Source organism: Aeromonas bestiarum (assembly GCF_000819745.1).
Taxonomy (GTDB): Bacteria; Pseudomonadota; Gammaproteobacteria; order Enterobacterales; family Aeromonadaceae; genus Aeromonas; species Aeromonas bestiarum.
On sequence record NZ_CDDA01000030.1, the window covers coordinates 39398 to 94670 of the forward strand.

Consider the following 55273-nt stretch of genomic DNA (forward strand, 5'->3'; position numbering starts at 1 on the left):
ATCAGGTAATCAGGTAATCATAATGACAGCCCATGGCATACAAGCAGTAAATGGCCGCTGTTCCATGCCTGGGATGAATAACCTGATGATTAAAGTCCGACATGGCGCAATAGATAAGGGTGTTTTCACTGTCGCGCTGTGTTATGACAATGATGTTGACACTCAACAACGCCATTCCCGCAGTAGGTCAACAATATATATCCCACGTAGACATTTATTATTCCTGCTATCTGTGACCCATATCTCATGCTTTTTTATGCTGATTGATTTCTCAAAGTAGGGTGTTATCATCTAAACATAGAGTAAAGGGCAAACCGGTCGAAAGGTCGGGACGCAAAGCCACCGGTCTAAGGGTTTAAATACCTAAGACAGCGGAGCTGCCATCTGAGAAGAGCGATGTCATCAGTTGTATCTGTGTCATTCTCTTTGATTGCGTTGCCCTTTTCGTACAACGACATGTGACGAAAAGGACATAAAAATGAACACTTCCACCGCTTCCGTTCGCAACAGCGCCATCCGTTTTGCCTCTTCTACCGCCGCAGCCATGCTGTTGGGCGTCGCTCTGTTGCCGGCAACAGCCTCTGCCTACGATGGCAGCGTGACCTTCACCGGAACCATCTACGAAGCCCCTTGCGACTTCGCTGACAACAGCGTGACCTGCTATTCGGGCACCCAGCGCCAGACCCTGGATCTGGCCAGCCTGCAGCAAGCCGGCAGCCTCAATACCATCAGCAGCACCATGCAGTACAAGCTGTCTGCCGGCAGCAGCAAGATGGCCATAGTGACCGTCAGCTACCTCTGATCGAGTTAGCCATCCCATCAGCCCGGGGCTGTTCATTGCCTCGGGCGGACTTGCTCGCCTCCCCTGAGCAAGTGGAGCCCACGCCGAACACAGCGCTTGTTTAGTATCCAACCATCGCCCTCTAGCGGCACCAGCCCCTTTCGCATTTCCTCTCTTGCAAAGTCCTCTCAGGATCCGGCTCACCACACAGCCATAGCATCGGCTCGGTTTTCCACTTCATCGCCTTCTTAGTACTGTCGCAACAACACACTGCCAACACATCTCAAACGAGACGTGGATCACACTTGTCAGCCGAAGGCTGAGATACCCCCCAGATGGCAGATGAGTCCTTGCTATCAACTGAGCCCCCAATGGCACTCACTTTGTTTTGATTCAATCTAAATAAATGATTTATATGGCCTGACTGGTGAGTTGATACCCCTTTGGAACTTAGTACATTGCCCGCGATAACCACGCAGACTCTCATCCAAAGGGATAAAAATGAACAATCTGGGAACAAGGTTGCTGCTGCTGGCAGCACCGGGCCTGCTCGCCACCTCGGCGCTGGCCAACTACTCCCCCGCCGACTGGCAACAGTACCGGCTGAACGGTGAATCCAGCCGCCAGCTGAGCGATCGCGTCACCGAAGTCACCTACGAGCTCAGCGCCCGCGATGACAATGCCCCCTATCAGCAACTGCGCGTCTACCGCCGCTTCGACTGGAGCGATGCCAATCTGACCGCGCAGGCAGAGCAGCAGTGCGGCGAGCCGCAGCTCAAGATCGAGCAGGGCTGGCAGATCCGCTACCTCAGCTGCGAGCAGGTGGTGCCGGCAGGCAAGGCCATCCCGGCCAGCAGTTATGACTTTGGCTACGGCCTGAAACAGGGCCGCTGGGAACCGCTGACGGGCACCCCGACCGCCCCGCGTCAGGATCGTCTGCCGCTGGCGGAGCGCATCATACTGGGTCACAGCGAGCAGGAGCTGGATCGCTGCGAGCTCAATGCCCAGGGGCGCTGCGCCGAGCAAGTTTGGCAATACCAGCCGCAAAACTGGCAACAGCTGAGTGTGCTGGAAGAGACTCCCAATGAGCGGGACGGCCGCCTCGAGCAGATCTTCTTCCGCCTGCAACCCGTGGCGGGCAGTCAGGCCGCCAGCCAGGTGAGCGAGATCCACGTCTGGCGCCAGTACAGCTGGCAGCTGGACGAGACCAAGACACAGCAGGAGTGCGATGAACCCCAGACCCGCCAGGAAGGGGACAAGACCATCAGCTACCGGGTTTGCCGCCAGACCCTGCCCGCCGGCAGCGAGGTACAGGTAGTACTGAAAGACACCGGCTATCAATACCCGGTCGGTGGCAGCGAATGGCAGACACTGCCGGAAACCGACGAGTGGCAGGAGAGTCGGGTACTCAATCGCCCCATAGTGCTGGCCAGCAAGGAGGAGCAGCTCGACTGCCGCCGTGCCGATGGCCGCGCCTGCTCCGAGCCGGAACAGCCAGGCACGGATCTGCTGGATGCCGACGCCGCCAGGATAGTGCAGGATGCCAGCGGCCAGCCCGCTCCCGTCTGGCAGGAGAACTATGGCCACGATGACACCAAGCTGCTGGCCGTGTCCCGTGGTATCCAGAGCCTGCTGGCGGCCAATCAGCCCGCCCATCCGGCCATGAAGCTGCTGCTGGAATACGTGCGCGCCCACAACTATCACAACTACGGCAAACACAAGGAAGACGGCCCGGCCGCCGCCGAGGCACTGGCCGAGGCGCTGACCGCGCTCGGCGCCCATCCGCTGCTCTACCCGGAGCAGGCCAGCGATGAAGTCGGAGCCGTCATGGGCGCCTGGAGCATAGCCCTGCATGGCCAGTTCAAGAGCCCGGCGGTGCAGAGCCGGTTCGGTACCCTGCTCGGCCAGTTCAACCAGATGCTGGCCTACAGCACCCTCCACGCCAGCGAGATCAATGGTCAGCATGCCTGGGCAACCGGTCTGTTCGATCTGCTCAACTTCCTCGACTTCGCCAGCGACCATAGCGACGCCTTCGCCGCCGACTTCCGCCAGCAGGATGGCGAGCTGCGCAAACAGCTGCACGCCCTCGGCATGAGCGAGCTGTCGCTGTGGCAAGGACGGGATGGCAAGGATCTGTTCCTGCTCAACAACGTGCTGGATGCCTATACCCGCCTCTACCGGGTCGCCCGTTATACCCGTCCCGACGAGAGCGAAGGCTATCGCAAGCTGCTGGATGGCTCAGTCATCGAGCTCATCCGTCATCACGGCCTGATCCCCGGCGGTCAACAGAGTCAGGATCTGCTGGAAGACATGTCACTGACCCTCTCCACCTACTACCTGACCTACACGGATCGCACCAGCGAGGCCTGCATCAGCGGTGACTTTGCCGGACTCTGCACCCCGATCCGAATGGAAGACGTGCTGCCGTTCGAGCACACCTGCTCGCCGACCCTGCGCCTGCGGGCCCAGGAGCTGAGCCAGGATCAGGCCGACGGCATCTGCCGCGAGCTGGGCGCCGAGGAGCAGCAGTTCCATCAGCAGATGGAAACAGGCTGGCAGCCGGTGAGTGATGACAACAACGAGGCGCTGGAGCTGGTGATCTTCAACTCCTCCGCAGACTGGAAGCGCTACGGCGGCGCCCTGTTTGGCGGCGTCTCCACCGACAACGGCGGCATCTACATCGAAGGGGATCCGGCGCGTCCCGGCAACCAGGCCCGCTTCTTCGCCTATGAGGCGGAGTGGAAACGCCCGGCCTTCCAGGTGTGGAACCTGCGCCACGAGTACGTGCACTACCTGGATGGTCGCTTCAACCAGTACGGCAGCTTCGGTCACTACCCGCTCAACCGCACCACCTGGTGGTCGGAAGGGCTGGCGGAGTTCATCGCCCACGGTCAGTGTTTCGCCCGTGGCATGGACAACGTCTCGGGTCGCCCGGCAACCGAGCGACCGAGCCTGGCCGACATACTGCACCTGGATTACGACAAGGGTGGCGAGATGGTCTACTCCTGGTCCTATACGGTGCATCGCTTCCTGAACGAGACCGGCCGCGGCGCCAGCTGGCTGGCCATGGCCCAGGCCCTGCGCAACCCGGATCAGCAGCAGGCGATGAGCGCCTTCGAGGCCGAGCTGGATCAGCTGATCGCCAATGACAGCGAAGCCTACCAGAGCTGGCTGAGCCGCGATCTGCTGCCCTGGTGGGAAGCCAACAAGGAGTCTGACGAGTGCAAGGCGAACGACTCCTCCCACTGAGGATGAGACGCTAGCGACAAGGGGCAGCCACGGCTGCCCCTTGTTTTTATACGAAAGGTTTTTATCGGTGCCGGATCAAACGGTTAGCCAGCCACAGTATGCGACAGCCTTTGCCCGAGTGACGCCATCGGCCGCTATCAAGCCTGACGCGCAGCGGCAACTTGTAATAGAATGACCCTCTGTCACCTCTTACTTCAGACCCGAACCGCACCGCGCATGAAGAAGTTTGCCAAGATCCTCCTCGCCTGCTTTTGCCTGTTGCTGGCATCTGCCGCCATGCTGCTGGGCTACAGCGAGTGGACCGTCTCGGACGCCCGTCATTACACCTATGACGACGTCGATGCAGTCCCCTACAACCGGGTCGCCTTGGTGCTGGGCACCTCCAAGTACCTGATCGGGGGCAGTCCGAACCACTACTTCAAGTACAGGATCAAGGCCGCCGCCGAGCTCTACAACAACGGCAAGGTGGACTACATACTGGTGTCCGGTGACAACGCGACCGTGCAATACAACGAGCCGCGCCAGATGCGGCGGGCCCTGATCCAGGCCGGCATCCCGGCCAAGGCCATCTACAGCGACTACGCCGGCTTTCGTACTCTGGACTCCATAGTCCGCGCCAAGGAGGTGTTTGGTCAGGCCCACTTCACCGTGGTGTCGCAGGCCTTTCACAACGAGCGCGCCATCTTCATCGCCCGCCACTTCGGCATCGAGGCCGTCGGCTTCAACGCCAAGGATCCCAGCGCCTATCAGGGCATCAAGACCCGGGTACGCGAGGTATTCGCCCGCCTGATGGGGCTGCTCGACCTCTACGTGCTGGACAAGGGGCCCAAGTTCCTCGGCGAGCCCATCGTCATCGGTGGCCCCACCCCTTGTCAGGCCCTGAGCACCATAGGCGCAAGCCAGCCCTGCCTGCCCATCCCGCCCGTGACCCACAAGCCGCCGGTTGCGCCTGCCGCCAGCCCGGCCACGGCGACCAGTGCAGCCACCGCCACTGACGCCGCGCTCACCGCCAGCTCCGCCATATCGACCAGCGCGGCCACCGCAAGCAAGGAGGCGGATACAGCCAAGGCGGCCAGCGCTGCCGCCGCAACCAGCGCGGCACTCTCGACCAATCCGGCCGTGGCAGCCAGTGGTGCGGCCCCCGCTTCGACCCCCTGACAAGAGAGAAACAAGAGACCCGCCATCAGGCGGGTCTCTTTCATTTGGCAGAGTGCACTATCCTGCCGGCGGTCATGCCAGCGCGGCACGATAGCGGCGTTCCACCTCGTCCCAGTCGATCACCTTGTAAAACGCGGCTATGTAGTCGGGTCGCTTGTTCTGGTACTTGAGGTAATAGGCGTGCTCCCATACATCCAGCCCCAGTATGGGCACCTGGCCCTGCATCAGGGGGCTGTCCTGGTTGGCGCTGCTCTCCACCCGCAATCTTCCCTCCTTGTCCACCACCAGCCAGGCCCAGCCGCTGCCAAACCGGCTCAGCGCCGCCTGGGTAAAGGCCTGCCTGAAGGCATCCAGTCCGCCCAGATCCCGATTGATCGCCTCGGCCAGCTCGCCGCCCGGTTCACCGCCCCCTTGCGGGCTCATCACCTGCCAGAACAGGCTGTGGTTGGCGTGGCCGCCGCCGTGATTGCGCACCGCCCCCTGCACGTGCGCCGGCAGGCTGTCGAAGCGGGCAAGCAGCGCATCCACCGGCAGGGCCGCCAGCTCGGGGAGCTCGGCCAGGGCGGCGTTGAGATTGGTGATATAGGTCTGATGGTGACGGCTGTGATGGATCTCCATGGTCAGCGCGTCCAGGTGGGGTTCCAGCGCATCGTAGCCGTAGGCAAGGGCTGGCAGGGTATGGCTCATGATCACCTCTTTTTATTGTGATTAATGCAGTTGATGGGCGGGCTCGGTCTGACACAGACACTGGCCGAGACAGCGCTGAATGGCATCCTGGGTGCCGTGCTTGCGCACGAAGGCGAGCAGCTCGGTACGGGTGCTGCGGGTGTGGCGCAGGGCGGCATCCCGCAAGGGGACAGGGCTGGCGGGGGACTGGCTGGTGGCGAGCAGGCAATCGTGGATATGGCACAGCAGATCGGCGGCGCGCTCCGGCAGCGCCATGGCCACCAGCAGATCCGCCAGATTGTGGTGGGCCACCACCAGCGCGGCCACCGCCTCGTCCGCATCGTGCCAGCAGGCGAATTGCTGGCGCGCCAGCCACAATGCCTGCTGGTAATAGGAGAGCGCCTTGGCGTGCTCGCCGGCATCGAAGTGGCGATTGCCACTCAGGGTCTGCACTTTCCAGTGCACCATGCTGCTGTCCGCGTCGCTCGTGCCGACCCATCCCTTCACCCAGGTTCCCGTCATGATCCTGACCACTCAAATGATAATAATTATTATTTAACTTATGTAAGGGCCGAACACAAGGGATACTTGTGCCGGCACCGCCAACAGCCCTGCCCATATGGGTAGGGCTTTTTTGAATCTGTCTGTTTGGTGATCATTTGCACAGATGCAAACGTCCCGCTCCGTCATGCTGGTCGGTACTGGCATGAGGCCGGTGGTTGCCGCTGCGGCAACCTTATTCACAAGGATGGACAAGATGAAAAGATGGCTATTGGTGCTGCTGTGCGCCCTGCCCATGCTGGGCCAGGCGGCAGGTTATACCCAGACCCGCTACCCCATAGTGCTGGTGCACGGGCTGTTCGGCTTCGACAGGTTGCTCGGGGTCGATTACTTCTACGGGATCCCCCAGGCGCTGACCCGGGATGGCGCCCGGGTCTACGTGGCGCAGGTCTCCGCCACCGAAAGCTCGGAGCTGCGCGGTGAACAGCTGCTCAAGCAGGTGCAGCAGGTGCTCGCCATCACTGGTGCCGACAAGGTCAACCTCATCGGCCACTCCCACGGCGGCCCCACCATACGCTACGTCGCCTCGGTCGCCCCCGAGCTGGTCGCCTCCGCCACCAGCGTGGGAGGGGTCAACTATGGCTCGGAGATCGCCGATCTGGTCCGCGCCAAGGTGGCACCTGGCTCGATGGCCGAGAAGCTGGCGGTGGCCGCCGCCTCGGCGCTGTCCGGGGTCATCTCGCTGCTCTCCGGCGGCAGCCAGCTGCCGCAGGATCCCCTCGCCGCCCTCGATGCCCTGACCAGCTCGGGAGCCCAGCGCTTCAACCAGCGCTACCCAGAGGGATTGCCCGGCCAATATTGCGGTGACGGGCCGCTGCAGGCCGCCAACGGGGTCTACTACTTCTCCTGGAGCGGGCGCGGCAACATGACCAACATACTGGATCCGGTGGATCCCGCGCTGGCCCTCACCGGCACCTTCTTCAGCGAGCCCAACGACGGTCTGGTCGGGGTGTGCAGCAGCCACCTCGGCAAGGTGATCGGCACCGGCTACCGGATGAACCATCTGGACGAGGTGAACCAGTCGTTCGGCATCCACCACCTGTTTGAAACCGATCCTGTCACCCTCTATCGCCAGCACGCCAATCGCTTGCAGGGGCTGGGGCTATGAAAAGATCCCTGCGGATCGCCGTCCCTTTGGGGTCGGCCCTGCTGCTGGGGGCCGTCCTGTTCTGGCCCGACTCGCCGCCAGATCTGACGGCAGCCCCCGAACAGGGGGCCCTGCGCCATCAGCTGGCCCAGCGTCTGGAACAGGGAGAAACGAACGCGGAGGACGAACTGCTGGCCCGCTACCAGAGCTTTCTGGCGGCGGAAGGCAGCCTGACGGTGCCGGCGGATCCGGGCCTCGCCAGTCTGCAGGTGTTGTTTGACGAGCGCGAGCAGCTGCGCCAGCAGAGCTTCACCCCGGCCGAGCAGGAGCAGCTGTTTGCCGAGGACAGGTTGATGGAGCAGTGGACCCTGCGCCGCAAGGCGCTGGCAGAGACGAGCGAGGCCGACAAAAAGATGCTGGCCGATGAGCTCGATCTCTGGCTGGCGGAACAGCCCCAGTGGTTCAGGGAGGCCGAGGCCAACAGCCGCCTGCTCAGCGATCTGCAGGCGCTGGAGCCACTGGCGCCCGCCGAGCGCGACGCCGTGCTGCTGGAGAGGCTGGGGCCTGAGGCGGTGGATCGGCTGCATCAGCTGGAGCAGGGCCAACAAGGGTTCGAACGACAGCTGGCGGGCTACCTGGCCGAACTCAAGCCCCTGCCCACCCTGGATCGAGCCGAGCAGCAGCAGGAGATACTGGCGCGCTGGTTTCCCGCCGAGCAATGGCGGCGGGTGGAGGCTCTCACCCGGCTCAAGCTGGGCGAGTCGTCGCCGCAATGAAAAGGGGGCCCACATCTGGGCCCCCTCGCTTTGCTGCAACCATGCTTATTGCGGCTTGTTGGCCCCCGGCAGCGGCTGCCAGGAGGGGAATAGACCACAACGACAAGGGGGCCCCGACGGCCCCCTTGTTTCATGCTGCAACCGCGATCATTGCGGCTTGTTGGCTCCCGGCAGCGGCTGCCAGGTGAGGCGGGTCACTTGCGTGCCCTGCACCTCGCACTTGAGGCAGAGATCCTGCCACCCCTTGTCCTGACGCAGGGACACTTCCCCCTCTACGCCCTGTTCGGCAATCTTCAGCTTTGCCTGCTCGAAGATCACCTTGTCCCCTCTGGCGAGATCCATCAGCTTGCCATTGCAGAGCCAGTGGGCGAGATCCGCCCCCTTCAGCTTGACGCCCCCCTTGGCCGCCTTCTGCTCGGCCGGGCTCTGGGCAAACAGTTTGGCCAGCTCGGCGGCCCGCTTGGTGAGCCAGGCCTCGCGCTGCTGCATGCTCATCTTGCTGACAAACTCGGCCGGCTGGCCCTTGTCATCCAGCCACCGGGTGAGCGTCCCCTTGTCATCGAAGGCAAACTGGGCCGCAGGCTCCTTCACCCCGAACAGCTTGCCACCCTTGAAGTAGTAGCGGCTCTCCCCTTCCAGCTTGCCCTGCTCGTTCATGATGGGCACGGCTATGATGACGGGGGAACCATCGATCCAGGCCTTGATGTCGACGCCATCGTGGCTGAACAGGCGAGTGTCGAGGGCGCTCTCGGCCCCCCGCTCCATCAGGGTGAACTGCTCTGCGAGGGAAGCAGCCACGGAAGGCAGGGAACAGAGCCCCAGCCCCAAGCCTAGGCTCAGGGCGATCACGGTATTGCGCATAAGTGTCCTGTGATTGGCCGAAAGGCCAAGGTTAACTCTCTATCAACCAGGCCCGCAGCCCCTCCCTGTGCTTGTCACTCAGGGGCAGGGACTGGCGGGTCTGGTAGTCAAAATGGATCAGGGTCGTCTCGGCGGTCACCGCCAGCTCGCCGCCCTGCCAGGCTTCCTGCCAGAGCGTGAAGGAGCTGGAGCCGATGCGACGCACCCCGGTTTTGATCGATACCTGCTGGCCATAAAACAGCTCCCGTTTGAACTGCACCGTATAGCCCGCGATGATCAGGTGCCAGTTGTGCACATCCAGCTCGGGGGAGAAGATGCGAAACAGGGGATCCCGGGCCGCTTCGAACCAGACCGCCGGCACCGTATTGTTGATGTGGCCGAGGGCATCAGTCTCTTGAAAACGGGGTTGGATCTGCATTTCCAGCATGAATATCGACTCCTTGTCGTTGGACCGCGCTCAGGCTAACGCGGCCCGCGTCAGGACTCAAGCTCCCCTGTCTCGGGGCGGGAGCTGCCGCCCGCTTTGCCCGCCTCGCTCTCGGCCAGCTCGGGCCTCAGCCAGGCACTGCGAAAATCGAACCAGCCGAGCGCCGTCATGCGCACCCCGTGCACGCCGACCCGGCTCTCCAGCTCCAGCCAGTGGTGGAACAGGGGCACGAACCAGCCCTGTTGCTGCACCCGGGCCAGCAGGGCGCGCGGGCCCGGCTCTTCACCACTGGCACGCCACTGCGTCAGACCCTGCCACAGGGGCCGCTGGCTTGCCCACACCTGACGCAGCAGCGGCGTGCCCAGCAGCCAGGCGTAGGGGGCGAAGGCGTGCTCGTGCTCCAGGTTGAGAGTGCCGAGCCAGAGATCCACATCCTCATCCGCCCCGCTCACCCAGCGGCCGTAATCCAGGGTGCGCACCTCCAGCCGTATGCCTTGTTCCGCCAGCAGGCTGCTCATGGCCCCGGCGCACTCGTTGAACTCCAGATGCTGGTTGAAACAGGCCAGCACCAGTGTCGTCGGCAACTGCGCCGGCTTTGGCAACGGCGCGGGCAAGGCCTCGCGCCAGTGGGGCAAGAGGCCCAGCGCGCTGGTCCAGCCCCGCTGCAACTCGGGGGCGACCCGCGCCATCAGGGCTATGGGGTTGAGCAGGTGGGCCAGCCACTGGCGCAGGGCGGGATCCTGCAAGGATCCGGATCTGTCGTCCTGCAGCAGGAAGTAGCAGCCCGATTCCAGCTCGGACTCGCCGCGCATGGTGCCGAGCTCGGGGCTGTCGCGTCCCAGCTGCAGGTGGCTCTCCAGCCGATCCGCCAGCTCAGGCAACATCCAGATGTCGATCTCGTCAAGCAGGGCGCGCAGGCCGAAGTAGTCGTCGAAGGCCGCCAGACAGAGGTGCAGGGGATCGTTGGTGGTCACCCGGTAGGGGCCAGTGCCGACCGGCTGCAGGGCAAAACCCGCCTCACCCTTGAGTTCACGCGGCAAGATGGCGGCCACCGGCTCGGCCAGCAGATGGGGCAGCAGGGGATCCGGACTGTCGAGATACATATCCAGGGTGCGCGGCCAATGGCTCTCCAGCCGGGCCAGATGGGCGAACAGCGGACGATCGCGCAAGGCCAGCAGGCTCTCCATCACGTCCTCCACTCCCAGCTCGCGGCCGTGGTGAAAACGCACGGCCGGCCTCAGATAGAAGCGCCAGTGACAGGGGGCTAGGCATTCCCAGTGGTGGGCGAGATCCCCCTCGATTTCCCCATTTTCCTCATTTCGTCGGGTCAGGCCGTTGAAGATCTGCCGGCTCAGGTGAATTTCGGAGCGACGCAGCGGATCCGTGGGCAACAGCTGGGGCAGCGGACGATAGTAGGGCACCCGCAGGATCTGGCGCCCCTCCCGGGTGGCCTGGCCGAGCTGCTCGATCAGCAGCGGTGTGAGCAGATCCAACCGCCCCTCCGCCAGCCGTACCGCCTGCGCCAGCTGGCCCTGACTCAGCAGCTCCCGCAGCCGGCGCCGGGTCAGGCTCTCCTGGCTGTCGAGCAGCACCAGCCGGGAGCGCCGCCCCCGCCCCGCTTCGGCCGACCAGCTGAGCCAGCCCTGATCCTGCATGCGGCGCAGCAGCAGGCGCGCGTTGCGCGGGGTGCAGCAGAGCAGATCCGCCACCTCGGCGAGGCTTGTCTCCCGCTCATCGCAGCCAAGCTGCTGGGCGAGTCGTTGAAACTGCTGGTAGAGGCGACCGGTCGGCATAAAAGAGGAAATCCTGTTGCTGTAAGTCATCAGTTTTTACTTCCGCATTTTAGCTCAATACTGCTGGCGAACGTGAGAACCACAGCAGAGGAGCACCATCATGAGCCACGCCAACCCCATCAAACCGAACCGGATCCAGCAGATCCTGCGCCGTTACTTCAAGCGGATCCTGCCCAGGCCGCTGACCCTGATCGAGGATCCCATGAGTCAGCTCAACCGCCTGATGCAGTGGGACATGCACCAGATAGACGATCGGGAGTATCGTCGCCGTCTCTGAGTGCCATCCCTTGCACGGAGCGCTCAAGGGAGACGCATATCGTCAGCGGGCGCAATTGCTTTGCCGGATTGGGTGGTTTACATCGGCGCTGGGCCTGATAGATTGGACGTCTATCCATCTATAACTGCTACCCAGCAACATCCAACAAGGAGTGTGTGATGAAAGATGCGACCCTGGCCCTGCACCACGGCTTTTCCCACGACCCCACCACCAAGGCCGTCGCAGTACCCATCTACCAGACGGTGGCCTACGAGTTCGACAGCGCCCAGCACGGGGCGGACCTGTTCAATCTGGCGGTGCCTGGCAACATCTATACCCGCATCATGAACCCCACCAATGACGTGCTGGAACAGCGGATGGCCGCGCTGGAGGGGGGCATTGCCGGTCTGGTGGTCTCGGCGGGTTCCGCCGCCATCACCTACGCCATCCAGGCGCTGACCGCCGCCGGTGACAACATAGTCTCCACCCCCCAGCTCTATGGTGGCACCTACACACTGTTCGCCCACATGCTGCCGAGCTTCGGGGTCGAGGTGCGCTTCGCCAGGGATGACAGCGCCGAGGCCATCGCCGCCCTCATCGACGACAAGACCAAGGCGGTCTACTGCGAGAGCATAGGCAACCCGGCAGGCAACATAGTCGACCTGGCCGCCTTCGCCAAGGTGGCCCACGCCCGTGGCGTACCCCTCATCGTCGACAACACGGTCGCCACGCCGGTGCTGTGCAAACCCATAGAACACGGCGCCGATATCGTGGTGCACAGCCTGACCAAATATGTCGGCGGCCACGGCAACTCGCTGGGCGGCGTCATCGTCGACTCGGGCAAGTTCCCCTGGGCGGATAACGCCGAACGCTTCCCCCAGCTCACCCAGCCAGAGCCCTCCTACCACGGTGTGGTCTACACACAAGCCTTCGGCCCCGCCGCCTTTATCGGCCGGGTGCGCACAGTGCCGCTGCGCAATACCGGCGCGGCGCTGGCCCCCATGAACGCCTTCCTGCTGCTGCAGGGGCTTGAAACCCTGAGCCTGCGCATGGAGCGCCACGTGGACAACGCCCTTCAGGTCGCCCACCACCTCAAGCATCACCCGAAAGTAGCCTGGGTCAGCTACGCCGGTCTGCCGGGACATCCCCACTATCTGCTGGCGGAGAAGTACATGGGGGGCCGGCCGTCGGCCATCCTTTCGTTCGGCTTGAAGGAGGGCTATGAGGCGGGGGTGCGCTTCTACGATGCGCTCAAGATCTTCAAGCGGCTGGTCAATATCGGCGACGCCAAGTCGCTGGCCTGCCACCCCGCCTCCACCACCCATCGCCAGCTGAGCGAGGAGGAACAGGTCAGGGCCGGGGTCAAGCCGGAGATGATCCGCTTGTCTGTGGGGATAGAAGCGATCGAGGACATATTGGCGGATCTGGATCAGGCGCTGGAGGCCTAAGTCAGCCAACGAGAGAGCGGGCACTGCCCGCTCTCTTGATTTCTCCATACCGGTGAACCAGTCACCTCCCCGACGCGTATACCGACTCCTGCCACCGAATCGAGGTTCCAATGATAATCCTGCACCACCTGAACAAATCCCGCTCCCAACGCATCATCTGGCTGCTCGAAGAGCTGGGCTTGCCCTACCAGATCAAGGCCTACCAGCGCGATGCCACCACCTTTCTGGCGCCGCCCGAGCTGAAAGCCATCCACCCCCTCGGCAAGTCGCCTGTCATCGAGCTGGAAGGACGCGTGCTGGCGGAATCCGGCGCCATCACAGAGTACCTGATTGCCCGCCACGCCCCCGAGCGGCTGACGCCAGCTCAGGATAGCCCCGACTACCCCGAATACCTGCAGTGGATCCACTTTGCCGAGAGCTCCGGCATACTGCCGCTGCTGCTCGACATGTTCGTGCGCAAGGACGGCAGCCCGATGCGCTTCCTGCCGGACTACGCTAAAGCGGAGTGCGCCAAGGTGCTGGGTTATCTGAACCAGGTGCTGGCAAGCCGCCACTATCTGGTGGGGGACCGTCTCTCCGGCGCCGACATCATGAACTCCTTCCTGGTGGATCTGCTGGCCCAGAGCGGCCAGCTGGCACACTTCCCGCACCTGAAAACCTACTGGGAACGCCTCAATACCCATCCGGCCCGCCAGAAGGCCGCGACACTGGAGCGTGAGCTGGATCTGGGCGCCTGATCCTCTGCCCTCAGCGCCTCACCCCGGAATGCAAAACGCCCCGACAATCGGGGCGTTTTCTTTTCAGCTCGTCAGCCAAATGCTCAGAGCCTGTGGGAAAGGACCCTCGCTACTATATTGCCCGGATCTATCCTTCACCCGGAGCTGGAACCCCAGACTTAAAGGGCATGTGACAGGATCCTGGCGACCTTGTCCGGATCTATGTCCTGCTGCTCCCCCAGCGCGGTCAGGCCGAAACGCTTGAGGTTGGAGCAGATGCCAGGGATGCAGCTCTCGCTCAGACCGTAGTCGGCGAGACGGGTGCCCACCCCCATCTGCCGGAAGAATTGTTCGGTGCGGATGATGGCCTCCTCGATGCGCAGCGCCTTGTCCTCCCGGCTCGAATGCCAGACCCGCTCGGCGAACTGGGCCAGCTTCTCCTGCTTCTGGGCCGATTGCTCACGCAGCAGGGAGGGCAGCACCACAGCCAGGCTCTGGGCATGATCCAGCCCGTGCAGCGCGGTGAGCTGGTGGCCGATGGCATGGGTGGACCAGTCCTGCGGCACACCGCGACCGATGAGGCCGTTGAGCGCTAGGCTGGCGGCCCACATCAGGTTGGCACGCACCTGGTAGTTGGTGGGATCCACCAGCGCCTTGGGGCCGTTATCCACCAGCACCTGCAGCAAGCCTTCCGCCAGCCTGTCCTGCACCTCGCCCCCCACCGGGAAGGTGAGGTACTGCTCTATGATGTGGACGAAGGCATCCACCACCCCGTTGCCGATCTGACGGGTGGGCAGGCTGTAGGTGGTGGCGGGATCCAGCACCGCAAACACGGGTTGCACCAGCGGATTCATGAAGGAGAGCTTGGCCTCCCCCCGGCTCACCACGGCGGCGGGGTTGCTCTCCGAGCCGGTGGCGGGCAGGGTCAGCACGCAGCCCAGGGGCAGCGCCGCCTTGACGGGTGCCTTGTGCAGCAATATCTCCCAGGGATCCGCCCCCTCGAAGCAGGCCGCGGCGGCCACGAACTTGGTGCCATCCACCACGGATCCGCCGCCGACCGCCAGCAGGAAGTCGATGCGCTCGCGCTTGACCAGCGCCACCGCCTCCATCAGCTGATCGTACTGGGGGTTGGCGCCGATACCGGGGAACTCCTGCCAATCCCTCCCCGCCAATGCCTGGGTCAGTTGCTCATAGACGCCGTTCTGCTTGATGCTGCCGCCGCCGTAGAGCACCAGCAGACGGCTGCCCGCCGGGATCAGATCGGGCAGGCTGGCGATCTGGCCTTCACCGAAACAGACGCGGGTAGGATTGGCATATTGGAAGTTGTACACGGCAGAGCCCTCGCTTGAATGCATGCAGGGAATTGTGCGCCTGTGGCGTCATGAGGTCAAAAAACGGGAGCTGGCTATCAAAAAACGCATTGCGTTCGAGTCCGGCGGGGTGGCCAGGCGCGGCTCTGCTATGGTCTGTCAGGAAGGCGGTGCCATGCCCCATCAGGACCCACATGCCCACCCCCTCTCATCCTCATTTTCCCGTCATAAGGTCTGAAACATGAAACTGAAGCATGCATGGATTGCCGGTCTGCTCTCCCTCTCGACCTGTCTGGTGCAAGCCGCCGAGGTGGTCACCGAAGTCGCGACCGCCCCGGGCAAGGCCAATCTGGTGGAAGCCGTGACCGCCCAGGCGACGGTGACCGCCATCGACATGGCGAGCCGCAAGGTCAGCCTGACGAATGCCGCAGGTGAGGCGTTCGACATAGTCGCAGGTGAGCAGGTCACCAACCTGCAAAACCTCAAGGTCGGCGACGTGGTGGCGCTGAAATACCTGCAGATGCTGGATCTGGAACTGCTCAAGGGCACGGCAGGCGTCAGACAGCGCGTCGTCGAGGTGGATGCGGACAAGGCCGCCGCGGGCCAGAAACCGGGGGCCGGGGTTGGCGTCAAGGTCACACTGTACGGGGACGTCATCGCCGTCGACAAGGCGCAGCAGACGGTCACGGTCAAGGGGGTGGATCACACCCTGGTGCTCAAGGTGCACAACCCGGCGCAGTTTGCCCTGATCGCCAAGGGGGATCAGATCAAGGCCGTCCAGACCCAGGCGGTGGGCATCGGCATAGTGCCCGAGAAAAAATAGTACCCGAAAAAAAATAGTGTCCGAGAAAAAATAAGCAGCGAATCCCCTGCCGGCGCAGCCTGGGCCGCACTGGCAGGCTCAGCCCGATCAAAAAGGGAACGGCATCCGCCCTCCCTTTTTTACTGCCTCTTTTGTGGCGCCAGCCTGCCCATACGTTGCCAGGCCATCAACCCGGCCATGACGCCCAGACAGGGGCAACGGCTTGCCCCCGACGACTACGGATTGCCGTTCGAGTCGCGCAGGCCATCACTCAGGCGCTCTTGGTCTCTTCCTTTGGCTCGCTCTTCTTGCCGGTGAGGCGATCCATGGCATCCTGCAGCATGGCGTCCCGCTGCTCGTTCAAGGCCTTGCTCTGCTGCTCGCGCTCCTCGGCAGAGAGCTGCTTGTTGTCGGCGATCTCCTTGAGCTTGTCTTCTATCTCGTTGAATTTTTTGCGATCAAACCCCAGCGCCTTGTCCACCAGTTGCTGCATCACGCCCCCCTTGTCTGAACTGATGTCCAGCGCTTGCGGCAACTTGCTGTTCTTGGCCAGGTGCTCATAGGTGAGCGTCTGCTGGGCCTTGCTGGTCAGCCGCTGGGAGGAGAGGTTGACCAGATCTTCCCAGCCGCCCCCCTGACCCCCTTCGGCACCGCTGAGGGTGGCGAGGGCGCGGGAATTGGACGCACTCTGGGCAAGCTGCTGGCTGTAGGGTTTGATATCCATGGGGGCTCCAGTCTGCATGCCGATCCGGCATGACGAGGTCGCTGATTCGATGGCATGAGGCGCCAGGCCCCATCATTGGCAATAAAACCAGCAAGTTGCAGGCCAACTTGCCAAATTGGTGCAGATCCCGGCCCGCACGGGCTCGCAGGCTTACTGATGGCCATCCCGACGTCAGAATCATGACGCTGCGCTGTCCAATCGGCAGGTTCTGGTGCATATCGCTGCCATTTTCATGCTTTACCAGACAAAGCAAAGGAACGACTCATAGATCACAAAACAAACAACCAGCGAGGCATACAATTCCGGCGAACAAAACGACCAGCAAGCAGTGTTATGGATGAAATGTTTGCGTCATCGACCATGAGCAGCACGATCCCCCGGCAGCGTATCGGCGGCTGATCGCTCTGCGGCAGACCTGCATCCCACCGCCTGGCTTTCACTCACAGTTACGCTTCGGGCAATGCCATGAAAAAACACACCTTGAGTCTTCTCTCCGCCACCCTGCTCACCCTGCTTGGCACCAGTGCCGACGCCTGTACCGGCCTCATCGTCGGCAAGGGCGCCAGTGCCGACGGCAGCGTGATGATCGCCAGAAACGAGGATTTTGGCGTCAACAACTGGAACAAGTATTTGGCCTTCCGACCCGCCCAGCAAAACGAGGGCAAGGTCTGGAAGCTGGGCAACGGGCTGGAAGTGCCCATGCCCAAGGCCTTCCTCGCCTACTCAGCCATTCGCGACTGGGACGCCGCCACCAGCGACCCGGCGGGCAAATATTATGAAGAGCGCGGCATCAACGAGCTCAACGTCGCCCTCTCGGCCACCACCAGCGCCGAGGTCAACGACAAGGCCCAGAAAGCCGATCCCCTGATCGAAAAAGGAGTCATAGAAGCCATCATCCCCACCCTGATCCTGCCGCAGGCCAAGAGCGCGAAAGAGGGGGTCGAACTGCTCGGCCGCTATGTGGAGCAATATGGCGCCGGTGAGGGCAACAGCCTCTATCTGGCGGATGTGAACGAGGCCTGGCTGATGGAGATAGGCTCGGGCCACCACTGGATCGCGGTGCGGGTGCCGGACGACAGCTACGCCATGGTGGCCAACGGCCTGCGCATCCACGGCGTCAATCTCGACAGCGCCGATGTGCTGCACTCCCCCAGGCTGCTGGAGTTTGTACAACAGCACAAGCTGCTCGACCAGGCCGACCCCAAGGATTTCAACTTCGCCAAGGCATTCGGGGTGATTGCCGACCCCTACAACGTGGATCGGGAGTGGCTCGGCCAACACATGCTGACCGCCTCCCACCAGCAGGCGACCCGGCAGGCGCAATACCCGCTGTTCATGAAGCCGGACGCCCCCATAGCCGTGCCGGACGTGGCCAGGCTGCTGAGCGCCACCTATGAGGGCACGCCGCTGGCGGGCAAGGCGGAGCGGCCGATCCGCATCGATCGCCAGCTGGAATCCCACGTCATCCAGCTGCGCAAGGAGATGCCCAAAGAGCTGCAGGGGCTCATCTGGCAGAGCTACGGCGTGCTGGCCGAATCCGTGATGGTGCCGCTCTACAGCCCGCTGGAGTCTTATCCCCTGCCCTATCGCACCGGCAGCGACAGCTACTCCGATGATTCCGCCTACTGGCAGTTCCGCAGCCTGACCGCGCTGGCCAACACCAACCCGGACAAGTACCTGCCGCTGCTGCGGGGCGTCTGGAGCAAGGAGAGCACCAAGCTCTACAAGGAGGTCGCCCTGCTCGACAATACCCTCAAGCAGACCTATGTCAGCGACAAGGCGACGGCGCTCGGGCTGGCCGCCGACTACTCCTACGGCCAGCTGGAGCAGACCTATCAGATGGCCAAGGACCTGCGTTACAAGCTGATGACGGATCTCACCAAGAGCAGCGAGAAGAAGTATTCAGAGGAGGAGTTCAAGAAGATCATGAGCCTCTGACCGGCTCTGCAAAGCAAAGAGGCACCCTTGGGTGCCTCTTCTCATTTCGTCAAACGGGAAGCTCAGCGACGGCTGATCTGGAGCGGGCCAAAGGTCTGGGCCACCGGCATTATCTCTATGCTGTTGATATTGACGTGGGCGGGCTGCTGGCTGACCCAGAGCACAGTATTGGCGATGTCTTCCGGCTGAATGGCCTGCACCCCTTGGTAGACGGTGGCCGCCTTGGCGTCGTCGCCGTGGAAGCGCACGTTGGAGAACTCGGTGCCACCGCACAGGCCCGGCTCCACGTTGGTGACGCGGATGGCGGTGCCCGCCAGATCGGCGCGCAAGTTGAGGCTGAACTGTTTCACGAACGCCTTGGTGGCACCGTAGACGTTGCCGCCCGGGTAGGGGTAGGTGCCGGCGATGGAACCGATGTTGACCACGTGGCCGCGATTGCGCGCCACCATGCCCGGCAGCAGCAGTCGGGTGAGCAGGGTCAGACCGCTGATGTTGGTGGCTATCATCTGCTCCCAGTCTTCGAGATCCGCCTTGTGGGCGGGCTCTAGCCCCAGCGCCAGACCGGCGTTGTTGACCAGCAGATCCACCTCGCTCCAGGCGGCTGGCAGACCGGCGATGGCGGCTTGAGTCGCGGCCTTGTCCTGCACGTCGAATACCAGCGGCAGGAAGCTGTCACCCAGCTCATCGCCCAAGGCAGCCAGACGTTCAGCACGTCGGCCTGTGCCTATCACCCTGTAACCCGCGTTCACCAGCTGACGGCTGATGGCCTCCCCAAAACCGGACGAGGCGCCCGTTACCATTGCTATCATCTGAACCTCCATATCTACATCGATATTGTTATTTATGTGTTTGAATCCAATCTGATTCATTCATCGCTCAATTCACGCCCGGTCACCTTGCGCCAGACAAATACCAGCAGATGGAGCAGCAACAGGCCCGAGCCCCCCAACGCAAACAGCAGGCCGGTGAGGGCATTGACCGAGGTATCGGCGCCAAACCACCACCACGCCAGCCAACCGACCATGCCGATGACGAAGGTCTGGCCGGCGCAGACAGAGCAGCGCCCGAGCTTGGCCTTGATGGCGGTGGCCAGACAGTCATCACAGCTCATGCCGATCCTCCGGATCCATGGCCGCTCAAGGCGCGGGCTTGGCGGCACAGGGCGGCTTGTACACTGCGGCGCTGGCGCCTGAGGGTGCGAACCTCGTCGCTCACCAGCGGCAACACCAGCCGGTGGGCATGCTGGTCGCGGCCATAATAGTCAGGCAACCTTTGCTGAGCCTTGAATCCCAGCGCCTGATAGAGGGCCAGCGCCTCTTCATTGGCATCACCCACCTCGAGGCGCACCGCCCCCCAGCCAGCCTCGCGCCCCTCCCGGATCACCTGCTCCAGCAGACGACGGGCCCAGCCCTGGCGACGGATGGTCCAGCGGATGGCGAGGGTCTGGATCACCAGTCGGTCCCAGCCCCTGTGCTCCAGCAGACTGAGATAACCCATCAGCTGATCCTTCTCATCCAGCACCAGCAGGGTGCGTCCCTTGGCGTGGGTAAGCAGATAGTGCCAGCGGCTGCGGCCAAAGGCGACTTCGGGGGGAAAACAGTAGCGTTCCAGCTTAACGATGGCGCCCAAATCATCGGTTCGGGCCGCTCGTACGGTCAACACGGGGAGTCCTTGTTCGGTTATTTATCTTCAGCACCAGAAATGCGACTTGTATCACAAGTTACCAAAGCAGAATATTAGGCACTGTAACCTCTTGTTTCCCCTCGCGCCATTGTCGTGCTTGTCGGTGCATCGAAGCCCACTGGGGATCCTGCCATTCAAGGCAGTCTGATCTGTGGAGCCGAAAATATGAGTACCTACGTCATAGTCGAAGAGCCGGGCGACTGGCCCTGCCATGCCGATTATCTGCTGACCGCCCGCACCTATCTGCAACACGGCGTGCCGACCACAGGCGGCCGACCCCGCATCATCAACCTCTGCCGCAACCTGGAGCACCTGAGCGCGGGCTACTACTGCTCCTTGCTGGCCCAGGCCCGTGGCCACCACTGCCTGCCTGGCCTGCAGGCCATCAGCGTGCTGCAACCCCAGCAGCCGCCGGCCAAGCTGTGGCGCAAGGTACAGGGCTGGCTGGCCCAGCAGAGCGAGGATCGCATTCGGGTACGCGCCATCTTCGGCCAGAGCGAACAGAGCGAGCTGGCGGGGCTGGCCCGCTACTACTACGGCCTGAGCCAGCTGCCGCTACAGGAGCTGACCCTCAAACGCGGCCGCCACGGCTGGTCGGTGCGCCAGCAGCAGAGTCTGTCGCCCCTGGAGTTGAGCCCGAGCGAGAAGGCGCTGATGCTGCATCACGCCCAGGCGCTGGTCGGTGCCGGCGATGAGGAGCAGGCGGCCCCGCTCTACCAGCTCGCCATCCTGGTGGATCCCGATGATGGCCGCGCCAGCAGCGATGCCCTGGCGCTGGATCGCTTCATCCGGGCCGCCGCCGCCCAGGGGATCCAGGCCGAGAGGCTGGCGCCGTCCGCCATCGAGCGATTGCCGGAATTCGATACTCTCTGGCTGCGTTCCGAAACGGCGGTCGGCCACTACACCTTCGAATTTGCCCGCCGCGCCGAGCAGCTCAAGATGCCGGTCATCGACAGCTCCCGCGCCATCCTCGCCTGCAGCAACAAGCTTTACCTCTACGAGCTGATGGTGCGCAGCGGCGTACCCATGCCACCCACCATGGTGGTGACCCGTCGTGGCCGCCATCAGGTGGACGAGCTGGTGCAGCGACTCGGCCTGCCGCTGATGGTGAAGATACCCGACGGCGCCCAGGGGCGGGATCTCGCCATGGCCAGCGATGCCCAGCAGCTCGCCCGCCTGCTGGACGAGGGGCTGGGCCGCTCCGCCCTGCTGCTGGTGCAGAGCCGGATCCCCGCCGAATTCGACTGGCGCATCGGCTTTCTCGACGGCTCGCCGCTGTTCGCCTGTCGCCGCTACCGGCCCGAGCCGGGCAACCGCATCCGCCGCCGCAAGCATCCCCTCGACATGAGCCGGATCGAGGCACTGCCGCTCACCGAGGTACCGGAGCGGGTGTTGCAGACCGCCAGGCGCGCCGTGCACCAGCTCGGCAACGGCCTGTTCGGGGTGGATCTGCGCCAGCAGGATAGGGACTGCGTGCTGCTGGAAATCATCGACAATCCCTGGATACGTGGCGATATTGAGGACAGGGAGGCAAAGGACCTCTACGAGCGCCTGGCCAGGGCCTTCCGGCAACGGCTGGAAAACCGGGGGCAGAGCGCGGCAGGATAACAAGCATCGACAGCAGAGGTGGATATGATGACAACGGATTGGTGGGACATAGCGCCCCTTGGCTGGGAGAACATCCTGGCCTGCCTGGTGTGTGGCACGCTCGTGGGGCTGGAGCGGCAACTGCGCGGCAAGCCGGTCGGCATCCGCACCTCCTCGCTCATCATACTCGGCACCTACTGCTTTCTCGCCATAGGTGCCGCCGTCAGCCCTGAGAGTGCCGATCGGGCGCGGGTGCTGGGCCAGCTCATCACCGGCATCGGCTTTCTCGGCGCCGGCGTCATGATGACCCGGGATGGTCAGGTATTGGGGGTGACTTCGGCCGCCACCGTCTGGATGCTGGCGGCCCTCGGCGCCCTCATCGGCATGCAGATGCTGCACCAGGCCGTGCTGCTCACCGGCGTCACCCTGGCCATACTGGTGGGGGTGGATTATCTCGAAACCAGCTTCAAGAGCCTGCGCCGCGGCGTGCACAACCGGCTGGAGAGCTGGCGCCACGGCAATGGCCACGCCCCCGCCCCCAACGCCCATCAGGAGGAGCTGGGCAGCGGCATAGAGAAGTAACCCGCCACAATGAACAAGGGCTCCAGATTGGAGCCCTTGTTGTTACTCGCCAGCCTTATTGCAACAGCAGGAAGCGACCGCTCAGCGGCGGCAAGTCCACCGTCACGCTGCTGCCGCCTATGGCCAGACTCTCGCCGCTCTGCAGATCCAGCAGGGCGTTGCCGCTGCGCAGCTTGCCGACCGGCAGGGCATAGCTCTGGGGCGTGCTTGAAACGTTGAGCAGGTAGACGATCTGCTCCGCCGCCGTCTGTTTGATGTCGCCATAGACGCTGCCATCGGCCACCAGCTTGACCCGCTCACCCTGATAGAGAGCGGGATGCTTGGCACGCAGGGCCAGCAGCTGGCTCAGCCACTGCTTGAGCTCGGCCTGCTCGCCGCTTGGCACGAAACCGGTGGCAACCGGCACCTTGCCGTCGCTGCGAGCCACGTGATCGTCACAGAGCCCCTGCGCCGCACAGTCGCCGCTCACCTGCGCCGCAAAGCCCAGCACCTCGTCGCCAAACTCCTCACCGTAGTAGAGGGTGATGGGGCCGGAGCGGGCCGCCAGGAAGCTGAAGGCCGCCTTGTGGCGCTGCCAGTAGTCCGCCGGATTGAAGTTGCCGCGCTCCAGCAGATCGCCGAAGCGCACCAGATCGTGGTTGCCCAGCATCAGGTTCGGCATGGCGTGATCCGGGTAGTTCTCCACCTTGTTCCAGCTGGCGTCGAGCACGCTGGCGCCCTGGCCGCCCTTGCCGGACTCCTCCACCGCCAGCGCCTGCACCAGGCCGTAACGCAGCGGGAAGTCGAACGCCGAGGAGAGCGCCGGGTTGTCGCTCGGGCCATAAGCCTCTGCCCGGATCTCGTCGGCCCCCTTCCACACCTCCCCCACCAGATAGCCGAGCGTGCCCCACTGCTGACCGGCCGCCTTGCGTGCCGCGCTGGCCTGCTCGACCTCGCCACGAATGGCACGCCACTCGTCCAGCCCCAGCTGGTAGGCCTGATCGAGACGCCAGCCGTCGATGCCGTACTGCTCGACCCAGTAGCGGGCCACTTCTTTGAAGTAGGCCAGGCTCTGGGGCTGGCTGTAATCCACCAGCTGGCCCGGATAACCGGCACCACCGCTCTTGAGGGCGGGCAGACGCCCCTCTGGCGAGGGCTTGCTCACCCCCACCTTGTTGACGTGACCGAACACGCCGTCGAGGAAGACGTAGAGGCCGCGCTGGTGTGCCGCCTCCACCAGTTTTTTGAGCTGGGCATTGCTGCCGAAGTTGGGATCCACGGTGAAGAAGTCGCAGGCGAAGTAGCCGGTGGCATCCAGTTTGTCATCCCCGCCCTGACCGGCGCAGGAGTCGAATACCGGGGTGAGCCAGATGGCGTTGACGTTGAGACTCTTGATGTGATCCAGACTGTCGATGATCCCCTGCAGATCGCCGTTGTGCCGGGAGGGGCCGTAGCCGACGCCGTAGTTGGCGGCGCTGTCGCCATCGACGAAGGACTCCACCATCACCTGATAGGTGCGCAGGTTGCAGGCGGGCTGATCATTGCCGTAGCAGGCGCGGCTGGCGGTGGCAGGCGGCGGATTGACCACGGGGGGCTGGGGTTCGCTGCTGGATCCCCCGCCTCCGCTGCCGCAAGCCGTCAGTAACAGGGCGGCCCCGAGCAGGCCGCCATAGCGCAACGTTCCTTGTTTCATTGTTATGTTCCCGCTGTGGTGGTATCGGCGCACAAGGCGCCACTCCGGGGCCATGATAGCGGCCCCGCCAGCACGGGTCTGTGACTGAAAACGTTACCCGGTTCAGTCGGTTGGCGCGTCTGCCTAGAGCACGCCGGCGGAGGCGAAACGGTAGTTGAGGGAGAGCCAGACGGCGCGACCCGGCTCAGGGATGCGACCGACCTGTTCATAGCCCAGCCCAGCCTGACTGGCGTGCACCGACTTGGAGAGGTGCTCGTAATAGAAGGTGTCGAACAGGTTGTCCACCCCGGCCGACAGCTGCCACCCCTCTGCAAACTGCCAGGCACCGCTCAGGTTCAGGGTGAAGAAGCCCGGCGTCTCCCCCTGATCCTGCCCGGCTACCGTGCCGGAGCCCACATCGACCCTGTCCTGCGCGGCCACGGCGCGGCCCAGCAGGGTAAAGTTCCACGCCTCGGCCGGCTGCCAGCCCAGCGCCAGCTTGCCATCGAGCGGCGGCATCTGGGCCAGCGGCTGGTTATCGCTCTGGTTTTCGCCATAGACCACCGCCAGGCCGCCATCGAGACGCCACTGCTCGGCAAACTGCCAGCGTCCTTCCAGCTCGCCGCCCCGGGTCCGGGCATCTATGTTGCGCACCTTGTTCGACTTGTTGTTATAGAGCAGGTAGTCCTGGATGTCGGCGCTGAACAGGGAGAGGGTCAAGTCCAGCTCGCGACTGCGCAGGGCCAGCCCCGCATCCCACTGACGACTGCGCTCCGGGTTGAGGGTGAAGGGGACGCTGTCCTTGCTGCGCTCCCAGTAATCCGGTGCCCGCTTGGCCTGGCCCCAGGCCAGATAGCTCGACCAGGCCGGCGACCACTGGTATTCGTAGCGGCCAAAGCCGCTGTCCAGGGTCAGGGTATCGCTGTAAAGGGTTTGATCCCCCGCGCCATAACGGGTGGTCTCGACCCTGTCCTGCCGGTAGCCCCCCTTGTAGCCGTGGGCCCCCTGCTGGCGGCCCAGCTCGACAAAGCCCCCCTGCTGCTCGAAACGCAGGGTGCGCTGACGCGGCTGGCTGGCGTAATCCACCCCGCTGCGGGCCCTGTGCTGATCCCGGTTGGCATCGAGCCCGGCGGTCAGCAGCCAGTCGGCCGGCAGGGCCAGGTCGTTGGCCCAACGCCCGCCTGTGTTGCGCCGATCCGGGTTGGAGAGCATCTTCATGCCGCTGTTTTGTCGCAGGCTGAAGTTGTCCATGATGTGGTCTATGTCGTTGTCCCACAGGGTCAGCTCGCTGCGCTGCCAGTGGCTGCTGATCTGCTCCTGCCTGAGCTTGAGGCCGAAGGACTCCCGATCGAACATGGGGCCGTCCATGGTGCGATCCGCATAGGCGGCGCGGGCGTTGCTGCGCTCGGCGGTGAGTTCGAGCCAGGTGTGCTCCCCCGGCGTCCAGCCCAGCTGGGCTGTGCCGTTCTCCCGGCGATAGAAGGAGCGCACCCTGTCGCCGTGGCCATCTCGGTAGTCATCGCTGTCGGAGTGGGTGAACTGGCTGCGCAGATACCCCTCGGGCGCACCGACTGTGGCGTCCAGCATCTGGTCGTCGCGCCCGAAGCTGCCATAAAGCGCCGAGGCCTCGGCCTTGACGCCGGGGGCGGTGAACTCGGGTCTGTCCCGTTCGAACAGCACAGTGCCCGCCAGAGCCGCGCCCTGCTCGAGGGATTGCGGCCCCTTCAGCACCCGGATCCGGTCGAAGGATTGGGGAAACACATAGGCGGTGGGTGGATCCATGCGGCCGCCGCAGCCACCGGCCAGCATGCCGCCATCCATCTGCACGTTGAGGCGGGACATCCCCATACCCCGCAGCACGGGGTCGCCCCCCAGTCCGCCCTTGCGCACCATGCTCATGCCGGTGACGTTCTTCAGATAACCGGCGCCGTCGGCGGCAGGCATGGGAGAGCCCGGTTTCTTGGGATCCAGGGTCACTTCTAGGGTGCTGGCGGGGCGGCTGGCGACCACCACCATGGGTTCCAGCTGCTGGACCTGCTCCTGACCGGCGGCGCCGTGGCAGGCGAGACCGCCCACCAGCAGGGCCAGCGGGGTGCGCATATGACAAGCCATGTTTATTCCTTATCTCTTTGTTTATTTTGTTTTTCTTATCTCACCCAACAAACCTTTCAGCTGGGGAAAGGTTTGCCATCCGGCCACAAAAAAGGCCTGCGGCGGGAGGCGGCAAGCCTTGACGGGCAAAGCTGGAAGAGTGGTTGGCAAAATGTTGCGCAGGTTTTACCCAAATTGGGTAGAGAAGGCAAATGAACAAACATTCCAGTTACAGGAATCTGGGGATGGCTCACAAAAACAGGGGGTTAACTGAAAGCCTCCCGCTCGTTGATGGGCCTGATCAGGTGATAGACCTCATGGGCCGACAGGGTGCAGCCGGCAGGCCACTCCAGCTGGTGGTGACGATTGATGAAGACCCGGGCGCAACGCCGCTCCGAATCCAGCGCCGCAAACAGGGGCTGCGCGCGCCAGGGGGTCAGGTCCAGCGCCCCCGTGGTGCCGTCGGAGAGCACCACGAACAGGCGCCATCCCTGCAAATATTCCACATCGATAAAGACCGGCATCCCTTCGGCTCCGATTGAGAAAATTCGGCGTCATTATAGGGAGGCGGCCTACATGACTTTGCAAGGGGGATCACAGTTTCCTCAGCCGTTTATGCTGTCTTGGATCCCTGCGCGCCCTCACATAAAAATCATAAATCGTGCCAAAACATCCTTTTAAACGGCACCTACACGCAACCTTTCCCCGGACCCGCTGTCATAACCCTGCAATATAAAAACAATGTGCCCGAGGACGGGTGCAAACAGGCTTGTAGGAACAACAATGACAACTATCAGACAATGGCTGGGACCGTTTTGGCCCATCGCCGTTTTTTCATTGATCGCGCTCGTCTCTCTCTCCGTCAGCCGACTCGGCCTCGGCTTCTGGCAACTGGAACGGGTCGACGCCGTCGCCGGCTGGCAGGAGATGCTGCTGCAAGGGCTGCGGGTCGATTTCGCCACCCTCTGCTGGCTGTGGGGCGTGCCCGCCATGCTGACCCTGCTGCTGGCGGGGCCCCACCCGATCGGTCGGGCCTGGCTGCAGATCATCCGGGTCTGGCTGACCCTGGGACTCTGGCTGATGCTCTTCCTGGAGATCTCCACCCCCTCCTTCGTGACCGAATACGGGGTCAGGCCCAACCGCCTCTATGTGGAGTACCTCATCTATCCGAAGGAGGTGCTCTCCATGCTGTGGGCCGGCCGCAAGGGAGAGCTGCTGGCCGCCGTGCTGTTCAGCCTGCTGACCCTGGGCGGTGGCTGGTGGCTGAGCGGGCGCCTGCTGCGCGATCTCACCTTCCCGCGCTGGTACTGGCGACCCGCCTTCGCCCTGCTCATTCTGGCCATAGGCTTTCTCGGCGCCCGTTCCAGCCTGGGCCATCGCGCCCTGAACCCGGCCATGGTGGCGTTTGCCAGCGATCCCCTGATCAATGCGCTGACCGTCAACTCCTCCTACTCCCTCTTCTTCGCCATCAAGCAGATGGGGGCCGAAGAGGATGCCAGCCAGTTCTACGGCAAGCTGCCCCAGGCGCGCATCCTGGAGCTCATTCGCCAGGAGAGTGGCCGCGAGCCCCACGAATTCAGCTCTGAAACCTTGCCCAGCCAGACCTTCAACGAAGCCAGCTATATCGGCAAGCCGAAGAACCTGGTGATCCTGCTGCAGGAGAGCCTGGGCGCCCAGTTCGTCGGCTCCCTCGGCGGCCTGCCGCTCACCCCCAATCTGGATGCACTCTCGCAGCAGGGCTGGGCCTTCGAGCAGCTCTACGCCACCGGCACCCGCTCGGTGCGCGGCATAGAAGCCGTGCTGACCGGCTTCACCCCCACCCCGGCCCAGGCCGTGGTCAAGCTTGGCAAGAGCCAGACCAACTTCTTCACCATCGCGGATCTGCTCAAACAGCGGGGCTACGACACCAGCTTCATCTATGGTGGCGAGAGTCACTTCGACAACATGCGCAGCTTCTTCCTCGGCAACGGCTTCACCACCATAGTCGAGCAGAAGGACTTCAAGAATCCGGTGTTCAAGGGATCCTGGGGTGCCTCGGACGAGGATCTGATGGCCAAGGCGGACGAAACCTTCAAGGCGCTGCACAAGGAGGGCAAACCCTTCTTCAGCCTGGTGTTCAGCTCCAGCAACCACGATCCGTTCGAATTCCCGGACAATCGCATCGCCCTCTATGAGCAGCCCAAGCAGACCCGCAACAACGCGGCCAAGTACGCCGACTACGCCATCGGTGAGTTCTTCAAGAAGGCGAAGCAGTCGGACTACTGGAAGGACACCCTGTTCCTGGTCATCGCCGATCACGACAGCCGGGTCGGCGGTGCCAGCCTGGTGCCCATCCCCCGCTTCCACATTCCCGGCGTCATCGTCGGTGACGGCATAGCGCCGAAGCAGGATCCCCGTATCGTCAGCCAGATCGACATGGCGCCGACCCTGCTCTCCCTGATGGGGATAAGCGCCGATTACCCCATGCTGGGCAAGGATCTGACCCGGATGCCCGCCGACTGGCCGGGGCGCGCCATCATGCAGTACGACAAGAACTTCGCCCTGATGCGGGGCAAGGACGTGGTGATACTGCAACCCGAGCGCCCGGCGGAAGGCTTCATCTACGAGGATGCCACCGAAACCCTCACCCCAGCGGCGCAGCCGGATGCCATGAAGGATGCCACGCTCGGGCTGGCGCTGTGGGGCAGCCTGGCTTATCAGAAAGGGCTCTACCAGACGGCGCCGGATACCCAGACTGCGCTGAACTGAGTCCGCCGCCGCAACAACATAAAACCCGCCGATTGGCGGGTTTTATGTTGGGCGCAACACGGGATCAGGTGTTGAGGAAACAGGGCAGCGAGCGGCTGAACCTGTGTTCGAATACCAGCGAGGTCTCGAGGTGCACCACCTCCTCCCGGGAGGTGAAGTGATCGAACACAAAGTTGCGCAGGTGCTCGGTATCGGCGACGCAGAGGTGCACCAGGAAATCATCCTTGCCACCCATGTGAAACAGGCTGATCACCTCGGGCAGCGCCAGTATGGCGTCGCGGAAGGCATCGATGATCTGGCGGCTGTGACGCGCCAGCTGCAGCGAGACCATGGCCTGGATATGGCCACCGAGCGCCTGGTGATCCACTTCGCAATGGGCGCCCTTGAGCACCCCGTCCTGTTGCAGCTTGCGCACCCGCTCCAGGCAGGTGGACGGCGCCACGCCGACCAGGGCAGCCAGATCCTTGTTGGTCATGCCCGCATCGCGAAACAGATGGGCCAGGATATCCAAATCCAGTTGATCCAGGTTTCTCATCTTAACTCCTTGAACCGATCAATTTTTTAGACTCTGCCCGTAAACCGGGCCGAACACAACGCAGATTGACATCGGGGCCGCGCCCCCTATGCTTTGGCGCACTCAGAAACCGGCCATGCCGGCTCGCCTCGCCCTTGCTGGCCTCATAAGGACCTTTATGCACCCGTCTCACCCCTTCTGGAGCCAGGAAGTACCCCGCGTCGATGGCCAGCTGCTGCTGACCCCCTGCCCCGGCACCCAGCAGGTGGCACTGCCACTGGCACTGGATCAGCTCAGGCTGGCGGGAGCCCACGGCGTGCTGACCCTGATGACGGAGGCCGAACTGGCCCGGCTCGCACTGAGCCAGCTTGGCCCGCAGGTCGAGGCGAGCGGCATGCGCTGGTTCCACCTGCCCATCGAAGACGATCAGGCCCCCGATGCCACCTTCGAACAGGCCTGGCAACAGGCTCTGCCGCAACTGACCGGCCTGCTGCGCGAGGGCAAACACCTGGTCATCCACTGCAAGGGGGGCAGCGGCCGCACCGGTCTGGTCGCGGCCGCACTGCTTGTCTCCCTCGGCCAGCCACAGCAGGAGGCCATGGCCGCCATCCGGGCCCACAGGCCCAAGGCCTTCATCCTGGCGGTGCATCGCCAGTGGCTCGACGCCCTGACCGCACGACGGGAACAGGCCGACTGAGCCCGCCACTCTGATCCTTACTTGGGCTGCTGGTAGGTAAACACCTTGCCTATGTCCTCCACCCGATAGCTGGTGAGCTGATAGACGTAGTAGTTGAGCCAGTTGGAGAACAGCAGGTGGCCGTGACTGCGCCAGCTGGCGCGCGGGGTCTGGCCGGGATCGTTGGCCGGGTAATAGTTGACCGGGATGACGGGCTCGAGCCCGGCCGCCAGATCCCGCCGGTACTCCCCATCCAGAGTCAGGACATCATATTCAGGGTGGCCGGTGACGAACACCTGGCGGCAATCCTTGGTCGCCGCCAGATAGACACCGGCTTCCTCCGACTCGGCAAAGATCTGCAGGTCGGTGTGGGCGCGGATAAGATCCCCATCAAACGCCGCATAGCGGGAGTGGGGCGCCACGAATTCATCGTCGAAGCCGCGCAGCAACGGCTCGTGCTCATCCAGCCTGTGATGGCGATAGATGCCGGAGAGCTTCTCGCCGTGGGTCTGTTTTTCCATGCCATACAAGGCTTTCAGCGCCGCCTGCACCGCCCAGCAGAGAAACAGGGTCGAGGTCACGTGCTGATGGGACCACTCTATGATCTCGACGATGCGCGGCCAGTAGACCACCTCCTCGAACTCCACCAGCCCGAGCGGCGCCCCCGTGATGATCATGCCGTCGTAGTTGTTGGCCCGCACCTGTTCGAAGTCGTGATAGAAGTTCTCCAGGTGCGCCTGGGGCGTGTTCTTCGACTCCCGATCGTCGATGCGCAGCAGATCCACGTCCACCTGTAACGGCGAGTTGGAGAGCATCCGCATCAGCTGGATCTCGGTTTCAATCTTCTTGGGCATCAGGTTGAGGATCAACACCCGCAACGGGCGTATGTTCTGGGTGACGGCCCTGGATTCCGTCATCACGAAGATGTTCTCCTGCCCCAGCACTTCGGCGGCGGGTAACTGATCCGGGATCTTGATCGGCATGCTTACTCCCTGTACTGCATCGGTAAATATGTCTGGACATCCAGAAGCCTATAATAAAGCGTCTACCCTGTCATCAGATACCTTTTGTATTCACCTCCGCCTTTGACTAGCATACGGCTCATGTGTCTCTCGCAGCCAAGACAATGACAGGTATCAAGATTTCCGTAGACCGACTGCAAGTCGGCAATTTCGTCTCTCTGCCACTGGGTTGGCGCGAACACCCCTTCCTGTTTTCCAGCTTCAAGCTCAAGACTGAAGAGGAGATAGAGCTTATCCGCCGGCTTGGCCTCAAGCTCGTGACCATCATCCCCGACAAGAGCGATGCACCGCCCAAGCCGCTGAGCCAGATCCAGCCTCAACCAACCGAGGCGCCGGACACCTCCCAGCGCCAGGCCGAGATGCAGCTGGAAAAAGAGCGCCGCATCGAGCAGTTGCAGCAGTATCGCCGCGACTTGCAGCAGTGCGAGAAGCAGTTCCAGCAGTCGCTGGCGCAGGTGCGCAGCGTGATGAGCAAGATCCAGTCCCGCCCCCTCAACGCCATCGGCGAGGCGCAGGAGCTGATCAACGCCATGACGGAGCAGCTGCTGTCGGTGGACGAGATGGTGCTGCACTTGGTCTCCGACAGCGAGGATGGCAACAACCTCTACTTCCACTCCCTCAACGTCAGCGTGCTCAGCATGCTGCTGGCCAAGGAGTGCAACATGTCGGCCGACGAGATCCGCCAGGTCGGCATGGGCGCCCTGTTCCACGACATCGGCAAGCTGAAGATCCCGAGCCAGATACTGCGCAAGACGGAGCCGCTGACCAAGCCGGAGCAGAACCTGATGGCCCAGCACCCGCGCTACGGCCTGGATCTGCTCAATCTGGCCAAGGATTTTCCGGCCGGGGCCAAGGGAATCGTGCTGCATCACCACGAATACCTGGATGGCAGCGGGCCCGAGGGGCTCAAGAAGGGGCAGCTCGACCCCCTCACCCAGATGGTGTCGCTGATCAACGAGTACGACAACCTCTGCCACCTGCAGGCCAAGGTGCCCTACTCGGCCCTGAGCGGCCTCTACAAGCAGCGCAAGGCCCAGTTCAACCCGGAATACCTCAGCATGCTGATCCGGCTGATGGGCATATACCCGCCCGGCAGCGTGGTGCAGCTCTCCAACGGTCAGGTGGGGCTGGTGATGTCGGTGAATGCCTCCCGCCTGCTCTACCCCTCTGTGCTGGTGTACGATCCCCGCATCCCGCGCCAGGAGGCGGCCATCATAGATCTGCAACAGGCCGAGCTCTCCATCGCCAAGGTGATCCACCCCAAACGACTGCCCCCGGCGGTGTTCGAGTACCTCAATCCACGTACCCGAATCAGCTACTACTTCGAACACGCCAAGCCCTGATTGTCCCGGCCATGGTTCATGGCCGTCCCAGTTCAGGTCCCCAGCCCAAGGAGCCCCCATGCGTATCGAGATCATCAGCACCGGAGACGAGATAGTGACGGGTCTGGTGGTGGATACCAACGCGGCCTGGCTCAGCGCCCTGCTGCTGGAACAGGGCTGGCAGGTGCGCCGCCGCGTCACAGTGGGGGACAACCTCGCCGATCTGAAAACCGTGCTGCAGGAGAGCGCCAGCCGCGCCGAGGTGGTGCTGGTGTGCGGCGGCCTGGGCCCCACCGCCGATGATCTCACCGCCCAGGCGGCGGCCGAGGCGTTCGGCCAGCCCCTGGCCCTGTTCCCGGACTGGCTCGCCACCATAGCGGCGCGCTACGCCAGCCGCGGCCGGCCCATGCCCGCCAGCAACGCCAAGCAGGCCTGGCTGCCGCAAGATTGCGAGATCCTGGACAACCCGGTCGGCACCGCCTGTGGCTTTGTGGTCACCCACACAGGCCATCAGGGCCAGAGCCAGCTCTTCTTCACCCCGGGCGTGCCGTTCGAATTCAAGCAGATGGTGCACGAACAGATCTTGCCGCGCCTCAAGGCGCTTGCGGGCGCGAAGACCGATACCGAACTGCGCCGCTTCTACAGCTTCGGCATCTCGGAATCAGCCCTCTCCGACATGCTGGATGCAGCCCCCTGGCCGACCGGCATAGAGCTGGGCTACCGCTCCTCCATGCCGCTGATCGAGCTGAAACTCATAGGCCACGGCGCCAGCGCCGCCGACATGGATGCCGCCGAGGCGCGACTGCTCGCGGCGATCCAGCCCTGGCTGGTGGGACGGGGGGATGAGGAGCCTGCGCGGCAGATCCTGGCCCTGCTGGGGGAGAGGCCGCTGACCCTGCTGGAGGGGGAGAGCCGGGGTGCCCTGCTCGCCCTCTGCCACGACCATCCCCGGCTTGAAGCCGGCTTTCGCGGCGACCTCGCCAGCGAGCTGGCGCAGTTGGAGGCAAAAAGTGAGGAGCTGAGCCTGACCATGGGATGGGAGGGGCCGGACGGCGTGCCGCTGCTGCTCTGCGCCGACGGGCAAAAGATCGGCCAGACGCTGAAGGCCAGTCACCCGGATCCCGAGAGCCGACGCAAGATCCTCGCCTTCGCCGCCCTCGACATGCTGCGCCGCCAGCTGCAAGGCTTGCCTGTGCTCGGCGACTACCTCACCCTGGCCAGAACGGCGCAGCGCGGCAGCTAGGCATCAAACGCCGGTACCCGCAAAATCGGACACAGACAAACGCCTCAATCCAGACTCTTCTTGAACCTGTGGGCGGCCAGAGTCAGCACCAGCAGGGTGAAACCGGCCAGCCAGAGCACGTCCGGCAGCAACTCAGACAACTCACCGCCCCGCAGCACTATGCCCCGGATCAACCGCATGAAGTGGGTGGCCGGCAACACCTCGGCAATCCACTGGGCCGGCACCGGCATCCCCTCGTAGGGGAACATGAAACCCGACAACAGGATGGAGGGCAGCAGGATGAACACCGTCATCTGCATCGCCTGCAGCTGGGTCTGTGCCAGGGTGGAGATAAGCAGCCCCAGGGTCAGGCTGGCGGCGATGAACAGCAGGGTCGCCAGCAGCACCTGACTCAGGGCGCCGTTGACGGGCACATCGAAGATGAGATGGCCGAGACCGAGTATGATGGCCACCTGGACCAGCCCCACCCCGATATAGGGCAAAATCTTGCCCAGCATCAGCTCCATAGAGCTGACCGGGGTGGTGATGAGCAGCTCCAGATTGCCGCGCTCGCGCTCGCGCACTATGGCCGCCGAGGTGAACATGATCATGGTCATGGTGAGGATCACCCCGAGCAAACCGGGCACTATGTTGACCGCCGAGCGGCGGGCCGGGTTGAAGTAGAGCACAGTCTCGAAGGTGGGAGGCGCGGATTCAAGCCCAGGTTTCAGATCCGACAGCGGCATGTTGCGCAGCCCCAGCAGGGCCCCGGCTATCATGGTGTCCGAACCGTCCACCAGCCACTGGCCCGCCGTCTCGCCGGCGCTGAGCCGGCGGCTCAAGTCGGGGGGCAGCACCAGCACGGCCCGCACCTCGCCCCGGGTCAATGCCGCTTCGGCCTGCTGCACTCCCACATAATGGTGTTCGATGCGTACCACCTGGCTCGCCTTCACCGCCTCCACCAGCAGCCGTCCCGGCACGCTCTGGCTCATCTCCACCAGCCCCACCGGGATATGGCGCACATCCGTGTTGATGGCGTAGCCAAACAGCAGCAGCTGGATCAGGGGGATCATCACCACCATGCCAAAGGTCAGCCTGTCGCGCGCCAGCTGCCTGAGTTCTTTCTGGGTAATGGCCCAGAGCCGTCGCAGACTGTTCATCCCGGCTTCCTCAACATGCTCATGCCCTTGGCTCCTGCCCGGTGCAGCTGACGAACACATCCTCCAGGCTGGGTCTGACCAGTGCCATGGCGGCACCGGCCAGCGCCGGGCAGGCCTGCTGCAACCAGGTCACAGGCTCGGCCAGCTCCTTGTCCACCAGCACCCGCAAGCGCTGACCGAGCTGGGCGGCGGATCGCACCGGCGCCAGCTGCACCAGCTGCTGCTTGAGTAGCCGCAGGTCGCTGGCCTGCACCTCCACCACCCGGGTGCTCATGGCATCCATCAGCGCCTGGGGCGAGCCCTGGGCCCGCACCCGCCCCGCCTCCATGATGGCCAGCGCATGACAGCGCTCCGCCTCGTCCATGTAGTGGGTGGTGACCAATATGGTGGTGCCCCCTTCGCTGAGATCGAACAGCTTCTCCCAGAAATCACGCCGGTTTTGCGGATCCACCGCCGAGGTAGGCTCATCGAGCAGCAGCAGATCCGGGCCGTGGATCACGGCCGCCGCCAGCGCCAACCGCTGCTTCTGGCCGCCGCTCATGGCGCCGGCCCGCTGCCGGGCCAGCGCGGTCAGCTCATAGGTGGCCAGCAGTTCGTGCAACCGGGCACCGAGTGCGGCCCCCCCCATGCCGTGAATGCGGCCCATGAATTCCAGGTTTTCCCAGCTCGTCAGCTCGTCGTAGAGGGAGAACTTCTGGGTCATGTAGCCGATCCGGCGTTTGAGTGTCTCGGCCTGCTTGGGAATGCTGAGCCCCAGCACCTCCACCTCTCCGGCCGAGGGGGTGAGCAGGCCGGTCAGCATGCGCAGTGTGGTAGATTTCCCGCAGCCGTTGGGACCGAGAAAGCCGTGTATCTGCCCCCTGGGCACGCAGAGATCCAGCCCGTCCACCGCCAGGAAATCGCCGAAGCGGCGACTCACCCCCTGCGCCCGGATCGCCAGTTCACTCATGGCCCGCCCTCTCATCGCCGGGCTCCGCCTGCAACGGCAGGCCGCTCGGCAGATCCTGCGCCCCGTTCGGCAGATCTATCTCGGCCAGATAGACCAACCGGGCTCTGTCCTGTTCGTTGAGGGCATAGTAGGGGGTAAAGGCGGGCTCTTTCGAGATCCAGCGCAGCCGGCCCATGAGCGGCTCGGCCACCCCGTCCACCCGCACCCGTACCGGCTCGCCGAGGCGATAGCTGGCGAGGGAGGGCTCGGGCACATAGACCCGGGCGTAGGGGGCCTGATCCGCCTGAATGGCCGCCAGCACGGCACCGACCGACACCCGTTCACCTAGGTGATAGGGCAGGCTGTCGAGCCGGCCGCTGCGAGTGGCGACGATGGAGAGATCCGCCAGCTCCCGCTCGGCCAGCGCCACTTCGGCCCTGGCGGCCTGCAGGGCCGCATCGGCTTCGTCTATGTCTTCGCTGCGCACGCCCCTGGTCAGCTTGTCGAGCTGCTGGCGCGCCCCGTCCTGTTCGGCCAGGGCGCCGTCACGCAGGGCTCGGGCCTTGTCAAGATCGGCCGGGCTCACCAGCTTCTGGCGCACCAGTCGATCGATGCGCACGAAGTTGCGCTCGCTCTCCCTGACATTGGCCTGCGCCTTGTCGAGGCTGGCCCGGGCGGCGGCTATGTCTTCCGGCCGTTCGCCATTGGTCATGCGGGTGAGGGCCGCGCGCGCTTGTGCCTCCTGGGCACGGGCACGGGCCAGCACCGCCTGCTGGCGGCGATCGTCGAGCCGGGCCAGCAGGGCCCCCTCAGCCACCTGACTCCCCTGCGCCACCGGCAGGGCGCGAATGATCTCGCTGGCGGTGGCGGTCAGCAGCACCCGATCCCGCTCCAGGGTGCCGAGTGCAATGGTGGACACCTGCGGCTGGCAGGCGGTGAGCAGGCCCGTCAGGGCCAGGGGCAGCAGACAATGACGCAACATCGATACTCCTCTCGCGGCTGGCCGGTCTGTCCCGGTACAAACCACCACCGGGTTCAGGGCCGGCACGTCTCTCGCAGACCTGCGGGCTTCTCGTGCCGTCAGCATACCCGCTGTCACCCTTGATTTCCTCGTCCCAGCTCACCCATTTGTGCTTACCTCGTTGACCAAAAAGGAGAAATACCCGAATACTGCAGACCGGCGCCATCTTGATGACTCGCGTTTTTAACAAAAAACCGATTAAATGGAAGTAAGAAGCGATCTCGATATGGGTACAGACGGGGGAAGGGAACCGGGTGTTAAGCAAAGAGTGGTTATTGTTATCAGCCGATATGGAGTATGCCTGCCTGCGCATAGTGCCCGGGCTGACCAAACCCGTCTCGGAAAACGATATCCAGACGCTGCTGCTGGCTTCCAACTGTCGCCGCTACCAGCCGCTGACGGAGGGGATCAAGCAGGCCATCAGCTTGCTCAATACCCTATTGAGCAACCCGGCCGCCCCCCTGCCCGGCAATCCGGTCCCCGTCGCCCAGCGCCACGATGCCCGCGTCACCCTGGTGGTGGAGAAAGACCGGATGAGCGCCGTCGCCCAGATCACCGCCGACTGGGGTGGCAAGTATCTCACCACTGAAGAGCTGGAGCAGGCGGTGCAGGCCAGCGAGATCAGCCAGGGAGTACAGGCGCCCCTCATAGCCGCCGCCATTCTGGCCGCCAAGGAGGCGACGCCGGGGGCCCTGATCAAGCTGCCGGTGGCGCTGGGCAAGGCCGCCGTCAACGGCCAGGACACCCGCTTCGAGCGGCTGGTGGAAACCCCGGCCGAGCGGATCCTCAAGCCCCAGGAGCTGGATCATGGCCGGGTCGACATGCGCGACCTCGGCACCCTGCTCACCGTCAAGGCAGGCGCCCAGCTGATGCGCCGCCACCCCGCCACCCAGGGCGTGCCCGGCTTTACCGTCACCGGCCAGGAGCTGCCCGCCAAACACGGCAAGGACAGCCCCATGGTCGCCGGCGAGGGCACCTTCGCTTCACCGGACGATGTGGATCTGCTGCTGGCCGGCCGCCCAGGCCTGCCCCGCCAGGAGAAGAACGGCATGAAGGTGGACGACGTGCTGAGCGTCAAGCAGGTCGACATCCGCCACGGCCACGTCATCTTCGAGGGGGCCCTGATAGTGGCGGGAGATGTCACCCCCGGCATGAAGATAAAGACCAGCGGCGACGTGGTGATCGGCGGCTTCGTCGAGGGGGGCTATATCGAGTCGAGCGGCACCATCACGGTGCGCAACGGCATCATAGGCCGCAAGAGCGAGCAGAGTGACGAGTACCTCTGCCACCTCAATGCCCAGGGCGAGATCCACGCCAGCTATGCCCAGTACGCCAAGCTGGAGGCCGGCGGCGACATCCAGATCCAGAGCCAGCTCAGCCACTGTTACAGCCGCAGCGGGCAAGACATCAAGGTAGGCGACAGCGGCATGCGCAAGGGCCACCTGCTGGGGGGCATCAGCATCGCCAATCGCCTCATCATGGCCCCCATACTGGGGGCCTCGGCCTACAACCAGACCCGGTTGCAGATCCTCGGCGGCTACTTCACCCACAAGGAGCAGGAGCAGGCCCTGCGCCAGCGCAAGCAGGAGTGCCGGGATCAGCTGGACAAGCTGCAGGATCTGCTGCTCAAGCTGTTGCAGCTACCAGGGGACAAGCGCAATCCCCAGACAGTGCAGAAGATCAAATTGATCCGCACCCAGCATATCGACGAGAGCAAGCTGCTGGATGAACAGCTGGAGGCGGCGCAGGAAGAGCTGCAAAAACTGATGACGGAGATGGACATCATAGCCACCCAGCGCGTCTTCCCCGGGGTCGAGGTGGAGATGGCCCACCATCATTACAGAGTCGACATAGAGCACGGCCCCATCCACTTCGCCATCCACGAAGATCAGTTGCAGCTGACCCCCTACGAACCCCACAAGTGACGGCCTGCGGCTCGCGACTTCCCGGCAAGATCCCCCCTGCTGGCGCCGCCTCTCGCCGCCAACCCGTGATCCTGGCGGCGAATTTCGCTACACTCGGCCTCCCATTGGCCCCATAGGGCGGGCCAGCCAGACTTCAGGTAGTGAGAGATGTACAAGCTGATCGCATTGGATATGGATGGCACCCTGTTGAACTCCCAGGGCCAGATTTCACCCCGCACCCACGCCGCCATTCAGGCCGCCCGCGCCAGGGGCGTGACTGTGGTACTGGCCTCGGGCCGCCCGCTGGAGGGGATGAGCCGCTACCTGGTCGAGCTCGGCCTCACCGATCAGGATGACTACGTCATCTGCTACAACGGCGCCCTGGTGCAACAGGTGGCCGATCAGCGCATCATCCGCAGCCAGCTGCTGACCGGCAGCGACGCCAGCGCCATCGCCAGGCTGGCAAACGAGCTGGAGGTGAACGTACACGGCTTCTCTGTCACCCGTGGCCTCATCAGCCCCAGGGTCAGCACCTATACCGAGCACGAATCCCGCCTCATCGGCATGCCCATCAATCTGATCGATTTCGCCACCCTGCCCGCCGACGAGCAGATCATGAAGGTGATGATGATCGACGAGCAGCCCCAGCTCTCCCGCGCCATCGAACGCCTGCCCGCCGAGCTTTATGAGCGCTACACAGTGGTGCGCAGCGCCCCCTACTTCCTCGAGTTCATGCACAAGCAGAGCAACAAGGGGACCGGCGTCGCCGCTCTGGCCGAGCATCTGGGGCTGGACGCCGCCCAGGTGATCGCCGTGGGGGATGCGGGCAACGATCACCACATGATCGAATACGCCGGGCTGGGAGTCGCCATGGGCAACGCCACCGACGAGATCAAGGCACTGGCCCAGCACACCACGACGCGCAACGATGAAGACGGGGTCGCCCAGGTCATCGAGCGATTCGTGCTGAACGCCTGAGTCGACAAAGGGGCCTGCGGGCCCCTTCTGCTATCCGGTTACCCCAGTCAGATGTTTAATATATCCACCACAGACCATATCCCTCATCTCACCAACACCCCCGCAGGCCCCTTTAAAAGGGACTCAAGGCAGCTCTTCGATTAAAACAGTTAACATTTCAGCATCATTTCGTTTGACATATTGAACGGCCTTGGCAGACTGGGATCAGGATCCAGGCTGTCATTGCCCAGGCTGACCGACGATTCTGGTACTGCGGCACGACCCTGATCCCATGACCATGCCTTGAGGCATGCCCTTGCCCTTTCAGCGGCAGCAAGGGCCTTCCCAAGGCGCAGGACCGCAAAGGATAGCAAGGTGAATCATGACAGCTCGCAACCCCCACACCCCGCGTAAACCCGTCGTACTCATGACCATGGGCGCCCAGCCCCGCAATGGTCACCCCTATCAGGTGATGACCCACAAATACATAATGCCGCTGGTGGAGATCAGCGACTGCGTGCCGCTGCTGGTGCCGACCTGCTGCGGCACAGAGGATCTGGCGCAGTATCTGGATTTGGCGGATGGCGTCTATCTGAGCGGCGCCGGATCCAACATAGATCCCGCCCTCTACGGCCAGGAGAACCTGACCCCGGAGAAGCAGCAGGACAGAGACAGGGATCTGTTCGACATCCCGCTGGTGCGCGCCGCCCTCGATCGCGGCCTGCCGATCCTCGGGATCTGCCGCGGCATGCAGGAGATCAACGTGGCCCTTGGCGGCGACATTCATCAGAAGGTCTACAACGAGCCGGGTTATGACGATCACAGGGAAGATTCGGACGATCCGGTCGACGAGCAGTATGGCGAGAGTCATCAGGTCGAGCTGGTGCCCGGCAGCTGGTTTGCCGAGCTGATGGGACAACCGTCGATCCCGGTCAATTCGCTGCATGGGCAGGGGATCAAGACGCTGGCCAAGGGGCTTGAACCGCTGGCCCACGCCGAGGATGGGCTGATCGAGGCGCTCCATGCCCCTGTCCTCGCCTCCTTCCTGCTGGCGGTGCAGTGGCACCCGGAGTGGAAGGCAAGCGAGAATCCCCACTCCATCAAGATTTTCGAGGCCTTCGGCGACGCCTGCCGGGCCCGCGCCAGCAAGGGCTGACTAGTCGCCAAACCCCCGCGCCTTGAGCTTGGGCAAACCACCCCGCTCGGGGCGCAGGGTGCGGCATATCTCCATCCCCTTGAGCCCGCGCTGGATGTGATCCGGCGTGTGGCCGAACACCATGCCGTTGCTGCGATAGAGGGCATCGTCATCCAGCTCGAACAGCTCACCGCCGATCAGCAACTGCTCGCGGCCATTGACCGTCTTGCCCCGCTTGAGCGGCAGCCTCATGTCGCTCAACACCTCGCCGGTGGCACAGCCCTCGCGCCAGCGGGCCTCGTCGGAGAAAGGGGTAATGGCGATCTCGCGCCAGGAACCATCGCGAAACTCGACCCTATACTTGTCGGCCAGCTGATCGCAGCCCGCCAGCAACCAGACCCCCGCGATACAGACCAGCTTGTTCAACTTGCGCACACTAGCCACTCCCCTGCCACATTGGCGCCCAGCATAAATAAATTGCCCTCACCCCGCACCCATTTAGCGGTTCGAAAGCAACTATGCTGGAAATAACCAATGATAAGGGGCTGTTATGTTTAGCGATCACCTCATTGCGCTACCTACCCTGCTGTGGATTGGTGAGCACCCGTTCTGGACCCTGCTGACCCTGTCTCTACTCGCTACCCATTTCTGGCGATCCCCTGGCCGGCGGCGGGAGCTGGTCGCCGAGCTAGGCTTCGCCATGCTGAGCACCGTCACCATACTGTTGATCCAGTTCGAGGGCGGCTGGTTCCGCCTGCCCCTGCCCCACCACTGGCTGGTGGAGATCTCCAGCCTGCTGGCCGGCCTGGTGCTGGTGAAAGTCTGGGGGATACTGCTGTTCCAGTTTCTGCTGCCCCTGTGCCAGATCCGCATCCCGCGCATCATAGCCGACATCGTCATCACGGTCGGCTACATCGGCTGGTGCCTGTTCCGGCTCTACGCCTCCGGCATGGCCCTCGGCGAGATAGTCACCACCTCTGCCGTCATCACGGCCGTCATCGCCTTCTCCATGCAGGACACCCTGGGCAATCTGCTGGCCGGTGTCTCCATCCAGCTCGACAACTCCATCGCCATCGGCGACTGGCTGCAGGTCGAGACTACCCAGGGCCGGGTGGTGGAGATCAACTGGCGCGCCACCACCATAGAGACCCGCAACTGGGAAACCGTGGTGATCCCCAACAGCCACCTGCTCAAACAGCGCTTCACAGTACTGGGACGGCGACAGAACGCCCCCCTGCAGTGGCGGCGCTGGGTCTGGTTCGACATCACCCTGGACACGCTGCCGACCCAGATCATAGCGCTGGTGGAACACTCCCTGCGGGAGACCCGCCTCCGCCACGTCTCCGCCAGCCCGATGCCCGACTGCCTGCTGATGAACGTGGAGAACGGCGTCGCCCGCTACGCGGTGCGCTACTGGCTCACCGATCTGGCAGTGGACGATCCCACCGATTCTGCGGTGCGCACCCTGATCGATGCCGCCCTGCGCCGCAACGACCGCCGCCTCACGCCCCCCATCTTCAACGTCTTCATGACCACGGATCAGGATCACAAGGATCAGCGCCACAAGCGGCATACCGCCGAGCGTACCGCCACCCTGCGCCGCTTGCCGCTGTTCGCCATGCTGCAGGAAGAGGAGCTGCTGCAACTGGCGGATCAGGTCAGGTTCGCCCCCTTCGTCAACGGCGATCGCATGCTCACCCAGGGCGAGATCTCGGGCTGGCTGTTCGTGCTGGTGAAGGGGGATGCGGAGATGCTGGTGGAGGTGGAAGGGCGCGAACTGCTGCTCGGTACCCTCAGCGCCGGCGACTTCTTCGGCGAGCTGAGCCTGCTCACCGGCGAGCCCAGCCCGTTCACTGTGCGGGCGCTCGGCACCGTCGAAACCTATCGCATCAATCAGGCCATGTTCCAGGAGCTGGTCATGCAGCGCGAGTCGCTGGTCGAGCCGCTCTACCGGGTGCTGAGCGCCAGGCAGCAGGAGCAGCAGGCCCTGCTGGCACGGGAGGCGGAATCCTTGAGACAGGTCACGCCGCCGCGGGATCTGCTGGATAAACTGAAGGCGCTGTTTGGCGGCCTATGACGTAGCATGGAGGCTTGAGCTTTCAACAAGAGACCAACTCCATGCTGCTGACCGCCCTGGCCCTGAGTGCCACCCTGCAATTTGACTGCCCACCCGGAATCGAGACCCGCCAGCAACTGTTGACCACACCAGAGGGCTGGCAGGGTCTGAGCCGGGATCCGGAAGGAAAACCGGGTCAGACCCTGAGCCACCGGCTGGCAAACCTGGCGCTGTTTGATGGTGAGCCGGGTGAGCTGGTTCAGCTCAAACCGGACAATGGCGACAGCGACGAGATCCACTACTGGAGCCTGCTCGGCAGCAGCCTGCGTCCCCTCTATCTGGTCTGCCACTATCAGGATACCGCCCTCACCCTGCAGCAGCCGCTACCCCTCGGCATCAGCTACTGCCGGGTCAATCAGGGCGACCCTTACGATCTGCGCGGGCTGATCTGCCGCAAATAACGCAGTGAAGGGTAGTCAGCCATCGCCGTCAGAGCAGCAAGTCGGCCAGCTCGCCGAGGGCATTGAGCTCCACATCCGGCAACAGTTGCAACCCCTGCCAGGGCTGCTGGCGATCGTTGAGCCAGGCGGCCCGAAAACCGTGCAGGCGGGCGCCCAGCACATCCGTCTCCGGGTGGTCCCCCACATGCAGGATCTGGCCGGGAGCCAGCTTGAGGGCCCTCTGCGCCTGTACAAACATGTCCGGCGCCGGTTTCATCCTGGCGCCCGCGCCCGCCTTGCAGACCAGGGTGAAATAATCCCCCAGTCCCGCCTGCACCAGATCCAGGTTGCCGTTGGTGATCACCACCAAGGGGTAGCGCCCGGCCAATCGCGCCAGCAAGTCGTGAGTCGCGGCGCTCACCGTTATCCTGGATCGCTCGGCGAGAAAGGCGGCGAATACCTGTTCGGCCTCCCGGCTGGCGGTGGCTGCCGTCATGCCCCCCTGCACCATGGCCTCATGAATGGTGCGCTGACGCGCCAGGCTGACATCCTGGCGCAACTCGGGATGGGCAAGCAGGATGGCGCGCTTGAGTTCCAGCCAGCGCGGCTTGTCCAGCATGGCGGTGGCCAGGTATTCGCTGCGCAGATGGGCCAGCATCCACTGCTCGGCCCGTTCAATGGCGGGGCCGTTGTCGTAGAGGGTGTCATCGAGGTCGAACGAGAGGGCGGCCACCGGCTGCCAGCGGCGATAAAAATGCATTCATGCTCCTTCACTGCGGGGTAACCAGACCCCGTTATTCATCTTCCGGCGTAGCAGGATCCCGTTTGGCTCTTGGATGGGCGTTGTCGTACACCTTGGCCAGATGCTGAAAGTCGAGATGGGTATAGATCTGGGTAGTGGAGAGATCCGCGTGTCCCAGCAGCTCCTGCACAGCCCGCAGATCGCCGGACGACTCCAGCATGTGGGTGGCGAAGCTGTGGCGCAGCTTGTGGGGATGGATGTGGGCATTGAGCGCCTGCTTGTTGCCCCAGCCATCGAGCCGCTCCTGCACCGAGCGGGCCGACAGTCGCCGCTTGCGCTGCGAGACGAACAGGGCCTCGGCCTCGTCCCCCGCCAGCAGGGGGCGCACCTTGAGCCACTTCTGCAACCACTCCACCGCCATCCGCCCCATGGGCAACACCCGCTCCCGCGCGCCCTTGCCGGTCACCTTGAGCTGGCGATCATCGAGCTTGATGTCCGCCAGATTGAGCCCCACCAGCTCGGCGAGCCGCAGGCCGGAAGAGTACATCAGCTCCATGATGGCGCGATCCCGCACCGCCAGCGGATCCTGCTCGTCTGTGATGTTGAGCAGCTGGTACATCTCGTCCACATCCAGGTTCTTGGGCAGGGGTCGCCCCTGCTTGGGGGTCACTATGCCGCGGGCCGGGTTGGCGCTGAGCCGCCCCTGGCGCACCTGCCAGTCGCAAAAACTGCGCAGAGCCGAGAGCTTGGTGGCAAGAGAGCTGGGCACCAGTCCGGCCTTGTGCATCCGTGTCACCAGGCTGCGCACCTGGCTCGCCTCGAGCCGGGTCCAGTCGCTCAGGCCAAGCCTGACCAACTCGGCTGTCATGATCTCCAGGTGAGAGCGGTAGTTGCTGCGGGTATGAGGGCTGAGCTGGCGCTCGACCCTCAGGTATTCGATAAAGGCTGCCAACTCATCGGCCAGGCTGGCCGGCAGAGGCTCGGCGGCAGGAGACTGTGCCTTAGCCACGAACCAGCTCGGGCAGGCGCAGTTGCAGCAAGCGGCCCAGCTGACCCAGCAGCAGGGTGTCGTTGTGGGGGCTGAAGTGGCTGGGATCCGAGCTGGCGAAGGCCAGCACGCCGAGATCGCCGAGCCGCATCAGGGCAACGGAGTTGACCAGCACATCGTGGCCAAACAGCGCCTGCTTCTCGCTCTGATTGAGCCGACCGAAGTAGTAATCCTGACCCGGCAGGCGCTGGCCCAGCAGCTGCTCGAGCTGTCTGCCCTCCGCCATGAACTTCTGCTCGGGGCCGCTCAACTGGAATTTCTTCGGGCTGAGCCAGAGCCGCAGGCCGGTCAGCCGCAGTCGCTGCACGAAGGCCTTGCCCATCACGGCACTCACCTCGAACAGGGTCTGGCAGCCGTAGAGCTCGCCGTAGAGATCGGCGTAGACCCGGAAGATCCGCTCGTTCTCGCTGGCGATCCCCATCAGCTCGGTGATCTCCTGCTCCAGCTGCTCGATGCGCTCGCGCTGCCGGTCCATCTGGCGTTCGACCAGCGAGACGGTGCCTTTGCGCTCGTGGGGAATGCGGATCCGATCCAGCATGGCCGCGTGGCGCTGGAAAAACTCGGGATAACGGGCCAGGTACTCCAGCACTGTGGCTTCATCCACCAGTGATTCCTGCCGTTTGAGTTCGCTCATAACTTGGTTGGTCCATCCGAAAAAGGGGCACAAGGCCCCGACATTAGCGCTTGGCAGAGCGGAGCCATCTCCGCCCCATGCCTACAACTCTATCTGGCCGTCGAACACATGCTCGGCCGGGCCCGTCATATAGACCGGCTGACCCGGTCCCTTCCAAGCGATGGTCAGCTTGCCGCCCGGCAGACTGACGGTGACCCGCTCCTTGAGCTTGCCCTGACTGATGCCGATCACCGCCGCCGCACAGGCGCCGGTGCCGCAGGCAAGCGTCTCGCCCACCCCGCGCTCGAACACCCGCAGCTTGATCTCGGTGGCGTTGACCATCTCCATGAAGCCGACGTTGACCCGCTCGGGGAAACGCTCATGCCGCTCCATGATGGCGCCCAGTGTCTCGACCGGCGCCTCGGCCACCGATGGCACTTCGATGACGCAGTGAGGGTTGCCCATGGAGACGACACCACACATCACAGTATGCTCTTGCGCCCGCAACAGATAGGTTTTTTCCGCCTTCTGGGCCCGAAACGGGATCTTGCCCGGCTCAAACTGGGGGACACCCATGTTGACCGTGACCTGATTCTCCCCTTCCAGCTGCAGGATAATGCGGCCGCGGGCCGTGCTGACCGCGATGCGATCCCGGTTGATCAGCCCTTTGAGGCGCACGAAACGGGCGAAACAGCGGGCACCATTGCCGCACTGCTCCACCTCGCTGCCATCGGCATTGAAGATACGGTAGTGAAAATCGAGTTCAGGATCATAGGGCGGCTCCACCAGCAGCAGCTGGTCAAAGCCGATCCCGAAGTGGCGATCCGCCAGCTTCTTGATGACGTCATTGCTGAAAAACACCTTCTGGGTGACGCCATCCACCACCATGAAGTCATTGCCCAGCCCGTGCATCTTGGAAAAATCTATCAACATCGTGCGTTCCTGTACCCTTTAGGCAGTAAATGCTCGCGACACCGGCGATCGGTCAACTGCTCGCGCGTTCAACGCACACAGAGACGCGTCTGGACGATCCTATCGCCGTGGTGCCTTCCTGTTTTCAGGGCAGTAGATGCTCACCGCGCCAGAGATCGGCCAACTGCTCGCGCTCTCTGATGAGGAAGGATTGCGTGCCATCCACCAGCACCTCGGCCGCGCGTGGACGGGTGTTGTAGTTGGATGACATGGTAAAGCCATAGGCACCGGCGGAACGAACCGCCAGCAGGGACCCCTCGCCTATGGCCAAAGTGCGCTCCTTGCCGAGGAAGTCACCCGTCTCGCACACCGGGCCGACCACGTCGTACAGCGCCGGCTCATGGGCCGTGCGGCTGTCCACCTCTATGATGTTCATCCAGGCGCCGTAGAGGGAGGGACGCAGCAGATCGTTCATGCCGGCGTCGATCAGCGCGAAGTTGCGGGTCTCGCCAGGCTTGAGAAACTCGACACGGGTCAGCAGCACGCCGGCGTTGGCGACGATGGCACGGCCCGGCTCGAACAGCAGGGTCAGATCCCGGCCCGCCAGCTTCTGCTTGAGCGCCTCGGCATATTCGGTGGGGTGCGGTGGCTGCTCGGCGCCATAGTTGACCCCGAGCCCGCCGCCCACGTCCAGGTGATGGATCTGGATGCCTTCCGCCGCCAGCTCGTCGATCAGCCGCAGCAGCTTGTCGGCCGCCTCCATGAAGGGCGTCAACTCGGTGAGCTGGGAGCCGATGTGGCAATCCACCCCCTTGATCTCTATGTTGGCCATGGCCGCCGCCTTGCGATAGATGGCGGGCGCCTGCTCGATGGGGATGCCGAATTTGTTCTGCTTGAGGCCGGTTGAGATGTAGGGATGAGTCCCGGCATCGATGTCGGGGTTGACCCGCACCGAGACCCGGGCCTTCTTGCCCATGCTGCCCGCCACCCGGTTCAGACGCTCCAGTTCGGCTTCCGACTCCAGGTTGAAACAGAGGATCTCTTTATCCAGCGCGAGGCGCATCTCGGCCTCGCTCTTGGCCACGCCGGAGAAGACCACCTTGGCCGGATCGCCGCCCGCCGCCAGTACCCGCGACAGCTCGCCGCCGGAGACTATGTCAAACCCCGAGCCCAGGCGGGCCAGCAGGTTGAGCAGCGCCAGGTTGGAGTTGGCCTTGACCGCATAGCAGATCAGATGGGGAATATCGCCTGCGGCCTGATCGAAGGCATGCCAGTGGCGTTCAAGGGTAGCGCGGGAGTAAACGTACAGCGGAGTGCCGTACTGCTCGGCAAGGTGTTGCAGCGAGGTGTGTTCGGCCTGAAGCTGGCCGTCGGCGTCGTAGTTAAAGTGATCCAAGGGGCGGTTCCTTCCTGAATTATTGCGGCGCGGCCTCTGGGGCGGCTTCGGCGGTCGCAGGCGTCTGTGCTTGCGGTGTACTCTGGGTCTGGGGCTGCTCGGGGGGCGGCATGTAAAGCGGCCCCGTCAGGCCACACGCGGCCAAACCAAGAGACAGAAGAGTGGCAAGCAGACACTTGGTAAGCTGGGTAATCATAATGGTTCGCTGCGAAAAAATTTTTGGCCCTCTATAATCGCACTCACATTGTTAAAAGCAACAGGATAAACCGATGAAGGATCACGAGTATCACGCCCTGACCGACGCCTTTTTCCAATATGTGGAAGACACCGTCGACGCAGGATATCCGGATATTGATTGTGAACGCGCCGGCGGGGTCTTGACCCTGTCGTTCGAGAACAAGACCAAGGTCATCATCAACAAGCAGGAACCCCTGCACCAGATCTGGGTCGCCACCCGCGAGAACGGTTTCCACTTCGAGCTGCAAGGAGAAACCTGGATCGACAACCGCTTCGGCCATGAGCTCAAGGCCCTGCTGACCAAGGCCTGCACCACCCAGGCGGGTGAGGCTGTGGTATTCCCATGATCGACCTACATCCGCAGGACGCTCGCCACGCCGTGATCTGGCTGCACGGGCTGGGGGATTCCGGCGCGGGTCTGGCACCGCTGGTGGATGCGCTGGACTTGCCTGCCGACCTGCCGGTGCGCCATCTGCTGCCCGATGCCCCCGAGCGTGCCATCACCATCAACATGGGCTACAAGATGCGCGGCTGGTACGACATCAAGAGCTTCGACGACCCGGCGGACCGCGCCGTGGAGTCCCATGTGCGTGAATCCGCCGATCGTATCACCGCCCTGCTGGATCAGCTGGTGGCCGAAGGCTTTGCCCCCGAGCGCATCCTGCTGGCCGGCTTTTCCCAGGGTGGCGTCATCGCCTCCTTCACCGCCCTGCGCCATCCGGCACGGCTGGCCGGGCTGCTCTGCATGTCCACCTATCTGGCGACGCCCGACGCCCTGCTGGCGGAGATGAGCGAGGCCGCCCACAGCCTGCCCATCTGCTACATGCACGGCATCTATGACGACGTGGTGAGCCTCTCCATGGGCTGGGACGCCAAGAACCGGCTGGAAGCGGCAGGGCTGACGCTCGAGTGGCACGAGTACCCCATGCGCCACGAGATCTGTCGCCCCCAGCTTGACGACATTCGCAGCTGGCTGCTGGCCCGCCTCGCGGACTGAGCAGGCTCCGGATAGCCAAACGGCCTGCATCTGCAGGCCGTTTTTATTTGGCAGGTTCGAGGAGCTGCGTCAGCAAGAGGGCCTCGTCGTCCACCCCATGTCCGTCCTCTGGCGCTACCCCGTCGCCGAACCCAGTTCGCGGGCCTGGCCTGCGCCATCACGCAGCGGCCCCTGGCTGCGGTAGGGGATCACCTCCAGCTCGCCATTGACCTGCACTATCTCGTAGTACTGGGGCAGGTTGAAGTTGCTGAACTGGCCCGCATCGCTGAAACGCTCGTGGCTGGAGGTGTAGAAACGGTTCACCCCCTGCACCAGCTCATCCTTGTTGCCGGCGAAATGCTGGTAGATCTCCACCCGGTTCGCCTCATCCAGGATATAGATGTTGGTCCCCGCATCCCGGGTATCGAAGAAGAACTGCACCAGCCCTTCGCTGGCGTAGGAGTCGACGATACCGGGCAGGTGCTGGCTGTGGGTCTTGTCGAGCCGCAGCGGCAGGTGATCCAGCTTGTTGTGGGAGATGTGACGGTAGAAGTCGATGGCGTTTTCCAGCTTCTTGACCGACACCCCGCGCCGCTCGAAGAAGATGCCGTACTTCTCTTTCCCCAGCGCCAGCGTCTTGACCAGCTGCTGCTTGTCACGGGCGAGGCGCAGCTCGATGCACTCGGCCACCAGCTGCTGGAAACGGGTCCGCACCAGGGAGCGGAAGTGCTGGCTGTAGCAGAACACCTCTATCATCTCGGGGGCGGCGGCATCCTGGTGCATCTTGCCGAGTATGGTGGTGAGGGCATCGACTACCGCTTCATCGCCCTGGAAGTGCAGGGTGCGGATCTCGCTCCAGGAGTTGCGATAGACCAGATCCACCGATCCCACCAGGCACTCCAGATTGCGGCCGAACGAGAAGACGTCGGCGGCATTGGCGTCGAATTCGATCACCTGACCCACCCAGTGGCTGGTCGGATCCGTCTCCAGGTTGAGGAAGATGGAGAGCTGACGGATCTCGCACGGACGGCTGAGGGCCAGGTTGGTGGCGCGGGGATACTTGACCGGGAAGGTGCCGGACAGGTCACGACAGAACTGGTGCAGGTTGTCGATGTGCAGATCCGAGCCCTGATTGAACAGGTGCACCCGGGACTGGGGCGTCAGCAGGCCGTTGAAGTAGGCCCAGGAGACCAGCTTGCTGATGTAACCGTTATATTCGAGCGGTGCCCGACCTATGATGTCCGCCGGCTCCAGCGAATGTTTGTAGAGATACCAGCCGGCGCGATTCAGCCGGCCGTGGGGCACCTGCACCAGGCTGAGATCCGGTTCGCTCAGATCCGGCGCTATGGTCAGGTTGATGCGCTGCACCTTGCCCGGCAGGCTCTCGAACGCGGCGTAGAGCTTGCGCGACAGTATGCCGATGTCTTCCGGGTTGATGGACTCGCTGATGTTGTTGCGCCGGGCAAACTGGATCAGGTTGCGATAGCTCTGCATCAGGGCTTCCAGCAGCTCGGCATGGGCCACCTTGACGTCCTCGACCTTCCACTCCTGGCGGTGATCCAGATGATGCAGCCGCTCCGGGCTCCAGCCCCAGTAGGCCACCAGCTGGGTCATCTGCTCGCGGCGCCAGGCCGGGGAGTGATCCTCCTTCGGATGGCTGAGGCCGTCACACACTTTCAGATAGAAGCAACGCCGCACCAGATCCAGCCGCTGCATGTCGCCGATGGACTTGAGGTAGTTGGTCACCTTGTCCAGCATCAGGCAGTAGTTGTCGAGCCGGTAGTGCATGCCCTCGTTGTGCTGGAACCAGTCGCGGCTGGTGACAGACAGCAGGCGGGTGTTGGGATACTCGTGGGAGTAAGCCTCCATCAGCACCGACTTGAGCACGGCTTTGTAAGGGGAGTCGATGCCCTTATAGAGCTGCCACAAGGCGGAGCCGAAGTACTCCTCGGCAGGAATGCGGTCGAAGCCGCCGAGATCGAGCCAGTCGTCCTGGCTCAGCTTGCCGTGGGCAAACAGGCCGTTCACGTACTCGTCGTAGCGATCGTCATACTCGGCAGGCACCAGATACCAGAGCAGGCGCTTGCCGGCGATCAGCATGGCGCTGCGATAGAACTCGTCGAGCAGCAGCAGGTGCTGGGCGCTGCCGCAGCTCTCCCCCTGCATCTGGGCATCGTTGCGCTGGCGGAACTTGTCCTCGGGGATCAGGAAGAAGTTGAGATCCACCCCGCGCTGCTCGGCCCACTTGGAGAGTTGCTGGCACTTGAGATCCAGCAGCTCGAGCCGCTCCTGCGACAAACCGGCCACGTGGCAGACCCAGATATCGAGATCCGAGTGGCAGCACTGGCCGATGGACGAGGTGCTGCCCATGGAGTAGAGCCCCTGGATCGACTTGTCGTGGGTAGTGAGGCCGTTCTGGCAGTTGGCGTTCTGGCACAGATCCTGGATGAAGGCCTGCTGGGCCTCGTTGGCGGTAAAACTCCAGATGCCGTGGGGCACATCACCTGCCACATAACCGGGCAACAGGGGATGATTGAAGTGCAGCATGACGGGCAGCAGCTGGAAGACCTGCTGCCCATAGCGACTCATGAGACCTAACGCCCGTTGCGTCTTGAGACGATTGAGTTCGTCGTAGCGCGCCACCAGCGTATCGAGTTTTACCAGCAATGCCCTGCCTATACCGAGGTAAGAAATGACGCACCAAAACGGGGAGACGTCAAAAAAGTGTGATCATGTTAACAATGCAAACAGCGGTGGTAAACAAGCCCGCACTGAATCACCGGATTATTTATGACTGGCAGCTGAACAGTATCAGTGGAAAGCAATAAAAATTAGTAGATTCAATGAATTAATAAATTAATTCAACTTAATGAAAATCATTTTCAGCCCCCCTTTTTGAGCTTGGCCCCGCTTTTGCTGGCTGCGCCATGAAAGCCCCTGCAAAGGGTGGTAAGATCGTTTTCCTTCTAAAGATGAAACAACTGATTGATATGGCAGCCCGAACCCTGAAAATTGCCACTCGCAAGAGCCCATTGGCCCTGTGGCAGGCCAACTTCGTCAAAGACCGGCTGGAAGCCCTGTACCCCGAGTTGCAGGTCGAGCTGGTACCCATGAGCACTCAGGGTGACAAGATCCTGGATACTCCTCTCGCCAAGGTGGGCGGCAAGGGGTTGTTCGTCAAGGAGCTGGAGACCGCCATGCTGGAGGGACGCGCCGACATCGCCGTTCACTCCATGAAGGATGTGCCGGTGGAGTTCCCCGAGGGACTGGGTCTGCACACCATCTGCGAGCGCGAAGATCCGCGCGATGCCTTCGTGTCCAACCGTTTCAGCCAGATAGAGGCGCTGCCGCAAGGTGCCGTGGTCGGCACCTCCAGCCTGCGCCGTCAGTGCCAGCTGCGCGCCGCCCGCCCGGATCTGGTGATCCGCGACCTGCGCGGCAACGTCAATACCCGTCTCGCCAAGCTGGATGCCGGTGAATATGACGCCATCATACTCGCCGCCGCCGGCCTGAAACGGCTGGAGATGGCACATCGCATCACCGCCTTCATCGAACCGGAACAGAGCCTGCCCGCCAACGGTCAGGGGGCAGTCGGCATCGAGTGCCGGCTCGACGATGAGGAGCTGCACGCCCTGCTGGCCCCGCTCGAACACGCGGAGACCCGGATCCGGGTGCTGACCGAGCGCGCCATGAACCGCGCCCTGCAGGGGGGCTGTCAGGTGCCCATCGGTGCCTATGCCCTGGTGCAGGGGGATGAGGTCTGGTTGCGCGGTCTGGTGGGCAGCCCGGATGGCCGTCAGGTGGTCCGCGACGAGATCCGCGGTCCGCTGGCCGATGGCGAGGCGCTCGGCCACACCCTGGCCCAGCGCCTGCTGGCGGCGGGCGCCGACGTCATCCTGGCCGAGGTCTACCGGGCATGAGTGCGGGCCGGGCCGGATCATGGCCACAACCATTGAGCGCTGCCTGATGGTCCCACTGGTGGTGCGCCCGGCCGCCCAGGCCGCCGAGCTGGTGCAGCTGTTGCGCCGGCACGGCCACGCACCGCTCTGCTGTCCGCTGCTGGAAACCGTGGCGGGCAGCGAACTCTCTCGCCTGTCCGAACTGCTGCCCCAGGCAGACATAGTCATAGCCATCAGCATGCATGCAGTTCATTTTACTCACCATTTTCTGTTGCAAACTGGTCAGACCTGGCCACATATTGACTACTTTGCAGTCGGTCAGGCCAGCGCGGACGCCTTCGCCGATGCAGGCATAGCGGCGAGCTGCCCGGACGATCCGCGCAGCGAAGGGCTGCTGGCCCTGCCCGCCCTGCAACAGGTGAGCGGCAAGCGGGTGCTGATCCTGCGCGGCAATGGCGGTCGGGATCTCATCGCCCGGACGCTGGCCTCACGCGGTGCTCTGGTGCACTATTGTGCGGCCTATGAGCGCCACTACCCCGAACTCGACGGGGACGCATTGACTCGCCACTGGCAGGCGGCCGGGCTCGACAGCCTGCTCATCACCAGTGGCGAACTGTTGCAGCGGTTGCTGGAACTGGTGCCAAGCCAGCAGCAACCCTGGCTTTATGACCGCCTGTTGGTGGTGCCCAGCCCCCGCGTGGCCGAGATGGCCGAGATGGCGGGCTTTACCCGAATCACGATTGCCCAAGGTGCATCCAACCAGGCCCTGACGGCCGCTCTGGAACTGAGGAAGATGGAATGACTGAACAACAAGAAACCCAGGTCAAGCCCCAGCCGACCGCCGTGGTCAACGGCGGCAAGAGCCGTTCCGGCGCCCTGCTGGGCGGCGTGGCCATATTGCTGGCCCTCGGCCTGACCGGCGGTCTCTACCTGCACGGCCACAAGAGTGCGGTGGCCCAGCAGGGGGAACTGGATCAGCTCAAGCTGCAACTGGCCGAGGCCATGAGCAAACTGGATCAGAGCAACAGCAAGGAGAGTGAGCAGCTGGCCGCCGTCGGCAAGCAGCAGCAACTGCTGCAAGACGAGCTCAAGGGCCTGCAGAACCGGGTGCTGGATCTCAACGACAAGCGTCCCAACGACTGGATGCTGGCCGAATCCGAATACTTGGTGCGCATGGCGGGCCGCAAGCTGTGGCTGGAGCATGACCTCATCTCCGCCATCACCTTGCTCGGCAATGCCGACGAGCGGATCAAGGCGCTCAACGACCCCAGCCTGATGCCCATTCGCAAGGCGCTGGCGGCAGACATAGCCCAGCTCAAGGGGATGCCCAGAGTCGATCGCGAAGGGCTGACCCTGAAACTGGCCGCTCTCTCCGATCAGATCGAGCTGCTGCCACTCTCCACCGTCAGCATGCCGGAAGCGAAAATCGAACCGGATCAGGCCGTCAGCACCAACCCGGACGAGTGGGAAAGCAACCTGAAGAAGAACTGGGTCAAGTTCACCGAGAACTTCATCACCATACGTCGTCGCGATGGCGCCGTGGAGGCCCTGCTCTCCCCGCAGCAGGAGATCTTCCTGCGCGAGAACCTCAAGACCAAGCTGCTGCAAGCCCAGCTCGCCGTCTACCGCGAGCAGCAGGCCCTGTATGACGACAGCCTGGAGAAGGCACAGCGCTGGCTGACCCAGTATTTCGATACCGACAACAGCGCGACCCACTACATGCAGTCCGAACTGGACAAGCTCAAGGGTGAGCAGATCCAGTTCGACTATCCGGATCGCTTCAAGACCCAAGCCATGCTGGAAGAGGTGCTGACCGAGCGCCTGCAACGCATTCTGGCCAGCAACTGAGGAGGGCACCATGATTCGTCTGATTGTTCTGGTGGCCGTGATGGTGGCGGGGCTGATATTCGGCCCGCAAGCCTCCGGCAACAAGGGGTATGTGCTGATCGCCCTGGGTAACTACACGGTGGAGTCCTCGGTCACCAGCGCCGTGATCCTGGCCGTGCTCTTCTATGGCGCCCTGCTCATTGTCGAGTGGGTGCTGGGCCGGGTGTTCGGACTGCGTCGCAAGACGCTGGGCTGGTACGGCTCACGTCGGCGCCGCAAGGCCAACCAGCAGACCGTGGCCGCCACCCTGGCTATGGCCGAAGGTCACTACAGCCAGGCCGAGAAGCTGATGCTCAAGGGCGCCAGTAACA

General features: G+C 63.4%; 55 protein-coding genes and 1 riboswitch (1 of these 56 only partly in view). Of the genes, 29 read left to right on the forward strand and 26 right to left on the reverse strand.

Annotated features, from left to right (window positions below; all coding sequences use genetic code 11):
* The 4 genes from BN1118_RS22155 to BN1118_RS15285 form a co-directional block, all read left to right on the forward strand.
* Positions 1-280 (forward strand): hypothetical protein (locus BN1118_RS22155; RefSeq protein ID WP_209428880.1); only part of this gene is annotated, 280 nt, incomplete at its 5' end.
* Positions 281-298: 18 nt separating this feature from the next.
* Positions 299-385, forward strand: a riboswitch (cyclic di-GMP riboswitch).
* 93 nt (positions 386-478) lie between these two features.
* Complete coding sequence (locus BN1118_RS15275) at positions 479-802, forward strand: fimbrial protein (RefSeq protein WP_043556930.1); 324 nt, start codon at positions 479-481, stop codon at positions 800-802.
* A 480-nt stretch (positions 803-1282) separates the two neighbouring features.
* Positions 1283-4030 (forward strand): collagenase, encoded by a 2748-nt coding sequence (locus BN1118_RS15280; protein ID WP_043556931.1) that lies wholly within the window; start codon positions 1283-1285, stop codon positions 4028-4030.
* Positions 4031-4201: 171 nt separating this feature from the next.
* Positions 4202-5188 carry a SanA/YdcF family protein gene (locus tag BN1118_RS15285; RefSeq protein WP_043556932.1) on the forward strand — a complete coding sequence of 329 codons (987 nt, stop codon included), beginning with the start codon at positions 4202-4204 and terminating at the stop codon, positions 5186-5188.
* Positions 5189-5260: 72 nt separating this feature from the next.
* On the opposite strand, the gene BN1118_RS15290 is transcribed toward BN1118_RS15285, so the two are convergent.
* The gene (locus BN1118_RS15290; protein ID WP_043556933.1) at positions 5261-5875 is read right to left on the reverse strand and encodes a superoxide dismutase; all 615 of its coding nucleotides are present in this window, start codon (positions 5873-5875) and stop codon (positions 5261-5263) included.
* 21 nt (positions 5876-5896) lie between these two features.
* Complete coding sequence (locus tag BN1118_RS15295) at positions 5897-6322, reverse strand: hypothetical protein (protein ID WP_043557062.1); 426 nt, start codon at positions 6320-6322, stop codon at positions 5897-5899.
* Positions 6323-6611: 289 nt separating this feature from the next.
* Here BN1118_RS15295 and BN1118_RS15300 point away from each other — a divergent pair, with 289 nt between their 5' ends.
* On the forward strand, positions 6612-7523 hold the full coding sequence (locus tag BN1118_RS15300) for a lipase family alpha/beta hydrolase (RefSeq protein ID WP_043556934.1): 912 nt from the start codon (positions 6612-6614) through the stop codon (positions 7521-7523).
* Complete coding sequence (locus BN1118_RS15305) at positions 7520-8278, forward strand: lipase secretion chaperone (RefSeq protein ID WP_043556935.1); 759 nt, start codon at positions 7520-7522, stop codon at positions 8276-8278. Before BN1118_RS15300 ends, BN1118_RS15305 begins: the two co-directional genes overlap by 4 nt.
* A gap of 147 nt (positions 8279-8425) precedes the next feature.
* On the opposite strand, the gene BN1118_RS15310 is transcribed toward BN1118_RS15305, so the two are convergent.
* The 3 genes from BN1118_RS15310 to sgrR are packed head-to-tail and all read right to left on the reverse strand — an operon-like array spanning position 8426 to position 11359.
* Positions 8426-9139: a hypothetical protein gene (locus BN1118_RS15310; RefSeq protein ID WP_043556936.1), complete on the reverse strand. Its 714-nt coding sequence runs from the start codon at positions 9137-9139 to the stop codon at positions 8426-8428.
* Positions 9140-9170: 31 nt separating this feature from the next.
* Complete coding sequence (locus BN1118_RS15315; RefSeq protein ID WP_043140443.1) at positions 9171-9566, reverse strand: acyl-CoA thioesterase; 396 nt, start codon at positions 9564-9566, stop codon at positions 9171-9173.
* 50 nt (positions 9567-9616) lie between these two features.
* Complete coding sequence (gene sgrR, locus BN1118_RS15320; RefSeq protein WP_043556937.1) at positions 9617-11359, reverse strand: HTH-type transcriptional regulator SgrR; 1743 nt, start codon at positions 11357-11359, stop codon at positions 9617-9619.
* A gap of 100 nt (positions 11360-11459) precedes the next feature.
* Between sgrR and BN1118_RS21850 the strand changes: the two genes are divergently transcribed.
* The 3 genes from BN1118_RS21850 to BN1118_RS15330 all read left to right on the forward strand — a co-directional run bounded on the left by BN1118_RS21850 (position 11460) and on the right by BN1118_RS15330 (position 13800).
* Positions 11460-11636: a hypothetical protein gene (locus tag BN1118_RS21850; RefSeq protein WP_080689099.1), complete on the forward strand. Its 177-nt coding sequence runs from the start codon at positions 11460-11462 to the stop codon at positions 11634-11636.
* Between the two features lie 158 nt (positions 11637-11794).
* Positions 11795-13063 carry an O-acetylhomoserine aminocarboxypropyltransferase/cysteine synthase family protein gene (locus BN1118_RS15325; protein WP_043556938.1) on the forward strand — a complete coding sequence of 423 codons (1269 nt, stop codon included), beginning with the start codon at positions 11795-11797 and terminating at the stop codon, positions 13061-13063.
* Between the two features lie 110 nt (positions 13064-13173).
* Complete coding sequence (locus tag BN1118_RS15330; RefSeq protein WP_043556939.1) at positions 13174-13800, forward strand: glutathione S-transferase family protein; 627 nt, start codon at positions 13174-13176, stop codon at positions 13798-13800.
* A 158-nt stretch (positions 13801-13958) separates the two neighbouring features.
* On the opposite strand, the gene BN1118_RS15335 is transcribed toward BN1118_RS15330, so the two are convergent.
* The gene (locus BN1118_RS15335; RefSeq protein WP_084214144.1) at positions 13959-15134 is read right to left on the reverse strand and encodes an iron-containing alcohol dehydrogenase; all 1176 of its coding nucleotides are present in this window, start codon (positions 15132-15134) and stop codon (positions 13959-13961) included.
* Positions 15135-15330: 196 nt separating this feature from the next.
* Between BN1118_RS15335 and BN1118_RS15340 the strand changes: the two genes are divergently transcribed.
* Positions 15331-15912, forward strand: a complete 582-nt coding sequence (locus tag BN1118_RS15340; RefSeq protein WP_043141343.1) for a hypothetical protein — start codon at positions 15331-15333, stop codon at positions 15910-15912.
* Positions 15913-16162: 250 nt separating this feature from the next.
* Here the strand turns inward: BN1118_RS15340 and BN1118_RS15345 are convergent, their stop codons facing one another.
* Positions 16163-16615, reverse strand: coding sequence for a hypothetical protein (locus tag BN1118_RS15345; protein WP_043556940.1), 453 nt, complete (start codon positions 16613-16615; stop codon positions 16163-16165).
* Positions 16616-17080: 465 nt separating this feature from the next.
* On the opposite strand from BN1118_RS15345, the gene BN1118_RS15350 reads away from it, so the two are divergent.
* The gene (locus BN1118_RS15350; RefSeq protein WP_043556941.1) at positions 17081-18553 is read left to right on the forward strand and encodes a C69 family dipeptidase; all 1473 of its coding nucleotides are present in this window, start codon (positions 17081-17083) and stop codon (positions 18551-18553) included.
* Between the two features lie 62 nt (positions 18554-18615).
* On the opposite strand, the gene BN1118_RS15355 is transcribed toward BN1118_RS15350, so the two are convergent.
* From BN1118_RS15355 to BN1118_RS15365, 3 genes are read right to left on the reverse strand one after another with little or no spacing between them, the layout of a single operon-like run.
* Positions 18616-19362, reverse strand: a complete 747-nt coding sequence (locus tag BN1118_RS15355; protein WP_043557064.1) for an SDR family oxidoreductase — start codon at positions 19360-19362, stop codon at positions 18616-18618.
* A gap of 56 nt (positions 19363-19418) precedes the next feature.
* Positions 19419-19664, reverse strand: a complete 246-nt coding sequence (locus BN1118_RS15360) for a DUF3624 domain-containing protein (RefSeq protein WP_043556942.1) — start codon at positions 19662-19664, stop codon at positions 19419-19421.
* On the reverse strand, positions 19661-20215 hold the full coding sequence (locus tag BN1118_RS15365; RefSeq protein WP_052449206.1) for a GNAT family N-acetyltransferase: 555 nt from the start codon (positions 20213-20215) through the stop codon (positions 19661-19663). Before BN1118_RS15365 ends, BN1118_RS15360 begins: the two co-directional genes overlap by 4 nt.
* 186 nt (positions 20216-20401) lie before the next feature.
* On the opposite strand from BN1118_RS15365, the gene BN1118_RS15370 reads away from it, so the two are divergent.
* Both BN1118_RS15370 and BN1118_RS15375 read left to right on the forward strand, forming a co-directional pair.
* The gene (locus tag BN1118_RS15370) at positions 20402-21844 is read left to right on the forward strand and encodes a RimK family protein (protein ID WP_043556943.1); all 1443 of its coding nucleotides are present in this window, start codon (positions 20402-20404) and stop codon (positions 21842-21844) included.
* Between the two features lie 24 nt (positions 21845-21868).
* On the forward strand, positions 21869-22405 hold the full coding sequence (locus tag BN1118_RS15375) for an MgtC/SapB family protein (protein WP_043556944.1): 537 nt from the start codon (positions 21869-21871) through the stop codon (positions 22403-22405).
* A 55-nt stretch (positions 22406-22460) separates the two neighbouring features.
* Here the strand turns inward: BN1118_RS15375 and BN1118_RS15380 are convergent, their stop codons facing one another.
* Both BN1118_RS15380 and BN1118_RS15385 read right to left on the reverse strand, forming a co-directional pair.
* Positions 22461-24077: an alpha-amylase family protein gene (locus tag BN1118_RS15380; protein WP_043556945.1), complete on the reverse strand. Its 1617-nt coding sequence runs from the start codon at positions 24075-24077 to the stop codon at positions 22461-22463.
* Positions 24078-24200: 123 nt separating this feature from the next.
* Positions 24201-26168: a TonB-dependent copper receptor gene (locus BN1118_RS15385; protein ID WP_043556946.1), complete on the reverse strand. Its 1968-nt coding sequence runs from the start codon at positions 26166-26168 to the stop codon at positions 24201-24203.
* Between BN1118_RS15385 and BN1118_RS21855 the strand changes: the two genes are divergently transcribed.
* Positions 26157-26363, forward strand: coding sequence for a hypothetical protein (locus BN1118_RS21855; RefSeq protein WP_156995049.1), 207 nt, complete (start codon positions 26157-26159; stop codon positions 26361-26363). The genes BN1118_RS15385 and BN1118_RS21855 overlap by 12 nt on opposite strands.
* 50 nt (positions 26364-26413) lie before the next feature.
* On the opposite strand, the gene BN1118_RS15390 is transcribed toward BN1118_RS21855, so the two are convergent.
* A complete protein-coding gene (locus tag BN1118_RS15390) occupies positions 26414-26671 on the reverse strand; it encodes a DUF2442 domain-containing protein (protein WP_043556947.1) in 258 nt (85 codons plus the stop codon).
* 259 nt (positions 26672-26930) lie between these two features.
* On the opposite strand from BN1118_RS15390, the gene BN1118_RS15395 reads away from it, so the two are divergent.
* Positions 26931-28895 carry an LTA synthase family protein gene (locus BN1118_RS15395; RefSeq protein ID WP_043556948.1) on the forward strand — a complete coding sequence of 655 codons (1965 nt, stop codon included), beginning with the start codon at positions 26931-26933 and terminating at the stop codon, positions 28893-28895.
* Between the two features lie 64 nt (positions 28896-28959).
* Here the strand turns inward: BN1118_RS15395 and BN1118_RS15400 are convergent, their stop codons facing one another.
* The gene (locus BN1118_RS15400; protein ID WP_042868783.1) at positions 28960-29430 is read right to left on the reverse strand and encodes an Lrp/AsnC family transcriptional regulator; all 471 of its coding nucleotides are present in this window, start codon (positions 29428-29430) and stop codon (positions 28960-28962) included.
* Positions 29431-29587: 157 nt separating this feature from the next.
* On the opposite strand from BN1118_RS15400, the gene BN1118_RS15405 reads away from it, so the two are divergent.
* On the forward strand, positions 29588-30106 hold the full coding sequence (locus tag BN1118_RS15405) for a cyclin-dependent kinase inhibitor 3 family protein (protein ID WP_043556949.1): 519 nt from the start codon (positions 29588-29590) through the stop codon (positions 30104-30106).
* A 17-nt stretch (positions 30107-30123) separates the two neighbouring features.
* Here the strand turns inward: BN1118_RS15405 and metA are convergent, their stop codons facing one another.
* Complete coding sequence (metA, locus tag BN1118_RS15410) at positions 30124-31068, reverse strand: homoserine O-acetyltransferase MetA (protein WP_043134999.1); 945 nt, start codon at positions 31066-31068, stop codon at positions 30124-30126.
* Positions 31069-31211: 143 nt separating this feature from the next.
* On the opposite strand from metA, the gene BN1118_RS15415 reads away from it, so the two are divergent.
* Together BN1118_RS15415 and BN1118_RS15420 are read left to right on the forward strand one after the other, a co-directional pair.
* Positions 31212-32450 carry a cyclic di-GMP phosphodiesterase gene (locus BN1118_RS15415; protein ID WP_043556950.1) on the forward strand — a complete coding sequence of 413 codons (1239 nt, stop codon included), beginning with the start codon at positions 31212-31214 and terminating at the stop codon, positions 32448-32450.
* Positions 32451-32508: 58 nt separating this feature from the next.
* Complete coding sequence (locus BN1118_RS15420; RefSeq protein WP_043556951.1) at positions 32509-33672, forward strand: competence/damage-inducible protein A; 1164 nt, start codon at positions 32509-32511, stop codon at positions 33670-33672.
* 44 nt (positions 33673-33716) lie between these two features.
* Here the strand turns inward: BN1118_RS15420 and BN1118_RS15425 are convergent, their stop codons facing one another.
* The 3 genes from BN1118_RS15425 to BN1118_RS15435 are packed head-to-tail and all read right to left on the reverse strand — an operon-like array spanning position 33717 to position 36721.
* Positions 33717-34811: an ABC transporter permease gene (locus BN1118_RS15425; RefSeq protein ID WP_042868772.1), complete on the reverse strand. Its 1095-nt coding sequence runs from the start codon at positions 34809-34811 to the stop codon at positions 33717-33719.
* Between the two features lie 19 nt (positions 34812-34830).
* On the reverse strand, positions 34831-35760 hold the full coding sequence (locus BN1118_RS15430; RefSeq protein WP_043556952.1) for an ABC transporter ATP-binding protein: 930 nt from the start codon (positions 35758-35760) through the stop codon (positions 34831-34833).
* The gene (locus BN1118_RS15435; protein WP_043556953.1) at positions 35753-36721 is read right to left on the reverse strand and encodes an HlyD family secretion protein; all 969 of its coding nucleotides are present in this window, start codon (positions 36719-36721) and stop codon (positions 35753-35755) included. Before BN1118_RS15435 ends, BN1118_RS15430 begins: the two co-directional genes overlap by 8 nt.
* A 293-nt stretch (positions 36722-37014) precedes the next feature.
* Between BN1118_RS15435 and BN1118_RS15440 the strand changes: the two genes are divergently transcribed.
* The 3 genes from BN1118_RS15440 to BN1118_RS15450 all read left to right on the forward strand — a co-directional run bounded on the left by BN1118_RS15440 (position 37015) and on the right by BN1118_RS15450 (position 40777).
* Positions 37015-38685 (forward strand): FapA family protein, encoded by a 1671-nt coding sequence (locus BN1118_RS15440; protein ID WP_043556954.1) that lies wholly within the window; start codon positions 37015-37017, stop codon positions 38683-38685.
* A 147-nt stretch (positions 38686-38832) separates the two neighbouring features.
* Positions 38833-39642, forward strand: a complete 810-nt coding sequence (yidA, locus tag BN1118_RS15445; RefSeq protein WP_043556955.1) for a sugar-phosphatase — start codon at positions 38833-38835, stop codon at positions 39640-39642.
* Between the two features lie 361 nt (positions 39643-40003).
* Positions 40004-40777, forward strand: a complete 774-nt coding sequence (locus tag BN1118_RS15450) for a gamma-glutamyl-gamma-aminobutyrate hydrolase family protein (protein WP_043134986.1) — start codon at positions 40004-40006, stop codon at positions 40775-40777.
* Here the strand turns inward: BN1118_RS15450 and BN1118_RS15455 are convergent, their stop codons facing one another.
* Positions 40778-41191, reverse strand: coding sequence for a hypothetical protein (locus BN1118_RS15455; protein WP_043556956.1), 414 nt, complete (start codon positions 41189-41191; stop codon positions 40778-40780).
* A 115-nt stretch (positions 41192-41306) separates the two neighbouring features.
* Here BN1118_RS15455 and BN1118_RS15460 point away from each other — a divergent pair, with 115 nt between their 5' ends.
* The gene (locus tag BN1118_RS15460) at positions 41307-42833 is read left to right on the forward strand and encodes a mechanosensitive ion channel family protein (protein ID WP_043134983.1); all 1527 of its coding nucleotides are present in this window, start codon (positions 41307-41309) and stop codon (positions 42831-42833) included.
* 41 nt (positions 42834-42874) lie between these two features.
* Positions 42875-43273, forward strand: a complete 399-nt coding sequence (locus BN1118_RS15465; RefSeq protein ID WP_043557067.1) for an STY0301 family protein — start codon at positions 42875-42877, stop codon at positions 43271-43273.
* Positions 43274-43301: 28 nt separating this feature from the next.
* Here BN1118_RS15465 and BN1118_RS15470 read toward each other — a convergent pair whose 3' ends face one another.
* From BN1118_RS15470 to lptM, 6 genes are all read right to left on the reverse strand, one after another.
* Positions 43302-44012: an HAD-IA family hydrolase gene (locus BN1118_RS15470; protein ID WP_043556957.1), complete on the reverse strand. Its 711-nt coding sequence runs from the start codon at positions 44010-44012 to the stop codon at positions 43302-43304.
* Between the two features lie 34 nt (positions 44013-44046).
* Positions 44047-45003 (reverse strand): tyrosine recombinase XerC, encoded by a 957-nt coding sequence (gene xerC / locus BN1118_RS15475; RefSeq protein ID WP_043556958.1) that lies wholly within the window; start codon positions 45001-45003, stop codon positions 44047-44049.
* A complete protein-coding gene (locus BN1118_RS15480) occupies positions 44996-45676 on the reverse strand; it encodes a DUF484 family protein (RefSeq protein ID WP_043556959.1) in 681 nt (226 codons plus the stop codon). The genes xerC and BN1118_RS15480 overlap by 8 nt, the downstream gene beginning before the upstream one ends.
* A gap of 81 nt (positions 45677-45757) precedes the next feature.
* Entirely contained in the window at positions 45758-46588 is an 831-nt protein-coding gene (gene dapF, locus BN1118_RS15485) for a diaminopimelate epimerase (RefSeq protein ID WP_042868747.1), read from the reverse strand.
* A gap of 124 nt (positions 46589-46712) precedes the next feature.
* Complete coding sequence (gene lysA, locus BN1118_RS15490; RefSeq protein WP_043556960.1) at positions 46713-47963, reverse strand: diaminopimelate decarboxylase; 1251 nt, start codon at positions 47961-47963, stop codon at positions 46713-46715.
* Positions 47964-47982: 19 nt separating this feature from the next.
* A complete protein-coding gene (gene lptM, locus BN1118_RS21860) occupies positions 47983-48159 on the reverse strand; it encodes an LPS translocon maturation chaperone LptM (RefSeq protein WP_017408874.1) in 177 nt (58 codons plus the stop codon).
* A gap of 73 nt (positions 48160-48232) precedes the next feature.
* On the opposite strand from lptM, the gene cyaY reads away from it, so the two are divergent.
* Together cyaY and BN1118_RS15500 are read left to right on the forward strand one after the other, a co-directional pair.
* Positions 48233-48547: an iron donor protein CyaY gene (gene cyaY, locus BN1118_RS15495; protein WP_042868743.1), complete on the forward strand. Its 315-nt coding sequence runs from the start codon at positions 48233-48235 to the stop codon at positions 48545-48547.
* Entirely contained in the window at positions 48544-49197 is a 654-nt protein-coding gene (locus BN1118_RS15500; RefSeq protein ID WP_043556961.1) for an alpha/beta hydrolase, read from the forward strand. The genes cyaY and BN1118_RS15500 overlap by 4 nt, the downstream gene beginning before the upstream one ends.
* 114 nt (positions 49198-49311) lie before the next feature.
* Here BN1118_RS15500 and BN1118_RS15505 read toward each other — a convergent pair whose 3' ends face one another.
* Positions 49312-51843, reverse strand: coding sequence for a class I adenylate cyclase (locus BN1118_RS15505; RefSeq protein ID WP_043134973.1), 2532 nt, complete (start codon positions 51841-51843; stop codon positions 49312-49314).
* A 323-nt stretch (positions 51844-52166) separates the two neighbouring features.
* Here BN1118_RS15505 and hemC point away from each other — a divergent pair, with 323 nt between their 5' ends.
* The 4 genes in view from hemC to BN1118_RS15525 are tightly spaced (at most 46 nt apart) and all read left to right on the forward strand, a layout consistent with a single transcriptional unit that may run on beyond the window.
* Entirely contained in the window at positions 52167-53096 is a 930-nt protein-coding gene (gene hemC, locus BN1118_RS15510; protein ID WP_156995051.1) for a hydroxymethylbilane synthase, read from the forward strand.
* Positions 53097-53142: 46 nt separating this feature from the next.
* Positions 53143-53877: a uroporphyrinogen-III synthase gene (locus BN1118_RS15515; protein ID WP_043557068.1), complete on the forward strand. Its 735-nt coding sequence runs from the start codon at positions 53143-53145 to the stop codon at positions 53875-53877.
* On the forward strand, positions 53874-54923 hold the full coding sequence (locus tag BN1118_RS15520) for a uroporphyrinogen-III C-methyltransferase (RefSeq protein WP_043556963.1): 1050 nt from the start codon (positions 53874-53876) through the stop codon (positions 54921-54923). Before BN1118_RS15515 ends, BN1118_RS15520 begins: the two co-directional genes overlap by 4 nt.
* Positions 54924-54933: 10 nt before the next feature.
* A protein-coding gene (locus BN1118_RS15525; RefSeq protein ID WP_043134970.1) for a heme biosynthesis HemY N-terminal domain-containing protein crosses the window boundary here: on the forward strand, positions 54934-55273 show its start. The gene runs 824 nt beyond the window's last position; 340 of the gene's 1164 nt are visible here — the first part of the coding sequence; its start codon is at positions 54934-54936; its stop codon lies beyond the right edge, outside the window.

Bases quoted from the DNA above. Each gene is read 5' to 3' on its own strand.
- BN1118_RS15290 (WP_043556933.1), bottom strand. From the start codon at position 5,875: ATGAGCCATACCCTGCCAGCCCTTGCCTACGGCTACGATGCGCTGGAA.
- BN1118_RS15395 (WP_043556948.1), top strand. From the start codon at position 26,931: ATGACAACTATCAGACAATGGCTGGGACCGTTTTGGCCCATCGCCGTT.
- BN1118_RS15285 (WP_043556932.1), top strand. From the start codon at position 4,202: ATGACCCTCTGTCACCTCTTACTTCAGACCCGAACCGCACCGCGCATG.
- BN1118_RS21850 (WP_080689099.1), top strand. From the start codon at position 11,460: ATGAGCCACGCCAACCCCATCAAACCGAACCGGATCCAGCAGATCCTG.
- BN1118_RS21855 (WP_156995049.1), top strand. From the start codon at position 26,157: ATGACAAGCCATGTTTATTCCTTATCTCTTTGTTTATTTTGTTTTTCT.
- BN1118_RS15420 (WP_043556951.1), top strand. From the start codon at position 32,509: ATGCGTATCGAGATCATCAGCACCGGAGACGAGATAGTGACGGGTCTG.
- lptM (WP_017408874.1), bottom strand. From the start codon at position 48,159: ATGATTACCCAGCTTACCAAGTGTCTGCTTGCCACTCTTCTGTCTCTT.
- cyaY (WP_042868743.1), top strand. From the start codon at position 48,233: ATGAAGGATCACGAGTATCACGCCCTGACCGACGCCTTTTTCCAATAT.
- BN1118_RS15520 (WP_043556963.1), top strand. From the start codon at position 53,874: ATGACTGAACAACAAGAAACCCAGGTCAAGCCCCAGCCGACCGCCGTG.
- BN1118_RS15315 (WP_043140443.1), bottom strand. From the start codon at position 9,566: ATGCTGGAAATGCAGATCCAACCCCGTTTTCAAGAGACTGATGCCCTC.
- BN1118_RS15460 (WP_043134983.1), top strand. From the start codon at position 41,307: ATGTTTAGCGATCACCTCATTGCGCTACCTACCCTGCTGTGGATTGGT.
- BN1118_RS15380 (WP_043556945.1), bottom strand. From the start codon at position 24,077: ATGAAACAAGGAACGTTGCGCTATGGCGGCCTGCTCGGGGCCGCCCTG.
- BN1118_RS15295 (WP_043557062.1), bottom strand. From the start codon at position 6,322: ATGGTGCACTGGAAAGTGCAGACCCTGAGTGGCAATCGCCACTTCGAT.
- BN1118_RS15375 (WP_043556944.1), top strand. From the start codon at position 21,869: ATGATGACAACGGATTGGTGGGACATAGCGCCCCTTGGCTGGGAGAAC.
- BN1118_RS15465 (WP_043557067.1), top strand. From the start codon at position 42,875: ATGCTGCTGACCGCCCTGGCCCTGAGTGCCACCCTGCAATTTGACTGC.
- BN1118_RS15340 (WP_043141343.1), top strand. From the start codon at position 15,331: ATGAAACTGAAGCATGCATGGATTGCCGGTCTGCTCTCCCTCTCGACC.
- BN1118_RS15310 (WP_043556936.1), bottom strand. From the start codon at position 9,139: ATGCGCAATACCGTGATCGCCCTGAGCCTAGGCTTGGGGCTGGGGCTC.
- BN1118_RS15450 (WP_043134986.1), top strand. From the start codon at position 40,004: ATGACAGCTCGCAACCCCCACACCCCGCGTAAACCCGTCGTACTCATG.
- BN1118_RS15345 (WP_043556940.1), bottom strand. From the start codon at position 16,615: ATGGATATCAAACCCTACAGCCAGCAGCTTGCCCAGAGTGCGTCCAAT.
- BN1118_RS15370 (WP_043556943.1), top strand. From the start codon at position 20,402: ATGAGTACCTACGTCATAGTCGAAGAGCCGGGCGACTGGCCCTGCCAT.
- BN1118_RS15425 (WP_042868772.1), bottom strand. From the start codon at position 34,811: ATGAACAGTCTGCGACGGCTCTGGGCCATTACCCAGAAAGAACTCAGG.
- BN1118_RS15305 (WP_043556935.1), top strand. From the start codon at position 7,520: ATGAAAAGATCCCTGCGGATCGCCGTCCCTTTGGGGTCGGCCCTGCTG.
- BN1118_RS15435 (WP_043556953.1), bottom strand. From the start codon at position 36,721: ATGTTGCGTCATTGTCTGCTGCCCCTGGCCCTGACGGGCCTGCTCACC.
- BN1118_RS15275 (WP_043556930.1), top strand. From the start codon at position 479: ATGAACACTTCCACCGCTTCCGTTCGCAACAGCGCCATCCGTTTTGCC.
- BN1118_RS15430 (WP_043556952.1), bottom strand. From the start codon at position 35,760: ATGAGTGAACTGGCGATCCGGGCGCAGGGGGTGAGTCGCCGCTTCGGC.
- BN1118_RS15415 (WP_043556950.1), top strand. From the start codon at position 31,212: ATGACAGGTATCAAGATTTCCGTAGACCGACTGCAAGTCGGCAATTTC.
- BN1118_RS15500 (WP_043556961.1), top strand. From the start codon at position 48,544: ATGATCGACCTACATCCGCAGGACGCTCGCCACGCCGTGATCTGGCTG.
- BN1118_RS15515 (WP_043557068.1), top strand. From the start codon at position 53,143: ATGGTCCCACTGGTGGTGCGCCCGGCCGCCCAGGCCGCCGAGCTGGTG.
- BN1118_RS15280 (WP_043556931.1), top strand. From the start codon at position 1,283: ATGAACAATCTGGGAACAAGGTTGCTGCTGCTGGCAGCACCGGGCCTG.
- yidA (WP_043556955.1), top strand. From the start codon at position 38,833: ATGTACAAGCTGATCGCATTGGATATGGATGGCACCCTGTTGAACTCC.
- BN1118_RS15355 (WP_043557064.1), bottom strand. From the start codon at position 19,362: ATGATAGCAATGGTAACGGGCGCCTCGTCCGGTTTTGGGGAGGCCATC.
- BN1118_RS15325 (WP_043556938.1), top strand. From the start codon at position 11,795: ATGAAAGATGCGACCCTGGCCCTGCACCACGGCTTTTCCCACGACCCC.
- BN1118_RS15335 (WP_084214144.1), bottom strand. From the start codon at position 15,134: ATGCATTCAAGCGAGGGCTCTGCCGTGTACAACTTCCAATATGCCAAT.
- BN1118_RS15480 (WP_043556959.1), bottom strand. From the start codon at position 45,676: ATGAGCGAACTCAAACGGCAGGAATCACTGGTGGATGAAGCCACAGTG.
- BN1118_RS15400 (WP_042868783.1), bottom strand. From the start codon at position 29,430: ATGAGAAACCTGGATCAACTGGATTTGGATATCCTGGCCCATCTGTTT.
- dapF (WP_042868747.1), bottom strand. From the start codon at position 46,588: ATGTTGATAGATTTTTCCAAGATGCACGGGCTGGGCAATGACTTCATG.
- metA (WP_043134999.1), bottom strand. From the start codon at position 31,068: ATGCCGATCAAGATCCCGGATCAGTTACCCGCCGCCGAAGTGCTGGGG.
- BN1118_RS15385 (WP_043556946.1), bottom strand. From the start codon at position 26,168: ATGGCTTGTCATATGCGCACCCCGCTGGCCCTGCTGGTGGGCGGTCTC.
- hemC (WP_156995051.1), top strand. From the start codon at position 52,167: ATGGCAGCCCGAACCCTGAAAATTGCCACTCGCAAGAGCCCATTGGCC.
- BN1118_RS15350 (WP_043556941.1), top strand. From the start codon at position 17,081: ATGAAAAAACACACCTTGAGTCTTCTCTCCGCCACCCTGCTCACCCTG.
- BN1118_RS15405 (WP_043556949.1), top strand. From the start codon at position 29,588: ATGCACCCGTCTCACCCCTTCTGGAGCCAGGAAGTACCCCGCGTCGAT.
- sgrR (WP_043556937.1), bottom strand. From the start codon at position 11,359: ATGCCGACCGGTCGCCTCTACCAGCAGTTTCAACGACTCGCCCAGCAG.
- BN1118_RS15300 (WP_043556934.1), top strand. From the start codon at position 6,612: ATGAAAAGATGGCTATTGGTGCTGCTGTGCGCCCTGCCCATGCTGGGC.
- BN1118_RS15330 (WP_043556939.1), top strand. From the start codon at position 13,174: ATGATAATCCTGCACCACCTGAACAAATCCCGCTCCCAACGCATCATC.
- BN1118_RS15470 (WP_043556957.1), bottom strand. From the start codon at position 44,012: ATGCATTTTTATCGCCGCTGGCAGCCGGTGGCCGCCCTCTCGTTCGAC.
- BN1118_RS15360 (WP_043556942.1), bottom strand. From the start codon at position 19,664: ATGAGCTGTGATGACTGTCTGGCCACCGCCATCAAGGCCAAGCTCGGG.
- BN1118_RS15390 (WP_043556947.1), bottom strand. From the start codon at position 26,671: ATGCCGGTCTTTATCGATGTGGAATATTTGCAGGGATGGCGCCTGTTC.